This window comes from Mesorhizobium escarrei, assembly GCF_935825525.1.
In the GTDB taxonomy this organism is placed as follows: Bacteria; Pseudomonadota; Alphaproteobacteria; order Rhizobiales; family Rhizobiaceae; genus Mesorhizobium; species Mesorhizobium escarrei.
Map to the genome: position 1 here is coordinate 1 of NZ_CAKXZT010000001.1, position 56,741 is coordinate 56,741.

The following is a 56,741-nucleotide window of genomic DNA, read 5'->3' on the forward strand; positions in this document are numbered from 1 at the left end:
TGCCGTCCGCGAAACAAGCAAGGGCTTCAAGGTGCCGTCAGGCGAATTGCTGCCTTACGCGGACGGCAGGGTGCGTCAGTCACATGACATGCGTTTTCATTGGTGCCATGCCCAAAAAGCAACGGCAGGCCGGCATCGTGAATTCCCATCTGGCAACCCTGACATTACGATCTGCCTGTACGTGCCGCCTAAGTCATTCTGACGTTCGGTCCAGACTGGCCCCTGTCGCAAAGAGCAGCAGGACAGCTTCTTCGCTCGGCAGCACGCCGGCGGGGCAGGTCTGTTCGATAGCCATGCGAACCAGCTTGAGGGCTGCCCGGGAGTTGCGGATGTTCTCTTGGGCTTCCATGCTTCCTCGCTGAGATGGACTGTCTCAGCGTCAAACCGTGAAGGCGAGGCCCTGTTCCATCAAAGTCTAACGACTGGGAAAGCGCACTGGAAAGCAAGTGCGGTAACAGTTGATTCAACCGTTGCTGGTAATTCTAGAGGAGTGTGGAAGCGGCTCCGACAGTGAGGCGGGGGAGCTGAATTGCCGGAGCCGCCTGCGCAGACCTTGGGGGTTTGACCGCGCTGTCCCAGAATAGGACGGTGCGGTCAACGATTCGTTAAAATGGGAACTAATTAAGCGCATGCTAATTGAATCGCGGTTTTGCGAGTCAATGCATGCGTTTGAAGTTTGTCCCGCCGATGATGCCCACCTTGGTAGCAAAGCCGCCCCAAGGCGATGACTGGATGCATGAAGCCAAATTCGACGGCTACCGTTCCCAGATCATCACCGACGCCGACGGTGTGCGGATTTCCACCCGCCGCGGACCCGACTGGACCCCCAAATACCGCGACCTGGCGGCGGCGGCCAAAGCGCTGGAGGTCGAGAGTGCCATCATCGACGGCGAAATCATCGTCTTGAATGAAGATGGTATTTCGGATTTCGCCGCGTTGCGCAAGGCAATCACCAGGCGCCAGCACGACCTCTATTTCGTCGCGTTCGATCTGCTGCACCTAAATGGCCACGATCTGCGCGACATGGTGCTGGAGGACAGGCGGGAAATCCTGGCCGGCCTTATAGGGTCTGACAGCCGCACCCAGTTCAGTGAGACAATGCCAGGCGAGGCTAATGCGATCTATCATCTGATCGACGCGGCCGGCGTGGAAGGGATGGTATCGAAGCGTAGAGGCAGCAAATATCGCAGCGGGCCGACCACCAATTGGCTGAAGACAAAATCCTTCACCGAAAGCGAGTTTGAACTTCTCGGCGTTGAACGCGAGAGGGGCAAGCCGGCATTCGCACTCATGGCTGAACCGGGGACCCGCAAATATGTCGGCAGCGCGTTTGTCAGCGTCAACCGCGAGATGCGGGAACGACTTTGGAAAAGGGTCCAGGAGCATGCCGGGTCACCGCCCAAGGACATGCCAAAGCGACCGGCAACGCAGTGGGTCACGCCGGGCATCAAAGCCCGCGTGAAGCACCTCAGGGGCGAGGACGACCTTCGCCACGCTTCGCTTCAGGACTTCTGGGATGAAAGCTAGCTTTCCGCGTTCTATGCGCTGCCGCTTGTCTCGCTTTCCTCGTCAAGTGCTGAGGCACCGGCAAATAGGCGTTGGCAATCAGCCAAATTAAGCGGGCTAATGGTTTCCAGCAAAGGACGCGCGGCGTGGTATACCATCACTATCCGGGGAAACATTGGATACGCAGCCGCTCAGCGCCATCAAAATCAACACCAAAAATAGTCGCATCTTTCCCTCCGAATTGGGGGCACTTAGCACGGATGTCATGCTGGTGCCTGGCCGCCGACCGAAAGCGAGGCCCGTTCAGAAACTTATGGAGACCGACATTCCCCGGATGAACCCGGTTTCTGGCGACACAGTAGCCGTCATGGCCGCCCCAGGCAATGTTGAGCGCGGTGCGGGAGGGTATTAAGGCCGCCGTTGCACAGCTGCCCTGCGACATGCGAGTTTGTCAACCAAATGGCTCATCATGGGAGTCTCGTCATGTCCATTCGCCGGATTGCGTTGACCTCGGCAGCGGTCACGCTTGCCTTCACAACCCTCGCCCAGGCCAGGCCGGACACCCGCGCCATGACCTGCCAACAGACGCAGGCGCTAATCCAGAGCCATGGCTCGGCGGTGCTGACCACCGGCCCGAACACCTATGCCCTCTACGTCCGCCGGTACAGCAATGCGTGCGACTGGTCGTTAATCCCAGCGGTAGGGTTTGTGCCGACGCGCGATGGCCAGTGCTTGGTTCATCGATGCAGAGAGCCGCTCTACACTCCTCCCGGCTGACGGGGACGACCATAGCTATTCTGCTGCGCCTTTCGGCAGGAAGCCTTGCCTATGCGAGGTCTGACCTGCACGATCTAGGTGATTTAGGTGACTTGGCGACTTGGGGGAACGTGGTGGCTAAGATCTGGATGGTGATACTTCTATGCGGCGTTAGCGGATGCCAATCCGAGGCAAGGCCTACGCAATTGCGTGGCTACAGCAACAGGGCATGGACAAGGGCTCCGCTACATTACTCGCGAGCAACAAGCCGGCGCTTCGCCAATACCTCATGAATAGGTCAATGGCTCCTCAGGACGACGCCTATTGCCGATCGCTTGGCGCGCGAGTCGGAACAGACGCCTATGTGCAATGTCGCACGAGCATTTCCGCCAATCGGCCGGTAAACGATCCGCCGACGCGTCCCAAGCCGGTCACGTGCACGTCAAATGTAGTGCTAGGTGCGGTAAGAACGACATGCCTGTGAGCCGCGCTTCGCATGGAGAGCAGTTGAATGTCCCGACACTACCTTTTTCCCAATGAAGGGGAGCCTCTGCGCATGTCGCTCCGGCTGGTCGAAGGCCTTATATTCGGCAAGGATATTCTTCCCCAATATGCCGGCACCAAGCAGCGGGTTCTATCTGCAACTTTAGAATTCGACGAGGCTAAAAAGCCAACACGCATTCTGAGAACCGAAGCTTCAGTTTGGGTGTTCGACCAACATGGTGGCATCCGGCAAGGCTTGCATGAAGCGTTAGCTCTCGCGATGGATATCTTACCAACTCCAGCCCGCGACGATACTGTTGTTGAACTGCGGCCCCGCACAAAAAAGCAGAAATTGGAGAAAGAGTTTCGCTGGGAGCCGGGCAAGGCTGAGATCGATCGCGTAATTTCCGACATCTGGCCGAAACGCAAGGCGGATCGACTGAAAGCCGCAGAGGGTGTCGCGAAACGGAAGCCGCCTCTGACCTACGATGCGAGCCGAGCATTAGATGAAGCCTCGGAGGGCTTCTGGAAGATCGAACACGCCATAGAGCGCCTGAAGGAACCGAGCTTAAAGGGATTTGCGTTCGGGGCCAGGCAACGCTCGGAAGCGAATCCCGAGGAGGGGTCTCTGTTCCGCGCCATTGCCGAAATGGCTGAACGCCGCTCGGAAATCCTGCGGCGCCGACGTGTCGGAAAGGGCGTCTGGTACGCCTTGGTGGACGTGACTAGATGGGATGATGGCGTCGGCACAAGCATCTCCGCTTATCATGAGCGGTGCGAAGGAAAGGCTGCTGCTATAGCTGCTGCGCGACGACTTCTAGCTGCGCACGCGGACAAATTCGCGGAAGACATCACGGTCGAAGCGGAGGTGCTGACCGATTTGGAGTGGCAAGATCGTCGCCGTGATTTCGACCTCGATTAGGGGGGGTGACACCAAGCTTTTTTAGCCGCGCTCCTGTCCCATCTCCATTTGTAATCTCGACGTGCCTCGCAGCAAATGCCGCGACCATTTTAGCTTTCGAATCCTCTCTTACCGTCTCACCCTTCTCGAATAGGTGAACGGTCGAGAACGCGATTCCTGCATGTTCTGCCAGATCGCGAACTGACCATTTCAGGATTCCGCGCGCCGCCCGGCATGCTTCCGGCGTTAGCTGTGCCATTCCAAATTCTCACTACAACCGTATTGACTTCGCAGTCGATCCCTTAAATACACATGTAGTGAGTTTTGCGCAAGGGATAGTCGCTATGTTCAACCGCTCGGAAATCCTGAAGGCAGCCTGGGCGAAGTGGAATGCCCATTTTGCGGCCCGTCCGCATCTGGCGCGTAAGCTAAACCGGGCCGACTTCGGCTTCTATCTCGCCGCAGCTTGGCGGGAGGCGAAGACGGCGCAGATGACCGCGCCAGAGCGCCGCGCGGATCGCATTGCGGTTGAGATTGACCGCCTCAAGTATCAGCCGTTCCGCGTCAACATTGAACCCCGTCGGCGTCAACTGGAAACGGAGCTCGCAGCCCTCGCCGGATAGGCCGGCACAACGTTCATCAACATAGGGAGAATGACAATGCCGAACACCACTGTTCGGGCAGCCGCCGAAGGTTTGCCCGCGATCAATCGCCGCCGCATGCTATTCGGGCTCGCGGCTGCTTCAACCGCTGCCGCCGCCATCACTGCGGCGTCGGCCGCTGGCTGCGCACCTGTCGAAAACCCGGAACTGGTCCGACTCGGCAATCAACTGCCGGAAGCCGCGGCCGAATACCGCGCGGCGCTCGAAGAAATCGAATGGATCGCCGCGGAATGGAAACACCGCTGGCCGCTGGCCCCCGACGAAATCACCATGCCGCGCGGGAACTACATAGACGGCGAGCGCGATATCGCCGGGCGGCTCCTTAAACGTCCAGGAGAAGAGCACGTCCGTTGTATCCGTGATGTCAGAAACCTCGCGGCCATAGTGGCCACCGACCGCCCGCCGCGCCACAACGCGAGTGACGCCACGCGAGCGAGGCATGCGAACTGGCTTGCCAGAGCCAAGAGAGAGCTCAAGATTGGCAAGCTCTACAAGGTTCAAACCACCCGCCTTCGCAAGGTTTCAGGAATGGACCTGGCGAAGGCGAGGGTGGCGGCTGCGAAGAAGTCACTTTCAGATCTAGTGACCGCTATCATGGAGCAGCCGGGAACGACCATGGAGGGGATGCTGATCAAGGCGCAGGCGGTCACCACCTTCAACAAGGCGATGGCGCGCAAATACCCCTTGGATGGCGAGCTTTGGGCTGCACAGTTGGCAGCGTCGGTTCTCCAGTTGGCTTCGGAAGGGGACGCATCAGCATGAGCGCCGCCGTCAAGACGAAGGCGCTGGCTGCATTTGTGCAGCAGTGCCTTGATCCGCTGCCCGATTCCGTCCTCATCGACACGCACCACAATCAGCTCATGCGTCAGGCGCGACGCCTCCCTTGGCGCAAGGCTAATGCTGTCACCAGCCTCACAATAGCGGAAATGGATTACCTGCATGCGAAAAGCGTTCACGCGATGTACGTCCTCGAGGACGAGGATAAATCTAGCGCCTGTTCTGACCAACGAACGATCAGCGTAGACAGGAAACGGCAGGCTGTGGCCGATCAAATCCGAGTTCCAGCGCCCGATCTCCTGGCCGTCCAGTGGAAGCGAGAAGCCGCAAAGGACCGCTATCTGCCGATCGGCCAGGACGAAGTCGCCAAGCTCATCGCGGCGGACGAGGCGTTTCTTGCAGCGCATCCGATCACGAAGCAACCTCGTAGAAAACGTGGGCGGAGCGACCATCACTGAACCGGACAAAAACTGTCATAGCCCGCTGCCTCACGGTGGCGGGCTTTTCATTTAGCGGGATAGCGGCCAAATCTTAGGCTTTTGAGTGTTCCCCATAGGGCTATGCAAAAATTCGCCACTGCACCGCTATCAGAACGGCCCGTTGCTATAGCGTGGTAATCGCGGCCATTACCCCCCTATTGGGGAGGGTAATTTCGGGACCGGTACGCGCATGCTCGCGAGGGCGAGTTAGTTCAAAAGCCCCTATAGAGGACAATGGCTAGGCCAATTTAATTAACTGATTACAGGTTAATAGGTCGCTTGCCCGCAGCGCTTGAACATGTACCTTGTGGTCTACTCGGAAGGAAAGCGGGCATCCTGCCTCACCGTGATGGCGCCATCGTTATGTAGTCAGGTTTCAACAACCGAGCTGCGCGATCGAAATCGTTTGGACCCAAGACTAAGCTTCCTAGTTTTGGGCGCATGTTTTCGGCGCTGAGTGAGTACCGCAGAACAAAAGTCGCAGCGTCGATTGGCATTTCGCCTACCTTGAAAACCGGCCCTTCGAAGTTGAACTCGATTGCGAGATGCTCGAAAAGTTGCGTATCACCAGGGTTCACCACGAAAGCCTCTGGGGCGATTAGGCGAAGACTGTCTCCGAATCGTTGAAACTTGGTCAGCGGGGTACCATATGGGCCGCCATCTTTTGTCCTAACCCCCGACCGCTCGATAACTGTCAGCGAAACATGCTTAGCTGTCGCTAGACCCTCGTTCTTTACGGCTAGGCTGATTGAGGCGTTCACCCGCCTTCCGGCGGTCATGTTCTTTGTGAAGTCATATACAAGATCCAGGTCCGGAGAGCCGTTTCTGCGAAAAGCGTCTTCGATATCGAAATGCTCCATCGCATAGCTGCTCGAGCCAGATCGCTTAAAATACTGCCTCGCCATGTTGCACATGTGCGGGCGACGTTCCGAGCGAGGGACATCGATTAATAGGTAGCCGGCGGAATTATCATTCGTAGACGGAAATCCGCCCGCTCGAATGCCGCCATGCTTAGGCTGTAGTAGGTCTCCAACGGCAGAGTTTACCGCGCTCAAGGCTGCCTTCCAATTTGGTATAGGATCGAGCGCTTGAGCGACATCCGGCCCCTCCCCAATCGATCTGCAATCGACGCCGATTACCACCACACCGCCAGCCGAGTTGCTAAACCCCGAAAGCGCTTTTCCAATAGCTCGCCGTTCGTCCTTTGTCAGCTTACCGTCGGCGAATAGCGCACCTGGCTTCCCACCAGCCGAACCCTTGAAGTCTAGCTGCAGCGTTTCCTGCATTTCTTGCAGAATGGCCTCTGCTAGTAGCGCCTCGCCACCAGAAATCACCTCATCGAAAGTCATTGTGTACCTGTGAGACTCACCACCCGGCAGGAGCACAGTAAATAATCACCGGCGCCACCGGGCAAAATATTTTTCTAGGTCGGGAAAGCGTCTGGCGGTGCCCCGGCGGTGCCCCGAGAGCCTTCAAGGGAGGATGGCCCCGAAGGGCTATAGGTTAACTATCAGAAAAGACTAGGGAACTTTTGGTGGAGCCAATCGGAATCGAACCGACGACCTCTTGAATGCCATTCAAGCGCTCTCCCAACTGAGCTATGGCCCCACTCCGGCAGTCAACCGGCGCCGTTGCCGGCGAAGAGATCCGGCGCGGGTTGAGACCGCGCCGTTAGTGCAGGCGGCTTCTAACCCTGCCTTCCGTCAATATCAAGCCTTTAAGAGCCGCTTTTTATCAAGACCCCGCGAAAGTCGGCGGGCGCTGTGTGAGAGGCCGGATCAGACTTCGTCGTCGTCGTCGCCGACGCCGATCATGTCGGCGACATCGTCGTCCTCTTCCTCTTCGTCGGCGAGGAAGGTATCGTCGTCGTCGCCGAGGTCCACGTCGTCCTCGTCATCGCCAAGATCGGGAAGATCGTCGGGTTTCGCATCCTCGTCTGCCTCTTCGAGCGAGACGACCTCGACGCCCTCTTCCTCCTCGGCGTCGACTTCCTTCTCGACAACTTCCTCTTCCTCCTCAAGGGCGGCAATCTTGCCTTCCTCGAAATAAGAGCGGGGATAGCTCTTGCCGGTATAGGGCGAGACGATCGGATCCTTGTTCAGATCGTAGAATTTTTGACCCGTCTCGGGGTCGATGCGTTTGGTGCCAAGTTCGGGTTTTGCCACAGCAAGCCTCGTCGATGAAAGTTTGGTCCCCATAACCACAGTTTACGGCGCTGTCAAAGCCTAAAGCCAAGGTTACAAATCCCCGCCTTGAGCGAGTTCTTGCAAGGGGATGACCATTTCCGTCCGCCGTGATACGAGACCGCGCAAACCAGAAGAAAAAGGCCGGCCACCGGCGTTTTTCACCCAAGGAAAACCCATGTCGCATACTGCCGTCCCGAAACCGGCCACCGCCCGCAAATCGCCAGCGCTTTCAGGTACAGCACGGGTGCCCGGCGACAAGTCGATCTCGCACCGCTCGTTCATGTTCGGCGGCCTCGCCTCCGGCGAAACCCGCATCACCGGCCTGCTGGAAGGCGAGGACGTGATGCGCACGGGCGCTGCGATGAAGGCAATGGGCGCGCATGTAGAGAAACGCGGCACTGAATGGGTGATCCGCGGCACCGGCAACGGCGCGCTGCTGCAGCCGGAAGGCCCGCTCGATTTCGGCAACGCCGGCACCGGCTCGCGCCTCACCATGGGCCTGGTCGGCACCTACGACATGGAGACGACCTTCATCGGCGACGCCTCGCTGTCCGGCCGGCCGATGGGCCGCGTGCTCGAGCCGCTGCGCCAGATGGGCGTGCAGGTGCTGAAGGCGACGCCCGGCGACCGCATGCCGATCACGCTGCGCGGCCCCAAACACGCGGCACCCATCACCTACCGCGTGCCGATGGCCTCGGCACAGGTGAAGTCGGCGGTGCTGCTCGCCGGGCTGAACACGCCCGGCATCACCACCGTCATCGAGCCGGTGATGACGCGCGACCACACCGAAAAGATGCTGAAGGGATTCGGCGCCAATCTGTCGGTCGAGACCGACGAGCGCGGCGTGCGTCACATCTTCATCGAGGGCCAGGGCAAGCTCGCCGGCCAGACAATCGCTGTGCCGAGCGACCCGTCCTCGGCCGGATTTCCGCTGGTGGCGGCGCTGATCGTTGCGGGCTCGGACATTACAATCGAAAACGTGCTGATGAACCCGACCCGCACCGGTCTGCTTTTGACGCTGCAGGAAATGGGCGCCAGGATCGAAATTGTCGACCCGCGCAATGAAGGCGGCGAAGATGTCGCCGATCTGCGGGTGCGCTATTCCGAACTGAAAGGCGTCACCGTGCCGCCCGAACGGGCGCCGACGATGATCGACGAGTATCCGGTGCTTGCTGTCGCGGCGAGCTTCGCCGAGGGCGAGACGCTGATGCAGGGACTGGAAGAGTTGCGGGTGAAGGAATCTGACCGGCTGTCGGCAGTCGCGAACGGGCTGAAGGTCAACGGCGTCGACTGCACCGAAGGCGAGGCCTCGCTGGCCGTGCGTGGAAAGCCCGGCGGCAAGGGGCTCGGTCAACACCCCAATGGACAGAGCACCATCGTCCAGACGCATCTCGACCACCGCATTGCCATGAGCTTTCTGGTGATGGGGCTGGCAACGGAAAAACCCGTCACCATTGACGACCAGGCGATGATCGCGACGAGCTTTCCGGAGTTTATGGGGCTGATGAAGGGGCTTGGGGCGGAGATCGAGTGACAGTTGATGGCAATCAATAGCCTTGGAGCGTGGGACCAAATTGGAACGTCGGCGGGACAGCGCCCCCCTCTGTCCTGCCGGACGTCTCCCCCACAAGGGGGGAGATTGGCGGCTTGGCCGCTCCGCTCAACCCTGCAACTTAGACAATTGGCGAAAGCCGCGATGACGGCCGATCTCCCCCCAAGTGGGGGAGATGCCAAGTTCTGGCAAAGAGAGCAGGACAGAGGGGGGCGCGAAGGATCGCCACGCCTGTCTGGATCATTGCAATTTTCGCGTACGGTGGGCGGCGAATGACTTCGACCTTCACCATCGCCATCGATGGGCCGGCAGGCGCCGGCAAAGGCACCCTGGCGCGGCGGCTGGCCGACCACTATCGGCTGAACCTGCTCGACACCGGCCTCACCTATCGCGCGGTGGCGCACGCGCTGCTTCGGCTGGGTCTGCCGCTCGACAATGTCTCGGCCGCCGAAACCGCTGCCCGTCAGGTCGACCTGGCCAAGCTCGACCGGTCGGTGCTGTCGGCGCATGCGGTCGGCGAAGCGGCTTCGAAAGTGGCTGTCATCCCTTCGGTGCGGCGCATACTGGTCGAAAAGCAGCGCGAATTCGCCAAGGCGCCGCCGGGCGCCGTGCTCGACGGCCGCGACATCGGCACCGTCGTCTGTCCCGACGCCGACATAAAACTCTATGTGACGGCGAGCGCCGAGGTGCGGGCACAACGCAGGCTGGCCGAGATCGAGAGCATCGGCGGCACCGCCAATTTCAACGAAATCCTCGCCGATATCCTGCGCCGAGACGAGCGCGACATGGGTCGCGCCGACTCGCCCCTGAAGCCGGCCGCCGACGCGCACTTGCTCGACACGTCGGAAATGGCTATAGAAGCCGCGTTCCTGGCGGCCAAGGCGATCATCGACGACGTTCTGGCCAAGAGAAACAACGCCTGAGCCGGGTTTCCTGCCGTTGCCGATTGCCGGCGGCGAAAAGGTACCCATATCGGGCACGAACCAGCCTGCCAGCATTCTTCATGCGCCGGAATTGCCGCTTAGGCGGCCAAGGGCTTTTTTGAAGCCCGGAACGCCGGCAGGCCAACGCAACGCTAACCCACGGCGCCCGTCCCGCTTGAGATGCGGGGCATTCCAGGAGAACCTATGTCAGTTGCAAACCCCACTCGCGATGATTTCGCGAGCCTGCTCGAAGAATCATTTTCCGCCGGCCATTCCGGCGAAGGCCAAGTCGTCAAGGGCACGATCACCGCGATCGAAAAGGACATGGCTATCATCGATGTCGGCCTCAAGGTCGAAGGCCGCGTGCCGCTGAAGGAATTCGGCGTCAAGGGCAAGGACTCGACGCTTAAGGTCGGCGACACGGTCGAAGTCTATGTCGAGCGCATCGAGAACGCGCTTGGCGAAGCGATGCTGTCGCGTGAGAAGGCCCGTCGCGAAGAGAGCTGGGTCCGGCTCGAAGAGAAGTTCACCAAGGGCGAGCGCGTCGAAGGCGTCATCTTCAACCAGGTTAAGGGCGGCTTCACCGTCGATCTCGACGGCGCCGTGGCCTTCCTGCCGCGCAGCCAGGTCGACATCCGCCCGATCCGCGACGTCTCGCCGCTGATGCACAATCCGCAGCCTTTCGAGATCCTCAAGATGGATCGCCGCCGCGGCAACATCGTGGTGTCGCGCCGCACCGTGCTCGAGGAGAGCCGCGCCGAACAGCGTTCGGAAATCGTGCAGAACCTCGAAGAGGGCCAGGTGGTCGAAGGCGTCGTCAAGAACATCACCGACTATGGTGCGTTCGTCGATCTCGGCGGCATCGACGGCCTGCTGCATGTCACTGACATGGCATGGCGCCGCGTCAACCATCCGACCGAAATCCTCAACATCGGCCAGACGGTCAAGGTGCAGATCATCCGCATCAACCAGGAAACCCACCGCATCTCGCTCGGCATGAAGCAGCTCGAGAGCGACCCGTGGTCCGAGATCGGAACGAAATTCCCGATCGGCAAGAAGATCAAGGGCACCGTCACCAACATCACCGACTACGGCGCGTTCGTCGAGCTGGAGCCGGGCATCGAGGGCCTCATCCACGTTTCGGAAATGTCGTGGACGAAGAAGAACGTGCATCCCGGCAAGATCCTGTCGACGACGCAGGAAGTCGACGTGGTGGTGCTCGAGGTCGATCCGGCCAAGCGCCGCATCTCGCTCGGCCTCAAGCAGACGCTCGAGAACCCGTGGCAGGCTTTCGCCAGCAGCCATCCGGTCGGCAGCCAGGTCGAGGGCGAGGTCAAGAACAAGACCGAGTTCGGCCTGTTCATCGGCCTCGAGGGCGACGTCGACGGCATGGTCCATCTTTCCGACCTCGACTGGACCCGTCCGGGCGAGCAGGTGATCGAGGAGTACAATCGCGGCGACATCGTCAAGGCGCAGGTGCTCGACGTCGACATCGACAAGGAGCGCATCTCGCTCGGCATCAAGCAGTTGGCCAAGGATACGGCCGGCGAGGCGGCGACTTCAGGCGAACTGCGCAAGAACGCGGTCGTCACCTGCGAGGTTACCGGCGTCAAGGATGGCGGTCTGGAAGTGCGGCTGGTCGACAGCGGCATCGAGACCTTCATCAAGCGCTCCGACCTCAGCCGTGACCGCGACGAGCAGCGCCCCGAGCGCTTCACGGTCGGCCAGAAGGTCGACGCCCGCGTCATCGCCTTCGACAAGAAGACCCGCAAACTGCAGGTCTCGATCAAGGCGCTGGAAATCGCCGAAGAGAAGGAAGCGGTCGCCCAGTACGGCTCGACCGACTCCGGCGCTTCGCTGGGCGACATCCTGGGTGCCGCGCTGAAGAAGCAGGGCAGCTAACTCTACAACGCCACGCCTCGCGCGCGGCCTGTAAACAAACCTCGTCGGAGCGATCCGGCGGGGTTTTTGTTTTGACCGTGGCCATGGCATCAGAGCCAAAGCCTGCCCCGGGCCTGCCTGCCTCGGGATGGCGCCCGGTTTTTTTGGAAATCCGCGCTCAAGCAGAAAGAGAGATCAGGCCCTGCCGTAAAGCGGCACCAGCGTGCCGCTCATCGCCAGATTGGCCGGCGAAGCGAGGTAGGCAATGGCCTCCGCCGCCGCTTCGAGGCTGACCCATTTGCCGAAATCGGCGGCCGGCATGTCAGCCCGGGTGGCCGGCGTGTCGAGGGTCGAAGGCGCGACCGCGTTGACCAGAATGCCTTTGCCCTTGAGTTCTTCCGCCATCGCCACCGTCATTGCCGCGACCGCCGCCTTGCTGGCGGCATAGGCGACCATGCCGGAACCGCGCCGCAGGTCGAGCCCGGCGCGCGCCGTGACATTGACGATGCGGCCCGACACGGAAGATTCCAGCATCGAGCGGATCGCCGCGCGGCAGCACAGGAAGGTGGTGCGGGCGTTGGTGTCCATCATTTCGGCAAAGGACGCGGGCTCGATCTTCTCGACCGGCGCGGCGGTGAAGCCGCCGGCCAGATGGATCGATGCCCATAAATCGGTAACGCTGGCGTAGAACGCATCGACCTTGGCGGGGTCGGCGAGATCGACATTGTGCGCCAGCCTGACGCGCTCATGTGCCGGGAAAGGAAAATGCGCGGGCGCGGCGGCATGGGCGTTCGGCACATGGCAGATCGCGCCCTGCTCCAGCAGTTTGCCGACAACCGCGCCACCGAGCGCTCCGGTGCCGCCGGTCACCACAACATGCCTGCCGTCCAGTGTATCCGTCATCTTCGACCGCTCCAGTCACTCTTATGCCGCACCCCCGCCGAAGGTCGCGCCTTTCGCACAATCACTCAACCGAAATCTCGATGACGCAGCGTCGTTTGCGCGCGTCAAGCCGGCGGCCATCCGACGAGGATCGCATTGCCAAGCAGACGCTGCCACAGCACTCAATCGACAGTGATCTCGATGACATACGGCAGTCCGGTCGCACGCGCGCGCTTGAGTGCGTCTCCCAGATGACCGATGCCGGCGAGCCGCTCGGCGGCAATGCCATAGGCCTCGGCCAGCTTGCAGAAATCAGGCGGCGCCGGCGAGACGCCGACCGGCTCGACGCCGACATCGAGCATCGAGGTTTCGATTTCGCGATAGCCGAGATTGTTCCAGACGACGAAGATCACCGGCGCCGCAGCGTCGAGCGCGGCGCCAAGCTCCGGCAGCGTGAACTGGAAACCACCGTCGCCGGTGAGACAAACGACCGGCGCATCAGGCACGGCAAGGGCTGCGCCGATCGCCGCCGGCGGACCATAGCCCAGCGCGCCGAAGCCGGTTGCGGCGTTGAACCAGCCGCCCGGACGGTCGTGATCGTAATAGAGGTTGGCGGCATAGACCGGCTGGGTCGAATCGCCGACGATGATCGAGCCCGGCAATGCATCGCGGATCATTTCGACGGCGCGGGTTTGCGCCTGGAGAGCCGGGGCCATTTCGGCAAAGGCCGCTTGCCTTGTCGCAGCGGCGCGAGCCTGACCGTCGCCCGATGGCGGCTGGTTCGTGCCAATCTCGACAAGCAGCGCCTCGAGTGCTACGCCGCAATCGGCATGGATCGAAATCCGGGCCGGCCGGCGGGCAAGCTGGTCGGCGCCGATGTCGATGCGGATCAGATTGGCCGGCAGGACAAAGTTGCCGTCACTATATCCGTCGTAGTCGGTCGGGCCGAATTCGGTGCCGGCCGCGATGACCAGATCGGCCTCGGCCATCAATGCACGCACTGCCTTCAGGCTGGGGCTCGCCGGCACGCCGAGCGGATGGCGATGCAGCAGGCCGCGGGCATTGGCCGTCTGGACAACCGGCGCTCCCAGCCTTTCGGCAAGGCGCCGTAACGGCGCTTCGGCTCTCTTGGCTCCGCCGCCGGCAAGGATCAGCGGGCGGCGGGCAGCCGCGCAAAGTTCTGCCGCCTCTGCTATCGCCGCCGCATCCGGTTCGGGCGGCGCGACATTCGTCAGCAAAGCGGCGATGCCGTCGGCCGGCTTGACCATGATATCGGTCGGGATCTCGATATGGACCGGGCCCGGACGCGACGACGAAAACAGGGCGAAAGCGCGGGCAAGAACGCCCGGCAGTTCGTCGGCGTCGGTGACACGGTGCGAAAACAGCGCGACCTTTTCCATCATGCCGCGCTGGTCGGGCAGTTCGTGCAGATGGCCAAGGCCCTTGCCCAGTGTGGGCGTGGCGTTGACGCCCGAGATCACCAGCATCGGAACCGAATCGGAACGGGCTTGGCCCATGGCGGTGATGGTGTTGGTCAGCCCCGGACCGGTTATGACGAAGGCGACGCCGGGCTTGCCGCTGGCGCGCGCATAACCGTCGGCCATGAAGCCGGCGCCCTGCTCGTGACGCGGGGTGACGTGGCGGATTTTCGAGCGCGCCAGCCCGCGATAGAGTTCGACCGTATGCACACCCGGAATGCCGAAGACCGTGTCGACGTCATGGGCTTCGAGCAAAGTGATGAGCGCTTCGCCGACTGTCGTCATTGTCTGAGCACCGGACGTGTGAGGCAGGTCGGTCCGCCCTCGCAGGCGATGCACAGCGCGTCCGCCTCGAAGGTCGAAACCCTGCAGCCGGCGGCCGCCATGGCCGCCGCCGTCTTCGGGAAGCCGGCAACGGCGATCACCTCGCGCGGCGCGGTCGGCAGCACATTGAGGCTGAGGCCGTTGGAGGCGAAGAACTCCTCGGCGTCGCCCTCGACCAGGCGAATGCCTCGCACTCGCAGCATCTGGTAGAAGGCAGCCGGTAAAAGCGGTGCATGGACCAGCGCCAGATCGTCGGCGAGCGGACTGATCACCGACATCAGATGCAGGCAAGCCTCCTCGCCATGCCAGAGCGGCAGGTCGTAACCATAGACCTGGATACCCTTGGGTGCGAGCAGGTTCGCGAGTTGCTGGATGCCGTCCTGGTTGGTGCGCACGCCGCGGCCGACGGCCAGCGTCCGAGAATCCACCCAGACGCAGTCACCGCCCTCGACTTGCCCGGGATGCTCGATGCGGCCGAGTATAGGCACGCCCATGCGCTTGTAGGCCGCCTCGTGCAGGCCGGGCTCAGCCAGGCGCAGCGCCTTGCCCATGGCAAGAATGATGGCGCCGTGGTCGGTCATCAGTGAGGGATCGTGTGTGAAGACGGAATCGGCAAGCCCGTCATCGGCGTCGGTCAGCCATTCGATCTCGGCGCCGGATGCCAGAACCAGCGTCGTCAGCGCCTGATGCTGGGCGGCGGCCTTTTGCGGATCGAAGCCAGGGCCATAGTGCCATTCCGATGCTTTGGCGCGAAACATGGCGCTTGCGGCGGACCGCATCAGCACGCGCTGCAGGGGCCCGGCCATGGACTGCGACCCGTATGCTTTACCCACCAAGTGCTCCTGAAACATCCCATCCAGCCAATAGCCACTCAGCGAGCCGCGATCAATGGTCCAAAAAGCATGGTTGACGGAGGCAAGCGGAACGGTCCATCTTGAGAATAAGAAGTCTGTCCAGTGATGGTAATGGGTAAAAAATTCCAGCAGCGACGGGTCCAGCCGCTTCGTGAGGCACCGCAAAGGTGATCGCGCAAGGCACGGCTCCCGCCCTGAAGTATACGGCGCAGAACGACGCCGCCGAAGCCATCCATGTCGAGAACCTGCATAAAAGATTCGGCGAACTGCATGTGCTGAAGGGTGTTTCGCTGTCGGCGCGCGACGGCGAGGTCATCGCCATCATCGGCGGCAGCGGCTCGGGCAAATCGACGCTGCTGCGCTGCATCAATTGCCTGGAGAACCCGACCAGCGGGATCGTCCGCGTCAATGGCGAGGAAATCCGGATGAAGGCCGACAGCCATGGCCACACCGTTCCCGCTGACCGCAAGCAGATCGAGCGCATCCGCTCCAAGCTCGGCATGGTCTTCCAGAATTTCAATCTGTGGAGCCACATGACGCTGATCGAGAACGTCATCGAGGTTCCGGTGCATGTTCTGGGCGTCAAGCGCGATGTGGCCATCGCCGAGGCGGAAAAGCTGCTTGCCCGCGTCGGCCTGGCCGAAAAGCGCGATGTCTATCCGGCCTATCTGTCAGGCGGCCAGCAGCAGCGTGCGGCCATCGCCCGGGCGCTGGCCATCAATCCGCGCGTCATGCTGTTCGACGAGCCGACTTCGGCGCTGGACCCGGAACTGATCGGCGAGGTGCTGAAGGTGATCGGCGATCTGGCGCGCGAAGGCCGCACCATGGTGCTGGTTACCCACGAGATGAAGTTCGCCCGCGAGGTCGCGACGCATGTCGTCTACCTCTACAACGGACTGGTCGAGGAAGAAGGGCCGCCGGAGCAGATCTTCGGCGCGCCCAAATCCGAAAGGCTGAAGCAATTCATCCGCAACATCGGTTAAGCCGAGGCGGATGAAAAAACGGGAACAACAACAAACTGGGAGTTTTTGGTATGAAGACCGTTCTGAAAACATTTGCCGCAGCACTTCTGCTCGGCGTCGCCGCGATGGGCATGGCAAAGGCCGAGCCGGTCAAGATCGGCGTCGCTGCCGAACCCTATCCGCCTTTCACCTCGCCGGATGCTTCCGGCAAATGGGTTGGCTGGGAGATCGAATTCATCGACGCCGTCTGCGCCGAGCAGAAACTCGATTGCGTCATCACCCCCGTCGCCTGGGACGGCATCATCCCGGCGCTGACAACCAAGAAGATCGACGTCATCGCCAGTTCCATGTCGATCACCGACGAGCGCAAGAAGACGATCGACTTCTCCGACAAATATTACAACACCCCGACAGCCATCATTGGGCCGAAGGACCAGAAGTTCGGCGCTACCCCGGAAGATCTCAAGGGCAAGATCATCGGCGTGCAAGTTTCGACCGTGCATGCCGACTACGTCAAGAAGCACTTCACCGAAGCCGCGGAAATCAAGGAATATCAGACTCAGGACGAAGCCAACCAGGATCTTGCCGCCGGCCGTGTCGATGCCGTGCAGGCCGATTCCATCGCGCTCGATGCCTTCCTGAAATCGGATCAGGGCAAGCAATGCTGCGATCTGAAGGGCACGGTCGCGCCGGATTTGGCTATCCTCGGGCCCGGCGTCGGCGCCGGTGTCCGCAAGGAAGACACCGAGCTGAAGGAGAAGATCAACGCCGGCATCAAGGCGATCCGCGCCAACGGTAAATATGACGAGATTTCGAAGAAATACTTCGATTTCGACATCTATGGCGACGACACACAGTCGAACTGACGGCGTGCATCCCTGAGCGAATAACCACGCGGCGCAGACGGCGCGCCGTGTGGCCTCGTCGAAATTCACCCACGCAAGCTTTCCGCTGACGGCATCGCCGGCGGTTTGGCGCCAGCAATTCGGGGGCGACGCTGATTGACGCATTTCTACCGGCCTCTGTGGCCCGCATCATCGAACTGCTTTCGCCGACGCCGCCTGGCTGGGGCGGAACGCTTCTGGTCGGACTGCTCCACTCGGTCGAGATCGCCGCCGGTGCATTCGGTCTCGGCCTCGTCATTGGCATTTGCGGTGCGTATGGCAAGCTCTATGGCGGGCCCGTGGTGCGCGATCTCCTGGCAGTCTACACGACGATCGTCCGCGCTGTGCCGGAGCTGGTGCTGATCCTGCTGCTCTATTATGCCGGCACCGATTTGATCAACCAGTTGCTGACGGCAATGGGATATCAGCGCATCGATATCAGCGGGCTGGTGGCCGGCATTGCCGTGCTCGGCTTCGTCCAGGGCGCCTATTCGACCGAGGTGATGCGCGGCGCGATCCTTGCTATCCCGCAGGGACAGATCGAAGCCGCGCGCGCCTATGGCATGTCTCCGGGCCTCCTGCTGCGACGCATCACGCTACCGGCGATGCTGCCTTTCGCCATACCGGGCCTTGCCAATCTCTGGCTGATCGCCACCAAGGACACCGCCCTGCTGGCGGTCGTCGGCTTCTTCGAGCTGACATTGGCCACGCGGCAAGCGGCGGGCGTAACCAAAGCCTATCTTACCTTCTTCCTCGCCGCGGGCGTGATCTATCTCCTGTTGACGCTGGTCTCCAATCTGATCATCGGCCGCATCGAGGTCTGGGCTCGGCGCGGGATGCCCTCCCTCAAGGAGGCGCGTTGATGGCTGTCGAAACGACCATCGTCAACGTAGCCGCCCGCGCGTCGCTGTGGCTGCAGCCGCACCGCATCGTGCTGATTGTGACTGGACTGGCGCTGGTTTTTGCGGCCGCTTTTTTCATGCGCTGGGACTGGCTGCCGCAATATTACGAAATGGCGCTTGTCGGCCTCTGGCGCACGCTTTGGATTCTAGTAGTCACCTGCACATTGGGCTTCCTGCTCGCCGTGCCGCTCGGGCTGGCGCAGGCTGCCGGCCCTTTCTGGCTCGCGGCGCCTGCCAAGGCCTTCTGCACCATCATCAGGGGAACGCCCCTGCTGCTGCAACTCTGGCTGCTCTACTATGGGCTCGGCTCGCTGTTTCCGCAGTACCCGTGGGTACGCGAGTCCTGGATGTGGCCGTATCTCAGGCAAGCGTGGCCATATGGCGTCCTGGCGCTGACCTTGTCCTTCGCCGGCTATGAGGGGGAAGTCATGCGGGGTGCCTTCGCCGGGGTGCCGAAAGGACAGCTGGAAGCGGCGCGTGCGTTCGGCATGAGCCGCTGGAAGACCCTGCGGCGGATCTGGCTGCCGCAAGCCTTCTACCGGGCGCTGCCGACGCTGACCGGCGAAACCGTGCTGCAGCTGAAGTCGACGCCGCTGGTGGCGACCATCAGCGTGATCGACATATTCGCCGTCTCGTCAAAGGTGCGGCAGAGCACTTTCCTCACCTATGAACCCTTGCTGCTCCTGGCGTTGATCTATATGGCGATCACCGGCATCCTGGTCTTCGCCCTCGGCAAGATCGAGGCGCGTATCCCGAACAAGATTGGTTAGTGAGGAGCGAATAGGGAGCAGCGAATAGCGAATAGTTCGCTGATTTCCCCTATTCGCTACTCCCTATTCGCTACTCGCTAGAACTTCAGGGCAGCTACGATGCAACTCAGTCTCGACCAGGCGACAGGGCTGTGCCGGATGGCGGCGCTCGGCGCCGGCGCCAATGAGGAAGCGGCGCAGTCGCTCGCAGCCTCCATCGTAGCGGCCGAGGCGGAAGGTCTGTCGACGGTCGGACTGTCGCATTTCATCGACTATCTCGAAGCGCTGGAGGCCGGCCGCATCGACGGCAAGGCCGAGCCGGTCATCACCAGGCCGGCTTTGGCGATCTATCTCTCCGACGCGCGCGGCGGTCTGGCGCATACCGGCTTCGACCGCACCATCGACGATCTCGCCAAGGCGGCGCGCCTGTTCGGCGTTGCCATCTTTTCGCAGAGGAACGCCTATACATGCGGCGCGCTCGGCTATTTCACCGGACGGCTGGCCGCGCAGGGGCTGGTGTCCTTCGCCGCGACCAATGGACCGGCCGTGCTTGCCGGCTCCGGATCGGTCAAGCCGGTCTATTGCACCAACCCGATGTCCTTCGCCGCGCCCGCCGCCGACGGAGCGCCGCTGGTGATCGACCAGTCATCGAGCGCCACCGCCTTCGTCAACATTCGCAAGGCGGCCGAGGACGGCAAGAGAATTCCAGAAGGCTGGGCATTGGACGCGAGCGGCAACCCGACCACCGATCCCGCCGCCGCCATGAAAGGCGCGATGCTTGCCTTCGGCGGCCAGCGCGGCGCCAACATCGCACTGATGGTCGAAGTGCTGGCGGCGGGCCTGTCGGGCGCCAACTGGTCGCTCGATGCGCCGTGGTTCACCGACGGACCGGACAGTCCCGGAACCGGCCTCTTCGTGCTGGCCGTCGAGCCCAAGCTGCTCGATCCGAATTTCGAGAAGCGCATGAAAGATCAGCTCGACCGGTTGCGCCGCCGCTACGGCGTGCATGTGCCCGGCCGTGCCCGGGCCGAAGCGGCGGAGAAGGCAGCGGCACGGGGCATAACGGCTCCGAAAGCCGTGGTGCAGCGCATTTCCGAATTCGCCGCCCGGTATTCTTCCTGAACACGTCCTTCGGATAGTTGATCGAGCGACAGCGGGCGTACTTGCCGTTACGCCCCAGGCTGCCTCGTCGAACCACGTTTCGGAAACAGAAGTCACCCAGAGAACCCCGCGTCGCTGGGTTTTCCAGGTTTTCTCGCATCAGATCAGTTAACATACCTGCTGTGGTCAACTTTTGTTCATTTGACTTTGACCGAGGTGGACGGGTGTTTGCGCGAAGCAGCAAAAGAGGAGCCCCAAATGTCCGCAAGCACCGACAATCCCAGCACCAATCTTTTCGTTCCGGCCCTTGGCAGTCTTTATGCGGCGCTGCACATCACCTCTGAAACCATCCTGCGCGCCGTGACCGGCATCTTCCTCACCATCCATGGCTCTGGCAAGATCACCGACCCGCTCGGCGCCGCCGAGATGGTCGAAGGCCTCGGCTTCTATCCTGGCGCGTTCTGGTCGGTGCTGCTGGCTTGCACCGAGTTCTTCGGCGGCATCTTCATCGCCATTGGTCTCTTGACCCGCCCGGCCGCCTTCGCCGGAATGTTCGTGCTTCTGGTCACCGTCTGGTTCCACTGGGTCACCAGGGGCGAGGGGTTTTCGGGCGCTGAAAAATCGCTGCTATGGGCTGCGATCCTGTTCTTCATCGTGATCCGCGGCGGCAACCGCCAATCGGTCGACGCGCGTATCGGCAAGGCGTTCTGAACCAGCCGACACCGCGGCAAACGGCGACAAAGGAACGCCCCTTTGCCTTCGGCGCGAAACGGACTATGAACGGCTTCAGCCAAGCACCAGTAAATCTGGGCACCAGTAAATCTGGAAAACTGCGCCGGAGCCAGCAATGACCGAAATCCTGCAGACCCCAAAGCTCGTCGTCGTGTTCGGCGGCTCCGGCTTTGTCGGCCGCCATGTGGTGCGGGCGCTGGCCAGGCGCGGCTACCGCATCAGGGTCGCCTGCCGCCGGCCCGATCTCGCCGGCCATCTGCAGCCGCTCGGCAATGTCGGCCAGATCCATCCGGTGCAGGCCAATGTTCGCGTGCGCTGGTCGGTCGACCGCGCCGTGCAGGGCGCCGACCATGTCGTCAATTTGGTAGCCATCCTGCATGAAAGCGGCCGGCAGAAGTTCACGCCCGTCCACGAGTTCGGCGCACGCGCGGTCGCCGAAGCGGCGCGCGCCGTCGGCGCCGGGCTCACCCATATCTCGGCGCTGGGCGCCGATCTGAACGCGCAATCCGAGTATGCGCGCACCAAGGCGCTCGGTGAAAAAGCGGTCCTGGAGACGATCAAGGATGCGGTCATCTTGCGGCCCTCGATCAATTTCGGACCGGAGGACAGCTTCTTCAACCGCTTCGCCAACATGGCGCGCTATTCGCCGGTCCTGCCACTGATCGGCGGCGGGCGGACCAAATTCCAGCCGGTCTATGTCGGCGATGTCGCCGAGGCGGTGACGCGCTCGGTCGACGGCAAAGTCCAGGGCGGCCGGATCTACGAGCTTGGCGGACCTCAGGTGCTCACCTTCAAGCAATGCATGCAGGAACTGCTTGCCATGATCGACCGCAAGCGGCTCCTGGTGTCGGTGCCGTGGTGGGTGGCGAACATGCAGGCGTCGATCCTCGGGCTTTTGCCCAATCCGCTGCTGACCAAGGATCAGGTCCTGCAGCTGCGCGAGCACAACATCGTATCGGACGCGGCCACCAGGGAAAACAGGACGCTCGCCGGCCTCGGCATCCAACCGCAGTCGATCGGCAGCATCCTGCCGAGCTATCTCTGGCGCTACCGCGCCGCCGGCCAGTTCCAGCGCAAGACGGCGGCCTAGCCAATCAGGCGCTCACTAAAGGCGCCGCGTGACCTGCATCGGCAGGCCGCCCTGCGGTTGCGTCGTCAGTTTCTGCACCGGCCACGGTTTGGTCTCGGCGGTGGTATCGAAGCGGAAGCGCGACAGCATGATCGCCAGAGCGATGATCGCCTCCTGCATGGCAAAGCTGGCGCCGATGCAGACGCGAGGACCGGCGCCGAACGGCAAATACTGGAAGCGATCGATCTTCTCGCGATTTCCCGGATGGAAACGTTCGGGCATGAAGGCGTCGGGCCGGTCCCACAGCTTGCGATGGCGGTGGACGACCCACGGCATGACCAGCACCGCAGCACGCCTCGGTATGTAGAGGCCGTTCCAGGTTTCAGGCTCGATCGGCTCGCGGTTGATCGACGGCGCCGGCGGATAAAGCCTGAGCCCCTCCTCGAAGGCGGCGCGGGTGAACGGCATGGCGTCGAGCCACTTTGTCGGGTCGGGCTCTCGCGCCAGCACCGCGTCGATCTCGCGCTCGACCTTTTCGCGCTCCCAAGGCGCTTCGGCCAGGCAATAGAGCGTCCAGCCGAGCGCACGCGCCGTGGTCTCGTGGCCGGCGCCGATGAAGGTGATGATGTTGTCCTCGACCTCGGCGCGCGTCAGCCCGTCCGGTCCCTCCGCCTTGAGCAAAAGCGTGAGGAAATCCTGCGGCACCTTGTCCGGATCGTGCTTGACCCGCTCTTCGCGCATTTTTACGGTGTCGGTGACGATCTTGCGGAAGTAGGCCATGGTTTTGCGGCCGCGGATGCGGGTCAGGCGCGGCAGCCAATCGGGCGCCCGCAACAGGTCGAGCGGATCGACCCGGCCCATGGTTTCGAACAGCCGGTCGATCTCCTTGGCGAAGCTGCCCGGCTCACCGGATATCTCACCGGAAAACAGCGTCTCGGCCAGGATGTCAAAGGTAAGCAGCGTCATGTCGTGGGCGATGTCCGACGTGCCGCCGCCCTCGTAGCGCGTGACGAACTCCCGCGTGCGCCTCAGCATCGGCTCGGCAAAACCGAAGATGTGGCGCGGCGTGAACACCGGCGCCATCGCCTTGCGTGAACGCCGCCAGACCTCACCCTCGGCGGTCAGCAGGCCGTCGCGCAGGATCGGCCGCAGGATCATCTGGCGCACCGTCGCCATTTTGTAGTTTTTGGCATTGTCGACCAGCACGTGGCGAATGAGGCCAGGGCCGTTGGCGATGACCAGAGGCCCGCCGATGCCGGTCACCGAAATCCAGGGTTCGTTATAGGTCGGCTCGCCCCACAGTTCGAGCGGATTGCGATAGACGATACGGATCATCTCCAGCGTCGAAGGCGGCGAAGTGCGCGGCTTCGGCGCCGGCGGGACGAAGGGGGCGGGCTGACTGTCCATGGCGTGCTCCGCTGGTCATCCCAATGTAGTGGCTGGCAAGGCAAGCGTCCATGTCACCGGCTCTCCGGAATGTCACCGGGCACCGGCGCCGCTCTGTTCCCAAAAGCGGTTCCACTTTGGGTCCGATGCCATGGCCGGCCAAGCGTGCTCTCCTTCCATTCGGAATGCTTGCAAACCTTGGAAAAACCGCCTTTTGCACCTATATCTGGAACATCAAGGACGCACGATTCGGAGCCGATTTTTTGCGCTGAATGTGCGGCATCAATCAGACAGGTTTTCATGAGCGATCAGATCGACAACGCCAACGGCGCTGAGGCCGAATACGGCGCCGATTCCATCAAGGTTTTGAAGGGCTTGGACGCAGTCCGCAAGCGGCCCGGCATGTATATCGGCGATACCGACGACGGCTCGGGCTTGCATCACATGGTCTATGAGGTCGTCGACAACGCCATCGACGAGGCGCTGGCCGGCCATGCCGACCTCGTCACGGTGACGCTCAATCCCGACGGTTCGGTGACGGTCATCGACAATGGCCGCGGCATTCCGACCGATATCCACACCGGCGAAGGCATATCGGCGGCCGAAGTGATCATGACGCAGCTGCATGCCGGCGGCAAGTTCGACCAGAACTCCTACAAGGTGTCCGGTGGCCTCCACGGCGTCGGCGTCTCGGTCGTCAACGCGCTGTCGGCCTGGCTGAAGCTGAAAATCCGCCGCAACGGCCAGATCTACGAGATGAGCTTCTCGCATGGCAATGCCGACGGACCGCTGAGGGTCACCGGCAGCTATGAGCAGCGCAAGGTTGCCGGCACCTATGAGGGGCGTAGCGGCAGCGAGATCACTTTCTTTCCGTCGACCGAGACCTTCACCATGGTCGAGTTCGACTTCGGCACGCTGGAGCACCGGCTGCGCGAACTCGCCTTCCTGAATTCCGGCGTGCGCATCATTTTGACCGATGCCCGCCATGCCGACGTCGTGCGCCATGAGCTGCACTATGATGGCGGGCTCGAGGAATTCGTCAGATATCTCGACCGCGTCAAGAAGCCGCTGATCGACAAGCCGATTGCCATCAAGGCCGAGCGCGACGGCATCACCGTCGAAGTCGCCATGTGGTGGAACGACAGCTACCACGAGAACGTGCTGGCCTTCACCAACAACATTCCGCAGCGCGACGGCGGCACGCATCTTGCCGGTTTCCGCGGCGCGCTGACGCGCCAGATTACCGGCTATGGCGAATCCACAGGCCTCACCAAAAGGGAAAAGGTTGCGCTGATCGGCGACGATTGCCGCGAAGGGCTGACGGCCGTGCTGTCGGTCAAGGTTCCCGACCCGAAATTCTCCTCGCAGACCAAGGACAAGCTGGTCTCGTCCGAAGTCCGTCCGGTGGTGGAAGGGCTCGTCAACGAGGCTCTCGGCACCTGGCTCGAAGAGCACCCGACCGAGGGCAAGGTGGTCATCGAGAAGGTCATCCAGGCGGCAGCGGCGCGCGAAGCCGCGCGCAAGGCGCGCGACATCACCCGCAAGAGCTCGCTCGGCGTCACCTCGCTGCCCGGCAAGCTGGCCGACTGCCAGGAACGCGACCCGGCGAAGTCCGAAATCTTCATCGTCGAGGGCGACAGCGCCGGCGGCTCGGCCAAGGGAGGCCGTTCGCGCCAGAACCAGGCCATTCTTCCGCTGCGCGGCAAGATCCTCAACGTCGAGCGGGCCCGGTTCGACCGTATGCTCGGCTCCGACATGATCGGCACGCTGATCACCGCGCTCGGCACCTCGATCGGCAAGGACGAGTTCAACGCCGATAAGCTGCGCTACCACAAGATCATCCTGATGACCGACGCCGACGTCGACGGCGCCCACATCCGCACCTTGCTGCTGACCTTCTTCTTCCGGCAGATGCCGGAGCTGATCGAGCGCGGGCATCTCTACATCGCCCAGCCGCCGCTTTACAAAGTGACGCGCGGCAAGAGCTCGCAATACATCAAGGACGAAAGCGCTTTCGAGGAATTCCTGATCGGCTCGGGGCTGGAAGAGGCGTCGCTTGCGCTCAGCACCGGCGAGGTGCGGGCCGGGCAGGACCTGCGCAGCGCCATCGACGATGCGCTTGCGGTGCGCCAGCTCATCAACGGGCTGCACACCCGCTATAACAGAGGCGTGGTCGAGCAGGCGGCGATCGCCGGCGCGCTCAATCCGGACGTCTTCGCCGATCTCGGCCAGGCCAACGCTATGGCCGAGCGTGTCGCCCGGCGCCTCGACATCATCGCCGAGGACACCGAACGCGGCTGGACCGGCCGCATGTCGACCTCAAACGAAGGCGTCGGCGGCTATGTGTTCGAGCGCACGGTGCGCAGCGTCAAGGAGTTCGCGCATCTCGATCTCGCGCTGATCAATTCGGCCGACGCCCGCCAACTCGACCGCTATGCGCCGCGCCTCGCAGAAGTCTATGGCGAGCCGCCGGTGCTGCGCCGCAAGGATGTGTCCGAAACCATCTCGGGACCGCTGGCGCTGCTCAACGCCGTGTTTGCCACCGGCCGCAAGGGCCTGACCATGCAGCGCTACAAGGGCCTCGGCGAAATGAATGCCGAGCAGCTCTGGGAGACCACGCTCGACCCGAATGTGCGCTCGCTTTTACAGGTCAAGGTCAATGACGCGACGGACGCCGACTCCCTGTTTTCGCGGCTGATGGGCGACGAGGTCGAGCCCAGGCGCGAGTTCATCCAGGAAAACGCGCTGTCGGTCGCGAACCTGGATATTTAGAGCCCACGCCGGACGCTCGATTTCAGGCGCTTGAGACATCATTGGTAGCCTAGGCCCACCGATGATGTCTGCTGCATCGCAACAAGGGTCGCTGAGAGCCGGCCGGAACGGAAAGGCTTCCAAGGCATTGTGATTGATCAATCGCCGCAGGAGGCACTCATGGGACGTGGCATTTTGCTCTGGCTTCTCGGAGTTCCGATTCCGATCATTATTCTCATCATGCTTTTCGCACGGTAGGGTGCTGACATGCAGTCAACCCTAACGGCTGTCGACATTTCCGCTCCGACGGAATCCTCTTCCACCGCTGTCAGCTGGGGACCGATCGTGGCCGGCGCCTTTGCTGCCTCGGCGTTGACTTTGATTCTGATGCTGCTCGGCTCCGGGCTCGGGCTGACGATGGTTTCGCCGTGGTCCGGCTTGAGCACCTCGGTCACAACTTTCGCGGCCTCCACCGCCGCGTGGCTGATCATCGTGCAGTGGCTGTCGTCAGCTCTCGGCGGTTATCTTGCCGGGCGCCTGCGCACCAAATGGGTCGGCGTCCACACCGATGAAGTCTTTTTCCGCGATACCGCCCACGGCTTCCTCGCCTGGGCGCTTGCGACGTTGCTCGTCGCCGGCGTGCTCGGCTCGGCGCTTTCCGCAGCTGTCGGAACCGGCGTCCAGGCCGCTTCGACAGTCGCGTCGGGCGCGGCAATGGGCGCTTCGGCAGGTGCTACTGCAAACGCCGGAGGCGCCGCGACCGACAACGCGACGTCGTACTTCGTCGATGCGTTGTTCCGCCCGGCCGATGCGGCCAGGCTTGCTGCCGCCAACCCGGAGAGCGATGCGGCGGCGACGGCGCAGGCCTCGCGCATTTTGATCGCGAGCGCAGCAGCAGGAGAAGTGTCTGCCGACGACAAGACCTATCTGTCGCAGCTGGTGGCTGCCCGAACCGGGCTGTCGGAACCGGATGCCAGGGCTCGTGTCGATGCGGTGCTTGCCCGGGTCGAGGAGGCGAAGGTCCAGGCCCAGCAGGCCGCCGACACCGCCAGGAAAGCCGGTGCCACCTTCGCGCTGCTTGGCGCACTGTCGCTGGTCGTCGGCGCTTTCATCGCGAGCGCCGCGGCGGCACTTGGCGGCAGGCAGCGCGACGACGAGGAGGCGGTCTTCCTGACCAACCGTTGATCGGTGCTTGACGGGTTCTATCGATGCCGGGACTGTGCCCCGGCATCGACCGATGGTTTGACGGCGTGATCGCCGTCGATTTGTACGCGCTGATTCGCCGAAACGAGCGGCCCCAATTTTCCAGCAGCCATCGCCTTATTTTCCAGCAGCACTCGTCGGTGCCGCCTGGCTTGGCTCCAGTTTACGGCCGAGATCGACGGCGTCACGCAGCACGCCGATATGCGAGCGCGGCGGCGTGCCGGCGGCTGCCGCGACCTCAACGCCGGTCGCCTTCAGCGACCAGTAGAGCCTGTGGGTGAAGATGCGGCCAAGCGAACTGCGCAGTTCGACCTGAATGTTCTCCACGCCTGGGCCGAAATTTTCCGCCATCGGTCCGGAGATCGGGTCGCCGGTCAGCCAGCCATTGCCCCTGTCGAAGATGTTGGTCCAACGCGTCGCGGCGAACACCGCACCATGATGCACCGCGCGCTGTGGCTTGCCCGAACGGGTGCGCCGTTCCTGATAGAGGACGGTTCCACCGGACGCCGTCTCGGCGATCGGCGGACATGCCGAGAACAGCCGCTCAGCGATACCGCGCCTGAATTCGGCGAGATTGTAGGTCACCAGAAATTCGCTGTGGGTCAGCGGACTGCCGAGCGTGACGAAATCGCTGATCTTCCATGGCAATGGATGATCGGCGTCCCTGGCGCGGAGGTGGCGGTAGAGTTCCCATTGATCCCGCCGAAACCCGGAGAGGTCATCCAAGCTGCCGGGCCACGCAGAACCATCGGCGTTGAGCGTAGCCTTGTCGACGGCGCGGATCGCTTTCAGCCTCGCCTTGTCGCGGACCGCTTCCAGCTTTCGAGGCCTGAAATCGGCCCACAGTATCTGCAGCAGATCGTAGGCGATAAGCGATCCCAGGCTGTGCGAGACCAGCACGATGCGGTCGTAGCCATCGTCCATCATGAGGCGCCTCAGCAGCGTCAGGCCACGGTCGCGGACCAGCGCGCGCTTCTCGACCGTTGCCGCTTCAGCACGCACATAGGCGGCCACATCACCGAAATAAGGAAGGCCGAACCGGTCCACCGACCAGACGACGAACGAGGCCAGGATCGTGACGAGCATGCCCGTGGTCCAGGAAATATACCCTTGCAAGGCCGACGTCGCGAGCACGAGCGCCGCGCCCAAGACTGTTATGACGCCCAGAAGCGTAACGACATAGAGCCCGCGGGCGTCGCGCGGAATGTCGGCGGGCCTGCGCCAGAGCAGATTCGTCACCCAGGCCGCAAGCCGGTCCCGCGTCGTGCCCTGCGTGATGTCGGCCCAGTACAGCTCGTAGAAATCGGTGCGGCGGCCATCGACATCGTAAGGGGTGGTGATCCGGCGAAGCTCGTGCGAGTTCGTACGGCTGTCAGGCGTGATCCAGCTCTGGTTGATCTTCGAACCGGCGGGACCGCCCGGATCGGCGACACGGGCGTAAAACGGCACGCGAGCGGGGTCGTGACTCCAAACAGCCTGAACAAATTCCCTCAGCGTGCCCATGGGTCGCTGTTCGCCCATGCCATGCACGATAACCACGGCCTGGCTGAGCTTGCGCGGCGCCTTTCCGGAGGCCGGCGGACTGGTCTTGGCCAGCGACGCAACAGGATGAGGGTCGGACACCAGTGCCTCCATTGGTGACAATCCCGGAACAGAACCCATCGTAGCTCTGAACCCGGCATGTGAGCAAAGGACGCCGGATGCTAAGGGCCAAGAAACACCCCGGGGCAGGCTTTTGTTTCGAGCAACTAAAGCGAGTCGCGTCTGACCGGCCTCGTGCGACGCGCTTCGGGTTGTCGCCGGATCAGTGATCCATGGCCTTGACGATCTCTTCGGTCATCTTCTTGGCGTCGCCGAGCAGCATCATGGTGCCGTCCTTGTAGAACAGCGTGTTGTCGATGCCGGCATAGCCGGAGCCGAGCGAGCGCTTGACGAACAGGCAGGTGCGGGCCTTGTCGACGTCGAGGATCGGCATGCCGTAGATCGGTGACGACTTGTCGTCGCGGGCGGACGGGTTGGTGACGTCGTTGGCGCCGATGACATAGGCGACGTCGGCTTGCGCGAATTCGGAGTTGATATCCTCGAGCTCGAACACTTCGTCGTAGGGCACATTGGCTTCGGCCAGGAGCACGTTCATGTGGCCGGGCATGCGGCCGGCGACCGGATGAATGGCGTACTTCACGTCGACGCCATTGGCTTTGAGCTTGTCGGCCATCTCGCGTAGCGCATGCTGCGCCTGGGCGACCGCCATGCCGTAACCAGGCACGATGATGACCTTCTGCGCGTTCATCATCAGATAGGCGGCATCGTCGGCCGAACCCTGCTTGACCGTGCGCTCGATGCCGTCGTCGGCTGTGGAGGAAGTCTCGCCGCCGAAGCCGCCGAGGATGACCGAGATGAACGACCGGTTCATGCCCTTGCACATGATGTAGGAGAGGATCGCGCCGGACGAGCCGACCAGTGCGCCGGTGATGATCAGCGCCAGATTGCCGAGCGTGAAGCCGAGCGCCGCAGCCGCCCAGCCCGAATAGGAATTCAGCATCGAGACGACCACCGGCATATCGGCGCCGCCGATCGGGATGATGAGAAGGACGCCCAGAACAAGCGACGCCGCCACGATCAGCCAGAACACCAGCTTGGACTCGGTGGTGACCAGCAGCACGATCAGCACGACCAGCCCGATGCCGAGGGCGGCGTTGATGAAATGGCGGCCGCCGATCATGATCGGCTTGCCCGACATGCGGCCGTCGAGCTTGAGGAAGGCGATGACCGAGCCGGTGAAGGTGATGGCGCCGATGGCGACGCCGAGGCTCATCTCGATCAGCGCCTGGGCGTGGATGTCGGCGACCGTGCCGATGCCAAAACTTTCCGGCGCATAGACGGCGGCAGCCGCCACCATGACGGCGGCAAGCCCAACCAGCGAATGGAAGGCGGCGACCAGTTGCGGCATCGAGGTCATGGCGATGCGCCGTGCGGTGACCGCGCCGACCGAGCCGCCGATCAAAAGACCGAGCACGATGAGACCGAAGCCTCCCGCCGAAGGGGTCGCCAGCGCCAGCGTGGTGGCAATGGCGATGCCCATGCCGATCATGCCGTACATGTTGCCCTGGCGGCTCGTGGTCGGGTGCGACAGGCCGCGCAATGCCAGGATGAACAGGATGCCGGAGACCAGATAGAGGAAGGAGGCGAAGTTGGCGTTCATGGCGCTCTACTTGTCCTTCTTCTTGTACATCGCCAGCATGCGCTGGGTGACGAGAAAGCCGCCGAAGATGTTGACCGACACCAGCATCAGTGCGACGAAACCGAAGCCGGTGGCGATGCCGGACGCCGAGATGCCGACGGCAAGCAGCGCGCCGACGACGATGACCGAGGAAATGGCGTTGGTGACGGCCATCAGCGGCGTATGTAGCGCCGGTGTGACCGACCAGACGACGTAATAGCCGACAAAGATCGCCAGCACGAAAATGGCGAAGCGGAAGACGAACGGATCGATCGCCCCGCCGGACAGCGCGTGCGCGGCGTCGCCCGCCGCACCGGTGCCGCCTGGAGCCGTGGCCAGATCCTGCACAGCTAGACGGACGGCGGCGGTCGCCTGGTCGAGCTGGTCAAGGGCTTTTTGCAGGGTCTGGTCCATCACGCGATCCCTTTCGGCTTGCTAGCGGGCGACTTGGGTGCGGCAAGTTTCCTGGATGCGGCAGCTTGCTTTGGCGCGGGTTTTTCTGCTGCAACGGGCTTCGCTGGCTCAGTGGAGGCGATCATCACCGCCGGTTTGCCGACGAAGGCCGGATGCACGACCTGACCGCCATCGGTCAGCATCGTCGCCTTGACCAATTCGTCGTCCCGGTTGATGGCAAGCATCTTGGTGGTCTTGTCGACCAGAGTCTCGAGGAACGCAAAGAGGTTCCTGGCGTAGAGCAGCGAGGCGGAGGCCGCGACGCGGCCCGGCACGTTGAGATGGCCGACGATTTTCACCCCGTTGGCCGTGGTCACCACCTGCCCGGGCACAGCGCCCTCGACATTGCCGCCGCGTTCGACGGCGAGATCGACGATCACCGAGCCCGGCTTCATCGAAGCGACCATAGCGGCTGAGACGAGCTTCGGCGCCGGACGGCCGGGAATCAGCGCCGTGGTGATGACGATGTCCTGTTTGGCGATGTGCTCGGCGGTCAGCACGGCTTGCTTGGCCTGGTATTCCCTGGACATTTCCTTGGCGTAGCCGCCAGCCGTTTCGGCCGCCTTGAACTCCTCATCCTCGACCGCCAGGAACTTTGCGCCCAGCGAGGCGACCTGTTCCTTGGCGGCGGGACGCACGTCGGTGGCGGTGACCACGGCACCGAGACGACGCGCAGTAGCGATCGCCTGCAGGCCGGCGACGCCGACGCCCATGATGAAGGCTTTCGCCGCCGGCACCGTGCCGGCCGCCGTCATCATCATTGGCAGCGCCCGGTCATATTCGGCAGCCGCGTCGATCACCGCCTGATAGCCGGCGAGGTTGGCCTGGCTGGACAGGACGTCCATCGATTGGGCGCGGGTAATGCGCGGCATGAACTCCATCGAGAAGGCGGTGACGCCGGCCCTTGCCAGAGCATCGACGGCAGCATCGTTGCCATAGGGATCGATGATGGCGATAACGGCGGTGCCCGGGCGATAGCCCTTCAGCTCCATCTCATCAGGCCGGCGCACCTTCAGCACCACATCGGCTTTGGCCACATCGCCGGCCTTGCCGATCACAGCGCCGGCCTTTGCGAACTCCTCGTCGGGAATGCGCGATGCCGTGCCGGCGCCGCTTTCGACGATCACGTCGAACCCCAGCCCCGCCAGCCGCTTCACCGTGTCGGGCGAGGCAGCAACGCGCGGCTCGTTCGTATCGAGCTCACGAGGGATGAAAACCGTCTTTCCCACCGCATGATCCTTTCGGCTGGAACCTGTCTGCGCAGGACGCCGACCGGACTTCGGGCGTTGTCACGGGCAAGGATTTTGAAAGAATTTACCGGAGAATGAAAGCGCCGAGGGCGAGGATCAGAACGAACAGGACAAACGCCGAGAAGAAGCCTCCGGCAAAGAAACCGAAAGCCATTGCCAGAAGCACGGCGGCGCAAAACAGCGACCCGTATTTGGCGAGCATGACAAAGCCGGCATAGGTGCGGTCGTGCTCGGCATAGTCCATCTTCGCGCCTAGTTCGACAGGACCGGTCGGCGAGTGATCAGCCATAGGAATACCCCTTCGAAGACATCCTTTAGGCACATAGCGAAAAGCCAGGCCGAGGGCAATGGCGCTATTGCCGCATCGCTGGAGACAACAGCCTCAAAGGAAATTGGAGCCGCCAGGTGCAGGACGATGTTTCGGAGGCGATCGCGGCTGCCGCCTCGCGCTTGCTTGCCGGCTAACGCGCCCGCGCCTGCCGGCTTTTTCAGCCGGCGAGCTGCGGAAATAGCCCAAGCAGGCCGACGACGATCAGATACAGCGCTACGATGTAGTTGAGCAGTCGCGGCATCACCAGAATCAGCACGCCGGCAATCAGCGAGATCAGCGGAGTGAGTGCGAGCGTGGAAATGGTCATGTAGGGTTCCTCTCGGTAGAATTTCCGCCGAAGCGATGCAGATTGACGTCGTCCGCGCACCACCGGCGCGCCTCCCAGAACGCCGAAGCGGCCTGAAAGCTCCAGCCGCGCTCCAGATTTGCCGATGTCAGGCGGCTTCGCGGTAGTATTTGGCAGTCGGCAGGATGGTCAGCGGCGCGAGTTCACCGGCACCAGGTGTCTCAAACAGCATGCGCTGCTCCATCGGCGTCGACCGAAAGAACGGGAAACGCTGGAGTACCCGCTCCAAATTGATCTCGTAGTTCGCGTCATAGAGTACCACGGGAACGGTGAATGGAGGATAGTCTCTCGGTTGCCCCAATTGCACGGCACCGAAAATCCGCTGGTAGAAAGCCGTGTGTTCCTTGCGGATCACGCCGAGACAGGCAGTCACGTGGAAGCGGATGCTGGCAATAATTGCTAGCCGCAACGTAACGTAAGGCAGGGCACGATGCATCGATATGAAGTCCGGGTCGGCTGCCAGAAGCGTTGGATTGATGAAAGATTCTCCGCGAAGCAGGCGCGGATGAAGCAGATCGCCGAATCTGGTCATTGCGGGCGCGTAAGGTTCGCTCGGTGTCAGATGATGAATACGGAGCGTACACACAAGGGAATTGTCGACGAAGACACCAAAGCGATAACAGTTCGGCGTGTCGTCGAGCGCATCCGTCATCATCTGGTCGCTGGATTCAGGCAGAAAGCCGTTCAGCCGGTAAGCCTTGTAGCGAAGCCGGTAAATCGCCTCCATGTCTTCACCGCTTTCGCAGCGCCTGTATTCCACGCGCTCAAGAAGGGTCGAAACATTGCGCGAGAAGGAAGACATCCCGCTGAGGTCGGTCAGTCGGTCATCCACATGAACAACCCCTTCGGATACCGCCACAATACAATTCCCTTCTGCCATCTTCACTGCAAACCTATCGTGTGCGGTCGTGGCATAAAAGGTGGAAATCCAATCGACGTCGTTTACCTAATATTAACCTTAACTTGCCGCCGCGCGGCACGTCTGGTCGAGTTGGTCGAAAATGAAGCGCGGAAATCAGCTGAGCGCACGTTTGACCGCAGGCTTTTTATCGGTGGCGAATGGCCAGACCGTGGTAGCCATCGTTCCGATGCCGGACGCTGTCAGCGCTGAACCAAACAAAAAGCCCTGGACCATATCCGGTTTGATAGAATGCGTCAGAATCTTGAGCTGCTCGTAAGTCTCAACGCCCTCGATAGTTACGTTGAGACCGAGAACCCTGATCAGTTCGACCACGCCCTTCAACAGTGCGAGCGAACTCGGGTTCTGGGTGACGTCCATCAGAAACGAGCGGTCAATCTTGACCTTGTCGAGCGGCAGCTTGTGGAGATAGCTCAAGCTCGAATAGCCGGTGCCGAAGTCGTCTAGCGCAATGCGCACGCCAAGCCCTTTCAACTCCTCGATATACTGACGCGTCAGCGATTTGTCGTCGAGAAGCGCGGTCTCGGTGACTTCGATTTCCAGGCGGCCGGCGGCGAGGCCGGAACCGGCTAGCGCATCACGGACTTTCTGGACAATGCCACTGCTGCGGAAATCCTTGGCCGAAAGGTTGACCGAGACGCTAGTCGGGTCAGGCCATCTGACGCATTCGGCGCATGCCACCTGCAGGACAAACGTGCTGATCTCGGAAATGATGCCCATTTCTTCCGCCAGCGGAATGAAGATGCTGGGCGAGATCGGTCCGAGATCGGTGTGATCCCAACGACACAGCGCCTCGCAACTGGCGATCCGCATCGTGCTCATCGCGACGATCGGCTGATAGACCACCCGCAACGCCTTACTTTCCACCGCGGTGCGCAGATCCGCCTTCATCAGCTGACGGTCGCGAAATGCCGCATCCATCGATGCCTGGAACAACCGCCAAGTGTTCTTGCCGAGTTCCTTGGCCTTGTAGAGCGCGAGGTCCGCCTTGACGATCATGGTGTCGACATCGGCGTCCCTGACCCGCGACAGCACCGCGCCACCGCTGGCCTGGATGCGCAGCCCATGGCCGGCGACGTCGACCTCGCCCTGCAGGTCAATGAAAATCTCGTCGATCTGGCTGGTCAGATGGCTCTCGTCTTCGACGCGGTCGAAGAAGATCATGAACTCGTCGCCGCCGAAACGGCTGACGGTGACCCCTGGTCCGGTGACCGCCGCCAGCCGTTCAGCGACGGCATAGATCAATCCGTCGCCAACCGGGTGGCCAAGCGTGTCGTTGACGCTCTTGAAGTCGTCGAGGTCGAGCACGGCGAGCCCGCAGAGACGCTCGAGGTCACCGGATGCCATCGCCTCTCCGATCAACTCTTGGAAATAGGCTCGGTTGGGCAGGCCGGTGAGGCTGTCATAACGCGCCATGAAGCGGATCTTGTCTTCCGCCTCGACGCGGGCCGTCACATCCTCGAAGGTGATGACGCCCAGTTCCTGGCTTCCCTCGCGCGCCGAGAACTCATAGTGCTGACCGTTCGCAAGCGAGACGAGAACCTTGCGATCGCGGCCCTCGCGCAGGGCGCGCGTAAGCTGGGCTTCGATGTAGCGGCAGTCCTTCGGCGCCAGCATGCCGCCGGCAACGCCGCGCATCAGCAGGCCGTGGATCGATCGCCCGAGCAGCGCGTCGGGCGACTTGAGCGACATCAGATGCGCGGCTTCGGCATTGGCCACCGCTACCCGGCCGTCGGGGCCGAGCATGACAAGGCCATGCGACATGGTGTTCAGGGCGCGATTGAAGCGCTGGGCGATGCGGTTCGCCTTCTTTTCTTCGCTGATTGCTGTAAACAGCACCTTTCGCACAAGATGCGCCATCTTGTTGATGGTGAACATGAACGGGATCACAAAGAGGCCCAGAATGACGTTGTAGATGTCGCCCTTCAGCATCAGGCCGACCGCAATCGGCGCGACCACGGACACGGACAGGATGGCGACCATCCTTCGGGAGCCGAAATTGCGGCCGGCAATGGTGATGGTGCTTGCCAACACCAGCGACACCGCTGCAATCTCGCCAAACAGGTCCGGAACCACGTGGAGGCATACGAACGCGAAAAGTCCGACCGCCGACCCATGAATCGTCCCGGCAACGATGTAGTAGCGTTCCCAGGCAAGCGCGGATTCGTAGGTGACGATGGTGTCGGGACTGACCCTCCGGATCGCAAGATAACGGCCGATGCTAGCGGCAACCATCAGGATGGCGAGCGCGAGATAGATTGCCGCAGACGTTTTCCAATACACGAGCAGGCCCATAGCGCCTTGCGTGAAGGCGCCAACGAGCAAGATGCCTGCGTCGCGAAACAGCGAGCGAACGAAGCCAACGTATACGTCCTCGGATATGTCGTCGGATCGATCTATGTTCATGACCTTGCAGTGTCGCGCGAACCGCAGTCATGTCACAACCGCCTTAAGAAAGGTTTAGAAGGGCCATCTCGAGGCCTGCGTCAAGCCTGTTGAGCTTCTTCAGATAAGGCGCATCGATCACTCGGCGGCCTGGAGTTCCGGCCGAGCCGGTGTCTTCGCCAGGCGATCGAGCAGCCTTAGGCGCTCGCCGGCCGCCTTTTCGGCGCTGGCCTGCCTGACGTGACCATAGCCGCGAATAAGCGCCGGCACCGAGGCAAGCGCTGCCGCGGCCTCGACCTTGCCCGGCGCCAGCGTGTCGGCGACAAGCTCCAGATCGGCCTCGTACTGCGCAAGAAGCTGCCGTTCCATACGCCTGTCGGAGCTGTAGCCGAACACATCGAAGACCGTGCCGCGCAAGCCTTTCATCGCTGTCAGCAGCCGGAACCCCTTCATCACCCAGGGACCGAAGCTCGACTTCCTCGGCTTGCCGTCCTTGCCGCGCCTGGCCATGATCGGCGGTGCGAGATGGAATTCGAGTTTGTCGTAGCTCTGGAACTGCTTGCCCAGCTCGGTGGCGAAGGAGCCGTCGGTATAGAGCCTCGCCACCTCGTATTCGTCCTTGATCGCCATCAGCTTGAACAGGTTCCTCGCAGCGGCCTCGGTCACATCAGTCGAACCGGGCATCGCCCTGGCTTCGGCCTTGCGCAGCGCGGCCAGGCTGTCGGCGTAGCGCTTGCCATAGGCAGCGTTCTGATAGGCGGTGAGGAAGGCGACGCGGCGGGCGATGACGTCGTCGAGCGTTTCGGCGACAGCGGCGTTCTGTGCAGCCGTGCCCGGCTGGACGACGAGGTCGCGCACGAAATCCGGCTGGTGGGCGGCGCGGCGGCCCCAGCGGAAGGCTGAGACGTTCATCGCCACCGACTGGCCGTTGAGCTCGATGGCCTTTTCGACTGCCTCGGCCGACAGCGGCAAGCCGCCATGCTGAAAGGCGAAGCCGAGCATGAACATGTTGGCGCCGAGCGAGCTGCCGAACAGCGCGGTGGCGGTGCGGGTGGCGTCGAAGAAATGCGCCTTGTCGTCGCCGGCGGCAGTGCGGATCGCCTTTTTCAGCCGCTCGACGGGCAGCGAGAAATCGGCCGACCGGGTAAACTCGCCGGGCATGATCTCGGCGGTGTTGGCGAGGAAGATCGTGTGGCCCTCGCGCACCGCGGCGAGCACCTTTTGGGCGCCCGACACGACAAGGTCGCAGCCAAGCACAAGGTCTGCCTTGCCGGCTGAAACGCGGATGGCATGGATATCGCCCGGGCTGCGCGCGATGCGGACATGGGTGAACACCGATCCGCCCTTCTGGGCAAGGCCGGCCATGTCGATCATGCCGCAGCCCTTGTCTTCGAGATGAGCCGCCATGCCGAGCACTGCACCGATGGTGACGACGCCGGTGCCGCCGACGCCGTCGATTATCGCCGCCCAGCCTTGGTCGCCGAGCGGGAATTCCGCGGGCGCAGGCACGCCGTCGAGCGGATCGGTGGTGCCGGCCATACCCTCGGCCTTCCTGATCTTGGCGCCATGCACGGTGACGAAGGACGGACAGAAGCCGTTGATGCAGGAGAAATCCTTGTTGCAGCTCGACTGGTCGATCTTGCGCTTGCGGCCGAATTCGGTCTCGACCGGCTGGATCGACACACAATTCGACTGCACCCCACAATCGCCGCAGCCTTCGCAGACCAGTTCGTTGATGAAGACGCGCTTGTCGGGATCGGGGAAGGTGCCGCGCTTGCGGCGGCGGCGCTTTTCGGCGGCGCAGGTCTGGTCGTAGATCAGCACTGATGTGCCCGTGACCGCGCGCAATTCGCGCTGCACAAGGTCGAGGTCGTCGCGGTGATGGATGGTGGCGCCTGCGGGGAATTCGACCTTGCCGGCATATTTGGCCGGCTCGTCGGTGACGATGGCGATCCGCTCGACGCCCTCGGCCCGCACCTGCCTGGCAATCATGTCCACGGTCAGGCCACCCTCGTGCGGCTGGCCGCCGGTCATCGCGACGGCGTCGTTGTAGAGGATCTTGTAGGTGATGTTGGCGTGGGTCGACAGCGCGAAGCGGATCGCCAGCGCGCCGGAGTGGTTGTAGGTGCCGTCGCCGAGATTCTGGAAGATGTGGTCGCGCTTCGAGAACGGCGCCTGGCCCACCCATTGCGCGCCCTCACCGCCCATGGCGGTGAAACCAACAGTGTTGCGATCCATCCACAGCGCCATGAAATGGCAGCCGATGCCAGCGGCGGCGAGCGAGCCGTCGGGGACCTTGGTCGAGGAATTGTGCGGGCAGCCGGAGCAGAAGAAGGGCGTGCGCGAGGCGATGTCTGTCGTCTCGGCGAGCATCGCCTGGAACTGGCGAAGTTTCGCCACCCGCGCGGCAATCTCGTCCGACGGGCCGATCGTCCGCAAGATTCTCTCGCCGAGCGCGATGGCGATGTCGTTGGGATCGAGCGCGCCCTTGGCCGGGAACAGCCCATCGCCGCGCTCGTCCCTCTTGCCGACGATGACCGGCTGCATGGCGGTGCCATAAAGATTTTCGCGCAGTTGCACCTCGATCAACGAGCGTTTCTCCTCGACGACGACAATGGTGTCGAGGCCGCGAGCGAAGTCGGCGAAGTGCTGCAGGTCGAGCGGCCACGGGCAGCCAACCTTGAACAGCCTGATACCGATGCGGTTGGCGGCGGCTTGGTCGACGCCGATGTCTTCCAGTGCCTGCCGGACGTCGAGATAGCTCTTGCCGATGGTGACGATGCCAAGCTTCGGGCCACTGCCGCCGGAATAGACGATCCGGTTCAGCCCGTTGGCGTGGATAAAGGCCGAAGCGGCGGCGCGTTTGTATTCATGCAGTCGCTCCTCCTGGCCGAGCATGTCGATCTCGTTGCGGATGTTGAGGCCGCCAGGCGGCATGTCGAAGTCCGGGTTCACGATATCAAGCCGTTCGAGCGCGGCATCGACCGAAGCCGTCGATTCGATGTTGTCCTTGACGCATTTGATCGCCGCCCAGGTGCCGGCGAAGCGCGACATGGCAAAGCCGTAGAGCCCATAGTCGATGATCTCCTGGACCCCGGCCGGATTGAGGATCGGCACCATGGTGTCGACAAACAGGAACTCGGTCGCGTGCGCGTTGGTCGAGGATTCGGCCATGTGGTCGTCGCCCATCAGGGCGAGCACGCCGCCCTGTCTTGACGAGCCGGCGAGATTGGCATGGCGGAACACGTCGCCGGAGCGGTCGACGCCTGGTCCCTTGCCGTACCAGACCGAAAAGACGCCGTCATGGGTGCCCTCACCCAGCAACTCGGCCTGCTGCGATCCCCAGCAGGCGGTGGCCGCGAGTTCCTCGTTGAGGCCGGGCTGGAAGACGATGTCCGACTGGGCGAGCTGCTTCCTGGCCTTCCAAAGCTGCATGTCGAGGCCGCCGAGCGGCGAGCCGCGATAGCCGGAGACGAAGCCAGCGGTGTTCAGGCCAGCCCGGCGGTCACGCTCGCGCTGCATCAAAAGCATGCGGATGACCGCCTGCGCGCCCGAAAGGAAGATGCGCTCCTTTCCCAGGTCGAACTTGTCGTCGAGCGCGACATCATGCAGCGTCATCAGGCATTTCCTCTGCGGAGGCGGCAGTTCGAGCGCAGCCAACATCGGAGTTGAAGGCTGCAGTGTTTCTCCCCTTGCCGGGCAGGTCAAACAAAATCGAAGATGTCAGGCGAGGCGCAACAAACGATCCTGTCCACGCCCGATGGTGTAAGAAACGCGCACCCGTTGGTCCGTCTGCGCACGAAAATTCCGGCCGCGACCGATCCGGCGATGTCGCGTCAGCCGGCCTTCGAACAGTCGTGCCTGGGCGCGCCCGGCCGCTTGCCGTCCGGATGGCCGGCAAGCTCTGGATTGGGCGTATAGAGCTGATCGATGACCAGCGGCCGGTCGGGCAGGACCGATTGGTCCTGCGTCGACATCAGCGTGGTGTCGATCTTCTGGAGGATTGCACCGTGGATATCCTTGATGCTGATCGATATCGCATAGGGCCTGTCCCTAGCGACGCAGGAAAGCGCCGGGCTCTCCAGCGACACCTTGCCGAGCTTCGGCCAGACTTTCTGTTCGACGATCAGCGGCTCGCCGCCTGCCGGATTCTGGAAGCTGGCGACCGCAACCTGTCCTTCTCCCATCGGCTGCAACGGTCTCAGCGTGACGACAAAGGTTGCCCTTGCGAGGCGATAATTGAAGACGACCAGCTTGCCGGAAATCTCGAACAATCTGCCTTCGCCGTCCTTGCCGGTATCGCGGCAGGCGCCGAGCGTTGCCGCGGCCGCGAGCATGGCGCCGACAACGACCAGGCCCAAGATTTTCCTAGACATTGGCGGTCCCTCTGGCTGCCGTTCGGCGGCGATAGTGGCGACTTGCCTTCTGGCGGTTGCCGCACACCGCCATGTCGCACCAACGACGGCTGGAATTGCGGCTTCGGTCGAGAAACAACCAGGTGCAATTGGGGCAGATTCTCAGCCTTGCGACGGTGTCAGCCTGCAGCAGCGACAGTGCGGAAACCGCCAGTGCCGCCTCGAAGGCGATGGGCGTCGCCGGATCGCCGAACGGCCGTCCCCGCGCACCGATCTCGGTGCGGCTGTCCGCGAGACCCTCGGCGCAGGCCTTCAGGAAGCCAGGCAGATCGCCTGTGGTGACCGCGCCCTTCGACACCGCACGACGAAACAGCCGGTCGGTCGTCTCGCGGATCGCCAGCACGACCGGCGCGATCTTGTCCGGGAACGGCGCTTGGAGCCGCCTGCCGCCAAGTTCGGCGGCGCGAGAGACGCTTGCCGCGTCGGCGAAACGGGCGATCTCCGCCAAATCTTTGAACCGGTCGAAGGTTTTCTCGGGATCGCCGCGCAGCACGACGGTGTTCGCCGTGTCGAGCGCAAGAAGGCCGCCGGTGAAGCGGTGCGGGGTCCAGGAAACCGTCATGGGCGCCATTTCTAACCGATAAGGCGCGTTTGACAAGTTAGATTACCGATGCAAATCTGCTCCGCACGGACGCGGTTCTCCGCGATCCAAGGACATTCGCATGCTCTATTTCTTCCAGCAGGTCCTGAACGGGCTGCATTCCGGCGCGCTCTATGCCCTGCTCGCCTTCGGCTATGTGCTGACCAACGGCATCCTGCACCGGACGAACCTCGCCTATGGCGCGCTGTTCGCCTTTTGCGGACAGACGATGATCCTCACCGCGGCCTTCGGCTATCAGGCCCTGTGGCTGACCCTGTTGGCGGCCGTCGCGCTCGGCATTGTCGCGGCGTTCCTGTATGCGGGGTTGATCAGCCATGTCCTGTCGCGCAGCATCTTCGAGCCGCTGGCCGACCGCACGCCCAATGCGATCGTGGTGACAACGCTGGGCATATTGCTGCTGCTGTCGGAGGCAAGCCGCATCGCCGCCGACACGCATGATCTGTGGCTGCCGCCAATGCTGGCCGAGCCCATCATTTTCGCGCGGGGGGCAAATTTCAATGCCACGCTGACGCTCATCCAGTTGCTCGACTGCGGGATCGTCGTAGCGACCATTGCGCTCGCCTCCTGGGCGTTCGCCCGCTCGAGTTTCGGCCGGCGCTGGCGCGCCGTGTCCGACGACCCCAAAGCCGCCGCCATGTGCGGCGTCGACGTGCGCGCGGTGTTTCGGCACGCGGTGCTCGCCGGCGGCCTTTGCGCGGCGCTGGCCGGTGTCGTCGCCGGTCTTTACTATGGCAACATCAGCTTCGGCTCCGGCCTGGTCTACGGGCTGAAAATCCTGTTCGTGACGGCGGTGGGCGGCTATCTCTCGCCGTTGCGGGCAGCACTTGGCGCTGCTGCTTTCGGCATGGCCGAATCGCTGTGGGCCGGCTATTTCCCGGTCGAGTGGCGCGACGCCTGGATGTATCTGTTCCTCGTCGCCATGCTGGTGCTGATCGGCACCGGCCGCGATCAGGGCAAGATCGCCTGACTGCACTAAACCTAGGTAGACTTTGGTTGCATGACGTCTACAGCGCGCGCGTCCTCTCGGACCGCGCAAAGGACGCTGTAGCACTTTGATTTTGCGCATGATCCCCAGCGAAAATCGATTCCGATTCTCGGGGTCATGCGCCGCGTCAGGCTGTTTCGCCCCTTCCTCATCTCACAAGCCCCTTCCTCACTTCACAAGATTGTTTAACTCGGTCTGCCCTGTGTTGACCCGCCGTGCCACGCACGGCATACCGTTGGGCCACATCAAGCCGGCGGAAGACAAGCGGGAATTTGGCACGCCGCTGGATACTTTGAGTCACGCATCGTGCTTTCCGAAAATCGACACCGATTTTCGGGCCGATGCGTAAAGGGAGGAATGTATGGCAGGGCTTCTCACTCTATCCAGAACCATTGACCGGGTGAACGAATTCATCGGCAAATGGGTGTCGTGGCTGATCCTGCTGGCAATCCTGGTCAGCGCCGCCAATGCCGTCATCCGCAAGACGTTTGACATGTCGTCGAACGCCTGGCTGGAACTGCAGTGGTATTTGTTCGGCGCCGCCTTCATGCTGGCCGCCGCCTACACGCTGAAGCAGAACGACCATATCCGCATCGACATCGTCTACGGCATGTTATCGCGCCGCGTGCAGCACTGGATCGACCTTCTCGGTCACCTTTTTTTCCTGATGCCGTTCGTGACGCTGATGGTGATCTATTTCGTGCCCTATGTGTCGCTCTCGTTTCGCAGCGGCGAAATGTCGAACAATTCCGGCGGGCTGATCATCTGGCCGGCAAAGGCGATCCTGCTGGCCGGCTTTTTCCTGCTCGCGCTCCAGGGCATCTCCGAGATCATCAAGAAGATCGCCATCATGCGCGGCGACATGGACGATCCCACGCCGTTCATATCGGTGCATGAGCAGGCCGAGCTCGAAGCGAAGGCGCTCGCCGAAGAGGTGCGCTCGTGATCGAGTTCATCGCCCAGAACATGGCGCCGATCATGTTCGCCTCGCTGGTCATCTTCCTGCTGATCGGCTACCCGGTCGCCTTCTCACTCGCCGCCAACGGCCTGCTGTTCTTCTTCATCGGGGTTGTGCTGTCACCCTATTCGGGCGGCTCGATCAATCTCGCCTGGCCGCTGCTGCACGCACTGCCGGACAATTTCTATGGCAGCCGGGTGATGTCGAACGACACGCTGCTGGCCATCCCGTTCTTCACTTTCATGGGCATCGTGCTCGAACGATCGGGCATGGCCGAGGACCTTCTCGACACGATCGGCCAATTGTTCGGACCGATCCGCGGCGGCCTCGCCTATGCCGTGATCTTCGTCGGCGCGCTGCTTGCCGCAACCACGGGTGTGGTGGCTGCTTCCGTCATCGCGATGGGCCTGATCTCGCTGCCGATCATGCTGCGCTACGGCTATGACCGCCGTGTGGCGTCCGGCGTCATCGCGGCGTCGGGCACGCTCGCCCAGATCATTCCGCCGTCGCTGGTGCTGATCGTTCTGGCCGATCAGCTCGGCCGCTCGGTCGGCGATATGTATGCGGGCGCGCTGATCCCGGGGCTGGTTCTGACCGGCCTCTATACGCTCTACATCCTGATCATGTCGATTGTCCGGCCGAAGTCGATGCCGGCATTGCCGCTGGAGGCCCGCACGCTCGGCCACGGCATCCTGTCGTTGCTGGTCGCGGTGCTGGCGGCAGGCGTGGTTTCCTACGCGGCGTATCGCTATCTTGCGCCCTCGCAGGGCCAAAACGCCGACATCCTCGGCGCCACCATCGGAGTGATCCTCATCTACGTCGTGGCCATCGTCGACCAGCGCCTGAAGATCAACATGATGTCCCGGCTGGCGCAGCAGGTGATCATCGTGCTGATCCCGCCGCTGGCGCTGATCTTCCTGGTGTTGGGCACCATCTTCCTCGGCATCGCCACTCCAACCGAGGGCGGCGCCATGGGCGCTGTCGGCGCGCTGATCATGGCGGCGATGAAGGGGCGGCTGTCGCTGGACGTGGTCAGGCAGGCGCTGGCATCGACGACGCGGCTGTCGTCCTTCGTGCTGTTCATCCTGATCGGCGCGCGCGTGTTCTCGCTCACTTTTTATGGCGTCAACGGCCATATCTGGGTCGAACACCTCCTGACATCGCTGCCGGGCGGCGAGATCGGCTTCCTGATCGGCGTCAACATCCTCGTCTTCCTGCTCGCCTTCTTCCTCGATTTCTTCGAGCTCGCCTTCATCATCGTGCCGCTTTTGGCGCCGGCCGCCGATAAGCTCGGCATCGACCTGATCTGGTTCGGCGTGCTGCTCGGCGTCAACATGCAGACCAGCTTCATGCATCCACCCTTCGGCTTCGCGCTGTTCTACCTGCGTTCGGTCGCCGCCCGGGTGCCCTATCTCGATCGCCTCACCGGCAAGAAGATCGCGCCGGTGACCACCGGCCAGATCTATTGGGGCGCGGTCCCCTTCGTCTGCATCCAGGTCATCATGATCGGGTTGACCATCGCCTTCCCGCAGATGGTGATGCATTACAAGGGCACGCCAGTCGATCCGGGCACGATCGATTACCAGGTACCGGAAACGCCGGGCCTGTCGCCGCTTGGCACACCGCCGGCGGATGGCGGCACGGCGCCGACCGCGCCTGCACCGGACCTATCGCAGCCGCCGAGTTTCGGTGAAACGCCGCCTGCCAAGCCAGCAGCGCCAGCACCCGATCTATCCCAACCACCGAGTTTCAATTGATGCGAGGCTCAACAGACATGAAAGCGGTGCGGCTGGAGGGCGTGGGCAGCATTGCCCTGCGCGAGATCGGCAAACCGTCCGCCGGGCCTGACGATCTTCTGGTGCGGATCGAAGCATGCGGCGTCTGCGGCACCGACCGGCATCTTTTCCATGGCGAATTTCCCTGTACGCCACCGGTGACGCTCGGACACGAATTCTCCGGGATCGTAGAGGCGATTGGAACTGCTGTGTCCGGCTTTTCGGTCGGCGATCGCGTCACCGGCGATCCCAACATCGCCTGCGGACGCTGTCCGCACTGCCATGCCGGTCGCATCAATCTTTGCCATAATCTGATTGCCATCGGCATCCGCCGCGACGGCGGCTTCGCCGAATATGTCGTGCTGCCTCAGAAGCAGGCCTTCTCCCTTCCGAAAGACCTGAAGCCGACGCATGGCGCGTTCTGCGAGCCGCTTGGCTGCTGCCTGCATGGCTTGGACCTGGCGCAGATCCGACCCGGCTCCTCGGTCGCCGTGCTTGGCGGCGGCGTGATCGGCCTGCTCACCGTGCAACTGGCGAGGCTTGCCGGCGCGACGACAATCATCCTGTCGACGCGCCAAGCCTCGCGGCGTGCCCTTGCCAAAGAATTGGGCGCGACGGCAACGGTCGATCCAATCGCTTGCGATATCATCGACACGGTCGTCGGTCCGTCGGGCCTCATGCCGGGCGGTGTCGATGTGGTGTTCGAATGTGCCGGCGTAAGAGAGACGGTCGAGCAATCGATGCGGCTGGCCAAGGCCGGCGGCACGGCTGTCGTCGTCGGCGTGATGCCTCAAGGCATGAAGGCCGAGTTCGAACCTTTCGACCTGCTGTTCCGGGAATTGAAGGTGCTCGGCTCGTTCCTCAATCCGTTTACGCATCGCCGGGCTGCCGATCTCATCGCCTCGGGTGCGATCGAGATCGACAAGCTCATCTCCCGGCAGGTGACGCTTGAGGAGGCGGCTGCGGTGATCGCCAATCCGCCTGCGCCAGGCGAGGTCAAGGTGCTGGTGGTGCCGCGCTGATCGGCAAATCGAAGCGTTTCGGCGCCACGCGTCCGAAGAACGCGTGGCGCCGAAACTGTTGTCACAGTTTGCCGGTGCGCTGCTGGACCATCATGAAGGTGTCGTAGTTGTACTCGGCCACCTGCGCCCAGAGGTAGTGCTCTTTGCGGAAAGCCTTGATCGAGTCCCATATCTTCTTGAACGGCGCGTTCGAAGCTTCCATCTCGGCGTAGACCTCGTTTGCCTTTTCGAAGCAGGCTGCCAAGATTTCCGGGCTGAAGGGGCGCAATTTGGCGCCCCCGGACACCAGCCGCCTCACGGCCGCCGGATTCAGAAGGTCGTATTTCTGCAGCATGTTGGCGTCGGCGGCCTGCGCGGCGGTGTGCACCAGCGACTTGTAGGCCGGCGAAAGCTCTTCGTATTTCGCCTTGTTGAACATCAGATGGACGGTCGGCCCGCCTTCCCACCAGCCGGGATAATAATAATTGGGCGCGACCTTGTAGAAGCCGAGCTTCTCATCGTCATAAGGGCCGACCCATTCGGCGGCGTCGATGGTGCCTTTTTCCAGCGCTGGATAGATATCGCCGCCGGCGATCTGCTGCGGCACGACGCCGAGCCTTTGCACCACTTTGCCGGCAAAGCCACCGATGCGCATCTTGAGGCCCGAAAGGTCGGCGACGGTGTTGATTTCCTTGCGGAACCAGCCGCCCATCTGCACGCCGGTATTGCCACCCGGCAAGCCAAAAAGGCCCTGCGTGGCCAGAAACCCGTTGAACAGGTCGATGCCGCCGCCGTGGTAATGCCAGGCATTGATGCCGCGCGCGTTGAGCGAGAACGGAACCGCGGCACCCAAAGCCCATGTCGGGTCCTTGCCCCAATAATAATATGCCACCGTATGGCAGGCCTCGACGGTGCCGGCGGTAGTGGCATCCGCGACCTGCAGGCCGGGCACCAGTTCACCGGCAGCGAAGACCTGAACTTGGAAGTTGCCGTCGGTCGCCTCCGAAAGCATCTTGGAAAAGACCTCGGCGCCACCATAGATCGTATCGAGTGATTTCGGGAAGGACGACGCCAGGCGCCATGTCACTTTCGGATTGGTTTGGGCGATAGCCGGCGCGGCAAGCGCCGCCGTAGCCGCCGCAGCGCCGACACCGGCCACACCGGCCTTGCGGATGAATGATCGACGATCCATGAAGTCCTCCCTATTGGATCAACAGGCCGACGTTCGGGAAATGCTCTGTGCCCCGGATCGGCTTCGCGGCGAACAATACACGGGCAAGAAGTCGAGTCCAGCCATGCGAGCCGGTTTTGCCGGCGGCGTTTTCGCGAAATAAGCGGCGCGAACGCACCTCCTGCAACTTAAGTCTAACGCCCCTTTCCGTGGCCCATGCGACATGCCGAACTTGTCATGGCAAAGCGCCTTCGGATCGCCTATTTTAAAGGTAGTATATATCCTTGCACTGAATGGACCCGGATCAAAAATGCAGCAGCCGCTAGTCGCCATATCGACCGACGTCCGCCAGTTCGACAACTACACCTGGCATGCCGCTCCGCAGCAGTATCTGGAGGCGGCGCTTTCGGCTGCCGGCGTGTTCCCGGTGCTGGTGCCGTCCTTCGGCGACCGGCTCGATTTCGATGAACTCCTGTCATCGGTCGACGGCGTCATGATCACCGGATCGAAGTCCAATGTGCATCCCTCGCTCTATGGCGGCGATGCCGGCGAGGCCAACGGCCCCTACGATCCGGCCCGCGACGCCACGACGCTGCCGCTGATCCGCAAGGCAGTGGAGCGCGGCGTGCCGCTGCTCGCCATCTGCCGCGGCATCCAGGAGATGAACGTGGCGCTGGGCGGCACACTGGCCACAGAAATCCAGGAGCGCGAGGGATCGCTGGACCATCGCGCACCGGCGAGCGACAATCAGGACGAACGCTTCGCCATCCGCCAGAGCATTTCGATCAAGCCCGGAAGCTGCCTCGCCGGCGTGTTTGGGGCAGGCGACATCATGGTCAATTCGGTGCACCGCCAGGCCATCGACCGACTAGGCCCGAAGCTGCAGATAGAGGCGCTCGCCACCGACGGCACGGTCGAGGCGGTTTCGGTACGCGACGCCCGCGCTTTCGCCGTCGGCGTCCAGTGGCATCCCGAATACTGGGTCAAGTCGGACAGCGTCTCAGCAAGGATATTCCGCGCCTTCGGCGACGCGGTGCGCCTGCACGCCGCGGCGAAATCCGGCGCGCGGGCCGCCGCGGAATAGTTCAGCCGTCGGACGTCAACGTCAATCGCTGCTGGCCGCCAGCGACAGCAGCGGCAGGGCTGGTGCGTAGGATTCATAACCGTGGCCGTCGGCGACGCCGAAAGTGACAATCGGGTCGATGCCGTTCGCGCTGAAGGTGACCGTTCCGTCATCCTGCTCACGCCAGAATTTCGCGCGCTCGATGCCGGGCAAGACCCGGCGGCAATTCGCAGTGACCGTCAACAGCGACAGGCCATGCGCAACCTCAGTGCCGCGCTTGACCGCGCAGGACGCTTCGTCGCCATTGGCCACCAGCTTGTAGTCGCCGGGCGACTGCGCTGACTCATCGGCTGTGCGGCCTTCGCCTCCGCCGCTATAAAACAGCTGAACGCTGCCGAACAGCGCGGCCACTGCTATCAATGCAGCAAGTGCTTTCATCTGCGTTCTCCGCATGCTTGGCGATGAAGAATGAACTCAAAGCGTTAAGCCGTCGTTAGTCGTTAACAAATTGGAAAGCGTGCCGCTCAGCTGCGCGCCTTGACTTTTTCCGTTTCCGGCACCGGCGTCAGCGCCCTCCGTTCCGAAAACCAGGAAATCAGATTGTCGACGCACAGATCGGCCATGGCGCGGCGGGTATGTTCCGAAGCCGAGCCGACATGCGGCAAAAGTGAGGTGTTGGGGGCGGCGAGCAGCGCCGGCGGCACGTTCGGCTCGTCGGCGAAGACGTCGAGCCCGGCAGCGGCGATGGTGCCGCCGGCAAGCGCCGCGGCAAGAGCTGCCTCGTCCACTGTACTGCCGCGACCGATGTTGACGAAGACGCCATTCGGGCCGAGCGCCGACAGGATCTCGGCGTTGACCGCCCTTTCCGTCGAGGCGCCGCCGGGCGCCACCGAGATCAGCGTATCGACCGCCTCGGCAAGGCCTTTCAGCGTACCGTGGTATTCGTAGGGCAGGCCTTCGACCTGGCGCCGGTTGTGATAGGCGATCGGCAGCCCGAAGGCTTCCAGCCGGCGCGCAATGGCAAGGCCGATGCGGCCCATGCCGAAAATACCGACACGACGGCCGCGCAAGGTCAGCCGGCTTAGCGGATAGTTGCCGTTGCGTGCCCAACTGCCGTCGCGCAGCCAGGTCTCGGCGCGCGGCAACTCGCGGACGGTGTTGATCAAAAGCCCGATCGCCGTATCGGCGACCTCCTCGGTCAGCACATCCGGCGTGTTGGTGACCATGACGCCGCGCCGTGCTGCGTGGCCGGCATCGACCGAATCATAGCCGACGCCGAAATTGGCGATGACCTCGAGATTCGGCAGCGCGTCAATGAGGGCTGCGTTGATCCCGCCAAAGGCGGCAATGCCGCGCACCGCCCGGCGCATCTCGTCGGTGACCAGCGACGCATCAGGCCGTTCGATCCAGACGCGGCTGAACGTCCGGTCGATGCGGCCGACCGCGTGGTCGTTGAACTGGCCCGGCACCAGAATGGCGACTGCTTGCTGCTGTTCGGCTTTTGTCATGCACGTTCCACTGGTTTGCCGGTTGACTGGCGCACATGCAGTTCCGGCTTGATCAGTTCCTGCGACGGCCGCACCATCTGCCCATTGAGCTTGTCGAGCAGCGCGCTGGCGGCGCGGCGGCCGACTTCACGCTGGCCATTCCACACGGTGGTCAGCGCCGGCGTCGCGATCGCCGCTTCCTCGAGATCGTCATAGCCGGTCACGGATATGTCAATGCCCGGCACCAGCCCGGCGCGTGCAATGCCGTTCATCAGGCCGATGGCGACGAGGTCGTTCCAGCAGCAGGCCGCAGTCGGCTTGTCCTTCAGCGCCAGGAACTGGCCGGCGGCCTCGAAGCCAGCCTGTTTGGTGCGCGGGCCGGGGATGCGCCAGGACGGCCTGACCTCCAGCCCTGCCGCCTCCATGGCGTTGAGATAGCCCTGGTAGCGGTCGCGGCCGGTCGAGGTCTGGTCGGTGCCGCCGATCATGGCAATGCGCTTATGGCCGAGCGAGATCAGATGGTTGGTGGCTAGCCCGGTGCCATAGGCATCGTCGCCGCGAAACACCGGCACGTCAGCGCCTTCGACGGTGCGTGCGATCAGCACCGCCGGCAGGCCGTTTTCCTCGGCCATGAAGATGTCTTCGGGCGGCGTGCCGATGGCCGGCGACATGATGACGCCGTCGGCGCCAAGCTGCAGAAGCGTATCTATGAAGGTGCGCTGCTTTTCGAGCTGGTCGTAATGGTTCGACAGGATGAAGGTCTGCCGGCTGCGGTCGAGCTCGCTTTCAATCGAGCGCAGGATCTCGGCGAAGAAGGGATTCATGATGTCGTGGACGACGACGCCGACGATGCCCGAACGCGAGGTGCGCAGGCTGGCGGCGCGGCGATTGTAGATATAGCCGATGGCGCGGGCATGTTCCTTGATGCGGTCGCGGGTGATTCCAGCAACAAGTGGGCTGTCGCGCAGGGCCAGCGAGACCGTAGCCGTGGACACACCGAGCGCATCCGCGATCGTCGAAAGCTTGATCTTCTGTGCCAGCGCCTTGCGCTCCCCCGACGATCTAGAGCTGATCCATGATCTCCAGCGCAAAACCGGATGCAGTTTTCGGGATCATGGTCTAAACAGTTTAAACGCGGCCTTATGCCACCCTTCCGAAACAAATCAAAGTTTTTTTGCCAGCGCATCCACCTCGACGTCGAGGGCAGCACGGTTGCGCTCGCGAAGCCGGTGCTCGCGATGAACGATACAAAGCCGCCGGCGACGATGACGGCAGCGCCGAGCACACCAAGCATCAACAGGATGAATCAGGGTCGATATGCATCAGGGATGCATACGGGCACCCTTGGTGATCTTGTCGACAAGCTTCTTTTCGGCGCGCAGCGCGATGCCGACGACCTTCGCGTCGTCGGGTGCGAATTCGGCAAAGACGGCGCGGTTCGCCGCATCGTGGCCGGTCGAAAACATTTCGTCGACGTAGAGCGAGGTCGTCACACCGCGCTCCAGCGCCCGCCGGTGGATCGCACTGAGCGTCGAGCGATCGGCCGAAAGCACGATGATCGGCTGGATCGAGAGCGGATTGTAGATATTGCCGGCGCGGTCGCGATAGGGTTCGCCGATTATGTCGCTATACTGCGCGACGATGCCGCTGGTCAGGAACGCGGTGACGTTGAGCTTTTGCCAGACGGGAAGGTCGTCCTGCAGCACGATTGCAAATTTCGTGTCGAACATGAGACATTTGCCATTCGGGGTTTGTGAATGAAGCGATGTCACACGGTTTAGATGGCGAGGCCTTTCAGGGTCTTGGACGTTTGTGCATTGACGCGGCTGAGAACTGCGTCATCTCGGCGCCCGATTGCGTCGGAATGGAGCGTATCGAGGCCCGGTTCCACGGCAGCGCCTTCGATCTCCATCGTCACGATACCTACGCCATCGGCGTGACGCTGCATGGCGTCCAGACCTTCCGTTATCGCGGCGCGACGCATCACAGCCTGCCCGGCCAGATTATCGTGCTCCATCCCGACGAATTGCACGATGGCGGCGCCGGCACTGAAGACGGTTTGCGTTACAGGATGCTTTATCTGGAGCCGTCCATCGTGCTGGACTGCCTCGGTCAGATAGGCGCGTCGCTGCCTTTCGTCAGGAATGCCGTGGTGACGGATCCGGTTTTCCGCACGCGGCTGCTTTCGGCGCTGGGCCGTTGGACCAGAAGCTGGACGATCTGTTTGTCGCCGACTTCGTTGCGCAATTGATGCAAAGCCTGGCACGTCACTCAGGCCTGCCGGCGAAACCGATCCCAAGGACAGCGTGGCGGGCTGCCAGCCTGGCACGCGACTATCTGCAAGAAAATGTTTTCCGTACCGTCCGTTCGGAGGAACTGGAGGCAATCACCGGGCTGGATCGCTACGCTCTATCGCGGCATTTCCGTGCCGCTTTCTCCACCAGTCCGCACCGCTTTCTCCTGATGCGCCGGCTTCAACGAGCACGCCGCATGATCGAGGCAAGCGAGCCATTGGCACAGATCGCAATAGCGGCCGGTTTCAACGACCAAAGTCATTTCAGCAGGCACTTCAAGAGGGCGTTCGGCGTCACGCCGGGCCGCTGGTCGGAATTGATCCATAGATCGTCAGCAGCCGCTGCCTGATGGCGTCAGCCGCGGATCATTCGTCGGCGTCGATCTCATCATCGACGAGAACCATCTCTCCGTTCGAGAGGTTCGCCTCAACGCGGGCGAGCAGCTTGAACAGCGCTTTTTGGTCCTTTTTATCGAGCCCCTTCAGCGCCTGCTTCTCGGTCTTCTTCACCGATCTCTCGATGGCATGAATGATTTCGCGGCCAGTGTCGGTCAGAAAGATATGGGCCTGGCGGGCATCGGCGGAAGAGGCGCGTTTTTCCAGAAAACCCTGCGCCTGCAGCCGGTTGATGGTCTTGGTGATGGTCGGCGGGCGCACACCGAGGCGACCGGCAAGATTGCCGGGCGTCTGCCCGTCCTCACGGTCGAGCGCCAGCATGATCTGGTCCTGGCCGGCATAGAAGCCGTGCGCCAAAAGCCGCGCGGCGAGTGCCGTACGCGCCAGCCGCGCCGCCGAATGCAGCCGGCTCATTGTCGCAGTCTTGTCCGCCTTAGCCATGGCTATCCCTCTTCGGCCGAACCGGTGCGGGCAGCATAGAGGCAGCCGCCCGGTTGGCAATGGACGATCAAAAAGATCCGGCTTTGCAAAACAGCTTTGCCGGCAAGCAATGCGGTGTCCGCCGTGGCTAATGCCAGATGATTATTTCAGTTAGATGACAAACGACTTTTCGGCGCAGGTGGACGCGTTCGGCAGGAGCGCCGCACACCCGATACGGGACTCAATCAGCCCTCACCGCGACGATCATCAAGGCCTGGTAGGCGTCCGCCACCTCGCGCAGCGCCGCCTGCGACAGCGGCCCGGCGCGCCGCGCGATACCGTCCCTGGCATTCAGCGTATCCCGCTTGCCGGACCGGTCGGTGTAGGGCGCGACAGTGGTGAATATCTGCTCGCTCAGGCCATCGGGGAAAAACAGCTGGCCGGTCATCACCGAATTGTCGTTCGGGAAGACCTTGAAGTGGATATGGGTGGTGCGGCCGCGATACCATCCGGGATAGATGGTGGCGAACGAGACGATGCCGCTGTCATCCGCCTTCTGCCAACCGCGCAGAAAACTCTGGCCTGACGTATCGACATCCTGGCCGTCGCCTTGTCGGGGATAGCCTGAATAATGGCCTTGGGCGTCGCAATGCCAGATATCGACCCGCGCGCCGGCAAGCGGCCGGCAGCCTGCATCGACGACCTGCAGCCGCACATTGAGGGCAATGCCCGCTTTGCCTTCGGTGATATCGGCGCGTTCGAGCTTCGGGTCGAAATAGAACGGGCCTTCGGTCGCTTCCGGTGTGATCGCGCAGACGCCAGCGCCGCTATCGAACAGGGCAAGCCCGGCATAGGGCGAGGCCTGCTGAGCCAGCGCGCTGTCCGGCAGAAAGACGCCGCCGCCCGCACTGATGGCAATGAGGCCGAGCGCCTGGCGCCGGCTCAACGGGAACGATTTGTCGGACATCCGGCGCATCTTTTCGGTTTCTTTCGATCAAGCTGCCTTGGTCTTATCTAGGCAGTGAGACCAGCCCACGCCAATGAAAATCCGGCAATGTGGGAAAGTCCGGCAATGTTGGCGACCTGTTTGGCCCATCGGTTGCCACGTGCAAAAGCACGACGCGCATCCTATATGGAGCCAACAATCCTTTTCGAGGCCCAACATGAGCGATGCACAAACGACGCAGATCCCCGTAACCGTTCTCACCGGCTATCTTGGCGCCGGCAAGACGACGCTGCTAAACCGCATCCTCTCGGAAAACCACGGCAAGCGCTACGCCGTCATCGTCAATGAGTTCGGCGAGATCGGCATCGACAACGAGCTGATCGTGGAATCCGACGAGGAAATCTACGAGATGAACAATGGTTGCGTCTGCTGCACGGTGCGCGGCGACCTGATCCGCGTCGTCGAGGGCTTGATGCGCCGGCCAGGCCGCTTCGACGCCATCGTGATCGAGACGACCGGCCTCGCCGATCCGGTGCCGGTGGCGCAGACCTTCTTCATGGACGACGACGTGCGCTCCAAGACCAGGCTCGACGCGGTGGTGGCGCTGGTCGACGCCAAGCACCTGCCGTTGCGGCTGAAGGATTCCCGCGAAGCCGAGGACCAGATCGCCTTTGCCGACGTCGTCGTGCTCAACAAGACCGATCTCGTCACGCCGGAGGAACTGAGCAAGGTCGAGGCGACGATCCGCGCGATCAACCCGGCGGCCAGGATACATCGCACCACCCGCGCCGGCCTGGCGCTGTCGGAGGTGCTCGACCGCGGCGCCTTCGATCTTTCGCGGGCGCTGGAGAACGACCCGCATTTCCTCGAGGCGCAAGACGACCACGATCATCATGACCACGACCATCATGACCATGACGGGCACGACCATGACGGGCATGACCACCATCATCACGCGCACCCGTCCGATATTCATGACGTGACGGTGCAGTCGGTGTCGCTGCGCGGCGGCGAGATGGACCCGAAGAAATTCTTCCCGTGGATCGAGAAGATCACCCAGATGGAAGGCCCGAACATCCTGCGGCTGAAGGGCATCATTGCGCTCAAGGGCGATGACGAGCGCTACGTCATCCAGGGCGTGCACATGATCATCGAGGGCGACCACCAGCGCGCCTGGAAGGACGGCGAGAAGCACGAGAGCCGGCTGGTGTTCATCGGTCGCGAGCTCGACGCCGAGCGGCTGAAGAAGAGTTTTGACGCCTGCCAGGCCGCTTGATTTTCAGGCCTTATAACGCTAGCGCTGCACCTTCCTTCCTTCTTCCCTTTGTGGGAGAAGGTGGCCGAGCGAAGCTCGGTCGGATGAGGGGTGTTCCAGCTTGGCGCCAACCGCGCTTCGTCCAACACCCCTCAACCGTCTTGGCGCTACCCGCCAATCCACCTTCTCCTACAAGGGGAGAAGGCCGCGTCGCACCTAGCCGCGCTAACGATTCCTCCGCAACGGCAGCGCGACCACACCAATCTCGAATGGAATCTCCCATGCCCACAGTCGCCCCGCTTGATCTCGATGGCCATTGCGTCGCCGCCGTCTTCCTTGGCGACGTGCCGCATTTCGCGCTGGCCGACGGCACAATCCATCGGCTGGACCATGGCCACAAGACGGCGCAGGCCAATGACGGGCTTCTCGCCGCCTTCCACGATGCGGCGGACGACCGGCTGATCACCGGCGGCGAGGACGGCAAGATTTTTTCCGTTACCGCCGGCGGCAATGCGGCAGAATTGGCAAGCGCCGGGAAGAAATGGATCACCAGCGTCGCCGCCGGACCACAAGGCGCTGTCGCCTATGCCTCGGGCAGGATCGCCTTTGTGCGCTTTGCCGACGGCAAGACCAGGGAATTCTCGCATCCGCGTTCGGTCGAGGGGCTGGCGTTCTCGCCCAAGGGCATGCGCTTCGGCGTCGCCCGCTACAATGGCGCGACGCTGCATTTCCCGGCGACCGACGGCAAGCCAGTCGAGCTGGAATGGGCCGGCGCCCACACCGGCATCACCTTCTCGCCGGATGGCGCCTTCCTCGTCACCACCATGCAGGAGAACGCCCTGCATGGCTGGAAGCTCGCCGACGGTAAGCACATGCGCATGAGCGGCTATCCCGGCAAAGTCAAAAGCCTGTCGTGGGCGCCCAAGGGAAAATGGCTGGCCAGTTCCGGAGCGCCGGCGGCGATCGTCTGGCCGTTTTCGGGCAAGGACGGGCCGATGGGCAAGGCGCCGCTGGAACTCGGCACGCGCGGCAACGCCATGGTGACCTCGGTCGCCTGCCACCCGAGCCAGGATGTCGTCGCCGTCGGCTATGACGACGGCATGGTGATGGCGGTGCGTTTCGCCGACGCCAAGGAGGTGCTTCTGCGCCGACCGGGCAAGGGCGCCATCACCTCGATGATGTGGGACAAGCAGGAACGCCGCGTCGCCTTCGGCAGCGCCGCCGGCGACTGCGGCGTCATTGATATTTCGGCCTAGGGGAGTACGGGAGTAGGGCAGTAAGGCAGTAAGGCACCTATTCCCCTATTCTCCTATTCGAGTAACGCATGAGAGGGGCCATTCATGCATGCAATCGACCATTCAACGACGGCCATAGGTGGCATCAGCACTGCCCGGATCGCCGATCTCCGCGAGACCGAGGCCGAAGTCTTCCGCAAGGCGCGGCCGAAATCGGCAGCAAAGGGCGGCAATGGCCTGCCGGGCTTCTTCGGCGGCGTGCCGATGCACTGGATGAACGACTGGCCGACGCCGTTCCCGATCCTGGTCGACAGCGCCAGAGGCGCCACTATCACTGACATCGACGGCAATCGGCTCGACGATTTCTGTCTCGGCGACACCGGCTCGATGTTCGGCCACTCGCCGCCGCCGGTCGCCCACGCCATCCGTAGGCAGGCCGGACGCGGCCTGACC

51 protein-coding genes, 1 tRNA gene and 2 pseudogenes (1 of these 54 running past the window's edge) are annotated in these 56,741 nt (G+C 62.6%); 28 read left to right on the forward strand and 26 right to left on the reverse strand.

The annotated features are described in order from the left end of the window. Positions 1-202, forward strand: a pseudogene (locus tag NMG80_RS00005) (hypothetical protein); the annotation flags it as partial. On the opposite strand, the gene NMG80_RS00010 reads toward NMG80_RS00005, so the two are convergent. Then, positions 194-349 (reverse strand): hypothetical protein, encoded by a 156-nt coding sequence (locus NMG80_RS00010; protein ID WP_254016229.1) that lies wholly within the window; start codon positions 347-349, stop codon positions 194-196. The pseudogene NMG80_RS00005 and the gene NMG80_RS00010 overlap by 9 nt on opposite strands. Positions 350-663: 314 nt before the next feature. On the opposite strand from NMG80_RS00010, the gene NMG80_RS00015 reads away from it, so the two are divergent. From NMG80_RS00015 to NMG80_RS00040, 6 genes are all read left to right on the forward strand, one after another. Then, entirely contained in the window at positions 664-1,527 is an 864-nt protein-coding gene (locus NMG80_RS00015; protein WP_254016230.1) for an ATP-dependent DNA ligase, read from the forward strand. 462 nt (positions 1,528-1,989) lie between these two features. After that, complete coding sequence (locus NMG80_RS00020; RefSeq protein WP_254016231.1) at positions 1,990-2,283, forward strand: hypothetical protein; 294 nt, start codon at positions 1,990-1,992, stop codon at positions 2,281-2,283. Positions 2,284-2,773: 490 nt separating this feature from the next. Continuing rightward, positions 2,774-3,667: a hypothetical protein gene (locus tag NMG80_RS00025; protein WP_254016232.1), complete on the forward strand. Its 894-nt coding sequence runs from the start codon at positions 2,774-2,776 to the stop codon at positions 3,665-3,667. A gap of 323 nt (positions 3,668-3,990) precedes the next feature. Then, complete coding sequence (locus NMG80_RS00030; protein ID WP_254016233.1) at positions 3,991-4,269, forward strand: hypothetical protein; 279 nt, start codon at positions 3,991-3,993, stop codon at positions 4,267-4,269. A 36-nt stretch (positions 4,270-4,305) separates the two neighbouring features. After that, positions 4,306-5,070: a hypothetical protein gene (locus NMG80_RS00035; protein ID WP_254016234.1), complete on the forward strand. Its 765-nt coding sequence runs from the start codon at positions 4,306-4,308 to the stop codon at positions 5,068-5,070. Beyond that, positions 5,067-5,543 carry a hypothetical protein gene (locus NMG80_RS00040; RefSeq protein WP_254016235.1) on the forward strand — a complete coding sequence of 159 codons (477 nt, stop codon included), beginning with the start codon at positions 5,067-5,069 and terminating at the stop codon, positions 5,541-5,543. Before NMG80_RS00035 ends, NMG80_RS00040 begins: the two co-directional genes overlap by 4 nt. 362 nt (positions 5,544-5,905) lie before the next feature. Here the strand turns inward: NMG80_RS00040 and NMG80_RS00045 are convergent, their stop codons facing one another. The 3 genes from NMG80_RS00045 to NMG80_RS00055 form a co-directional block, all read right to left on the reverse strand. Beyond that, complete coding sequence (locus tag NMG80_RS00045) at positions 5,906-6,913, reverse strand: AlbA family DNA-binding domain-containing protein (RefSeq protein WP_254016236.1); 1,008 nt, start codon at positions 6,911-6,913, stop codon at positions 5,906-5,908. 183 nt (positions 6,914-7,096) lie between these two features. Next, positions 7,097-7,172: transfer RNA gene (locus NMG80_RS00050), tRNA-Ala, on the reverse strand. A gap of 170 nt (positions 7,173-7,342) precedes the next feature. Continuing rightward, positions 7,343-7,729 (reverse strand): TIGR02300 family protein, encoded by a 387-nt coding sequence (locus NMG80_RS00055; protein WP_254016237.1) that lies wholly within the window; start codon positions 7,727-7,729, stop codon positions 7,343-7,345. A gap of 196 nt (positions 7,730-7,925) precedes the next feature. Between NMG80_RS00055 and aroA the strand changes: the two genes are divergently transcribed. The 3 genes from aroA (at position 7,926) to rpsA (ending at position 12,127) form a co-directional block, all read left to right on the forward strand. Then, positions 7,926-9,284, forward strand: coding sequence for a 3-phosphoshikimate 1-carboxyvinyltransferase (gene aroA, locus NMG80_RS00060; RefSeq protein WP_254016238.1), 1,359 nt, complete (start codon positions 7,926-7,928; stop codon positions 9,282-9,284). A gap of 290 nt (positions 9,285-9,574) precedes the next feature. Continuing rightward, the gene (cmk, locus tag NMG80_RS00065; RefSeq protein ID WP_254016239.1) at positions 9,575-10,225 is read left to right on the forward strand and encodes a (d)CMP kinase; all 651 of its coding nucleotides are present in this window, start codon (positions 9,575-9,577) and stop codon (positions 10,223-10,225) included. Positions 10,226-10,429: 204 nt separating this feature from the next. Further along, on the forward strand, positions 10,430-12,127 hold the full coding sequence (gene rpsA, locus NMG80_RS00070) for a 30S ribosomal protein S1 (protein ID WP_027151507.1): 1,698 nt from the start codon (positions 10,430-10,432) through the stop codon (positions 12,125-12,127). Positions 12,128-12,301: 174 nt separating this feature from the next. Here rpsA and NMG80_RS00075 read toward each other — a convergent pair whose 3' ends face one another. The 3 genes from NMG80_RS00075 to NMG80_RS00085 all read right to left on the reverse strand — a co-directional run bounded on the left by NMG80_RS00075 (position 12,302) and on the right by NMG80_RS00085 (position 15,596). Beyond that, entirely contained in the window at positions 12,302-13,009 is a 708-nt protein-coding gene (locus NMG80_RS00075; protein WP_027151506.1) for an SDR family NAD(P)-dependent oxidoreductase, read from the reverse strand. A gap of 161 nt (positions 13,010-13,170) precedes the next feature. Then, entirely contained in the window at positions 13,171-14,751 is a 1,581-nt protein-coding gene (locus NMG80_RS00080) for a 5-guanidino-2-oxopentanoate decarboxylase (protein ID WP_254016240.1), read from the reverse strand. Further along, positions 14,748-15,596, reverse strand: coding sequence for a dimethylarginine dimethylaminohydrolase family protein (locus tag NMG80_RS00085; RefSeq protein WP_254016368.1), 849 nt, complete (start codon positions 15,594-15,596; stop codon positions 14,748-14,750). The genes NMG80_RS00080 and NMG80_RS00085 overlap by 4 nt, the downstream gene beginning before the upstream one ends. Positions 15,597-15,814: 218 nt before the next feature. Here NMG80_RS00085 and NMG80_RS00090 point away from each other — a divergent pair, with 218 nt between their 5' ends. The 7 genes from NMG80_RS00090 to NMG80_RS00120 all read left to right on the forward strand — a co-directional run bounded on the left by NMG80_RS00090 (position 15,815) and on the right by NMG80_RS00120 (position 22,064). Further along, positions 15,815-16,627, forward strand: a complete 813-nt coding sequence (locus tag NMG80_RS00090; protein WP_036261459.1) for an ABC transporter ATP-binding protein — start codon at positions 15,815-15,817, stop codon at positions 16,625-16,627. Positions 16,628-16,677: 50 nt separating this feature from the next. Further along, positions 16,678-17,472, forward strand: a complete 795-nt coding sequence (locus NMG80_RS00095) for a transporter substrate-binding domain-containing protein (RefSeq protein WP_254016241.1) — start codon at positions 16,678-16,680, stop codon at positions 17,470-17,472. A gap of 158 nt (positions 17,473-17,630) precedes the next feature. Then, positions 17,631-18,353, forward strand: coding sequence for an ABC transporter permease (locus tag NMG80_RS00100; RefSeq protein WP_208602491.1), 723 nt, complete (start codon positions 17,631-17,633; stop codon positions 18,351-18,353). Further along, positions 18,353-19,162 carry an ABC transporter permease gene (locus NMG80_RS00105; protein ID WP_254016242.1) on the forward strand — a complete coding sequence of 270 codons (810 nt, stop codon included), beginning with the start codon at positions 18,353-18,355 and terminating at the stop codon, positions 19,160-19,162. Before NMG80_RS00100 ends, NMG80_RS00105 begins: the two co-directional genes overlap by 1 nt. A gap of 99 nt (positions 19,163-19,261) precedes the next feature. Then, the gene (locus NMG80_RS00110) at positions 19,262-20,263 is read left to right on the forward strand and encodes an Ldh family oxidoreductase (protein ID WP_254016243.1); all 1,002 of its coding nucleotides are present in this window, start codon (positions 19,262-19,264) and stop codon (positions 20,261-20,263) included. A gap of 237 nt (positions 20,264-20,500) precedes the next feature. Next, positions 20,501-20,953, forward strand: coding sequence for a DoxX family protein (locus NMG80_RS00115; RefSeq protein WP_254016244.1), 453 nt, complete (start codon positions 20,501-20,503; stop codon positions 20,951-20,953). A gap of 136 nt (positions 20,954-21,089) precedes the next feature. After that, positions 21,090-22,064, forward strand: a complete 975-nt coding sequence (locus tag NMG80_RS00120; protein WP_254016245.1) for a complex I NDUFA9 subunit family protein — start codon at positions 21,090-21,092, stop codon at positions 22,062-22,064. 15 nt (positions 22,065-22,079) lie between these two features. Here NMG80_RS00120 and NMG80_RS00125 read toward each other — a convergent pair whose 3' ends face one another. Next, positions 22,080-23,450, reverse strand: coding sequence for a cytochrome P450 (locus NMG80_RS00125; protein WP_254016246.1), 1,371 nt, complete (start codon positions 23,448-23,450; stop codon positions 22,080-22,082). Between the two features lie 279 nt (positions 23,451-23,729). Here NMG80_RS00125 and gyrB point away from each other — a divergent pair, with 279 nt between their 5' ends. Together gyrB and NMG80_RS00135 are read left to right on the forward strand one after the other, a co-directional pair. Beyond that, positions 23,730-26,201, forward strand: coding sequence for a DNA topoisomerase (ATP-hydrolyzing) subunit B (gene gyrB, locus NMG80_RS00130; protein WP_254016247.1), 2,472 nt, complete (start codon positions 23,730-23,732; stop codon positions 26,199-26,201). Between the two features lie 246 nt (positions 26,202-26,447). After that, positions 26,448-27,365 (forward strand): hypothetical protein, encoded by a 918-nt coding sequence (locus NMG80_RS00135; RefSeq protein WP_254016248.1) that lies wholly within the window; start codon positions 26,448-26,450, stop codon positions 27,363-27,365. Positions 27,366-27,500: 135 nt separating this feature from the next. On the opposite strand, the gene NMG80_RS00140 is transcribed toward NMG80_RS00135, so the two are convergent. The 11 genes from NMG80_RS00140 to NMG80_RS00190 all read right to left on the reverse strand — a co-directional run bounded on the left by NMG80_RS00140 (position 27,501) and on the right by NMG80_RS00190 (position 41,264). Then, positions 27,501-29,006 (reverse strand): hypothetical protein, encoded by a 1,506-nt coding sequence (locus tag NMG80_RS00140; RefSeq protein ID WP_254016249.1) that lies wholly within the window; start codon positions 29,004-29,006, stop codon positions 27,501-27,503. Positions 29,007-29,187: 181 nt separating this feature from the next. Further along, a complete protein-coding gene (locus NMG80_RS00145; protein WP_254016250.1) occupies positions 29,188-30,585 on the reverse strand; it encodes an NAD(P)(+) transhydrogenase (Re/Si-specific) subunit beta in 1,398 nt (465 codons plus the stop codon). A gap of 6 nt (positions 30,586-30,591) precedes the next feature. Next, positions 30,592-31,017, reverse strand: coding sequence for a proton-translocating transhydrogenase family protein (locus tag NMG80_RS00150; RefSeq protein ID WP_436798508.1), 426 nt, complete (start codon positions 31,015-31,017; stop codon positions 30,592-30,594). Beyond that, entirely contained in the window at positions 31,017-32,285 is a 1,269-nt protein-coding gene (locus NMG80_RS00155; RefSeq protein ID WP_254016252.1) for a Re/Si-specific NAD(P)(+) transhydrogenase subunit alpha, read from the reverse strand. Before NMG80_RS00155 ends, NMG80_RS00150 begins: the two co-directional genes overlap by 1 nt. An 85-nt stretch (positions 32,286-32,370) precedes the next feature. Further along, entirely contained in the window at positions 32,371-32,595 is a 225-nt protein-coding gene (locus tag NMG80_RS00160) for an aa3-type cytochrome c oxidase subunit IV (RefSeq protein ID WP_029347610.1), read from the reverse strand. 199 nt (positions 32,596-32,794) lie between these two features. Beyond that, positions 32,795-32,944, reverse strand: a complete 150-nt coding sequence (locus NMG80_RS00165; RefSeq protein ID WP_065006071.1) for a DUF3096 domain-containing protein — start codon at positions 32,942-32,944, stop codon at positions 32,795-32,797. Between the two features lie 127 nt (positions 32,945-33,071). Then, complete coding sequence (locus NMG80_RS00170) at positions 33,072-33,842, reverse strand: N-acyl amino acid synthase FeeM domain-containing protein (RefSeq protein WP_254016253.1); 771 nt, start codon at positions 33,840-33,842, stop codon at positions 33,072-33,074. Between the two features lie 156 nt (positions 33,843-33,998). After that, positions 33,999-36,308, reverse strand: a complete 2,310-nt coding sequence (locus NMG80_RS00175) for a putative bifunctional diguanylate cyclase/phosphodiesterase (RefSeq protein WP_254016254.1) — start codon at positions 36,306-36,308, stop codon at positions 33,999-34,001. Positions 36,309-36,425: 117 nt separating this feature from the next. Further along, positions 36,426-39,905 carry an indolepyruvate ferredoxin oxidoreductase family protein gene (locus tag NMG80_RS00180; protein ID WP_254016255.1) on the reverse strand — a complete coding sequence of 1,160 codons (3,480 nt, stop codon included), beginning with the start codon at positions 39,903-39,905 and terminating at the stop codon, positions 36,426-36,428. Positions 39,906-40,123: 218 nt separating this feature from the next. Then, a complete protein-coding gene (locus NMG80_RS00185; RefSeq protein ID WP_254016256.1) occupies positions 40,124-40,663 on the reverse strand; it encodes a hypothetical protein in 540 nt (179 codons plus the stop codon). Then, complete coding sequence (locus NMG80_RS00190) at positions 40,656-41,264, reverse strand: CGNR zinc finger domain-containing protein (RefSeq protein WP_254016257.1); 609 nt, start codon at positions 41,262-41,264, stop codon at positions 40,656-40,658. Before NMG80_RS00190 ends, NMG80_RS00185 begins: the two co-directional genes overlap by 8 nt. A 100-nt stretch (positions 41,265-41,364) precedes the next feature. Here NMG80_RS00190 and NMG80_RS00195 point away from each other — a divergent pair, with 100 nt between their 5' ends. The 4 genes from NMG80_RS00195 (at position 41,365) to NMG80_RS00210 (ending at position 46,043) form a co-directional block, all read left to right on the forward strand. Continuing rightward, the gene (locus NMG80_RS00195) at positions 41,365-42,270 is read left to right on the forward strand and encodes a branched-chain amino acid ABC transporter permease (RefSeq protein WP_254016258.1); all 906 of its coding nucleotides are present in this window, start codon (positions 41,365-41,367) and stop codon (positions 42,268-42,270) included. Between the two features lie 379 nt (positions 42,271-42,649). Then, complete coding sequence (locus NMG80_RS00200) at positions 42,650-43,234, forward strand: TRAP transporter small permease subunit (protein WP_254016259.1); 585 nt, start codon at positions 42,650-42,652, stop codon at positions 43,232-43,234. Next, positions 43,231-45,003, forward strand: coding sequence for a TRAP transporter large permease (locus NMG80_RS00205; RefSeq protein WP_254016260.1), 1,773 nt, complete (start codon positions 43,231-43,233; stop codon positions 45,001-45,003). The genes NMG80_RS00200 and NMG80_RS00205 overlap by 4 nt, the downstream gene beginning before the upstream one ends. 17 nt (positions 45,004-45,020) lie before the next feature. After that, entirely contained in the window at positions 45,021-46,043 is a 1,023-nt protein-coding gene (locus NMG80_RS00210; RefSeq protein ID WP_254016369.1) for a zinc-dependent alcohol dehydrogenase family protein, read from the forward strand. A gap of 61 nt (positions 46,044-46,104) precedes the next feature. On the opposite strand, the gene NMG80_RS00215 is transcribed toward NMG80_RS00210, so the two are convergent. Continuing rightward, entirely contained in the window at positions 46,105-47,214 is a 1,110-nt protein-coding gene (locus NMG80_RS00215; RefSeq protein WP_254016261.1) for a TRAP transporter substrate-binding protein, read from the reverse strand. 289 nt (positions 47,215-47,503) lie between these two features. On the opposite strand from NMG80_RS00215, the gene NMG80_RS00220 reads away from it, so the two are divergent. Further along, positions 47,504-48,277 (forward strand): gamma-glutamyl-gamma-aminobutyrate hydrolase family protein, encoded by a 774-nt coding sequence (locus tag NMG80_RS00220; protein ID WP_254016262.1) that lies wholly within the window; start codon positions 47,504-47,506, stop codon positions 48,275-48,277. A 21-nt stretch (positions 48,278-48,298) separates the two neighbouring features. Here NMG80_RS00220 and NMG80_RS00225 read toward each other — a convergent pair whose 3' ends face one another. From NMG80_RS00225 to NMG80_RS00245, 4 genes are all read right to left on the reverse strand, one after another. Continuing rightward, positions 48,299-48,694 carry a hypothetical protein gene (locus NMG80_RS00225; RefSeq protein ID WP_254016263.1) on the reverse strand — a complete coding sequence of 132 codons (396 nt, stop codon included), beginning with the start codon at positions 48,692-48,694 and terminating at the stop codon, positions 48,299-48,301. Between the two features lie 86 nt (positions 48,695-48,780). Then, entirely contained in the window at positions 48,781-49,764 is a 984-nt protein-coding gene (locus tag NMG80_RS00230; protein WP_254016264.1) for a 2-hydroxyacid dehydrogenase, read from the reverse strand. Beyond that, positions 49,761-50,783: a LacI family DNA-binding transcriptional regulator gene (locus tag NMG80_RS00235; RefSeq protein WP_077375012.1), complete on the reverse strand. Its 1,023-nt coding sequence runs from the start codon at positions 50,781-50,783 to the stop codon at positions 49,761-49,763. Before NMG80_RS00235 ends, NMG80_RS00230 begins: the two co-directional genes overlap by 4 nt. 282 nt (positions 50,784-51,065) lie before the next feature. After that, complete coding sequence (locus tag NMG80_RS00245) at positions 51,066-51,473, reverse strand: DUF2000 family protein (protein WP_254016265.1); 408 nt, start codon at positions 51,471-51,473, stop codon at positions 51,066-51,068. A 35-nt stretch (positions 51,474-51,508) separates the two neighbouring features. Here NMG80_RS00245 and NMG80_RS00250 point away from each other — a divergent pair. Further along, a pseudogene (locus NMG80_RS00250) lies at positions 51,509-52,386 on the forward strand (AraC family transcriptional regulator). A gap of 16 nt (positions 52,387-52,402) precedes the next feature. Here the strand turns inward: NMG80_RS00250 and NMG80_RS00255 are convergent. Together NMG80_RS00255 and NMG80_RS00260 are read right to left on the reverse strand one after the other, a co-directional pair. Continuing rightward, positions 52,403-52,873 carry a MarR family winged helix-turn-helix transcriptional regulator gene (locus tag NMG80_RS00255; RefSeq protein ID WP_254016266.1) on the reverse strand — a complete coding sequence of 157 codons (471 nt, stop codon included), beginning with the start codon at positions 52,871-52,873 and terminating at the stop codon, positions 52,403-52,405. 220 nt (positions 52,874-53,093) lie between these two features. Next, positions 53,094-53,819 carry an intradiol ring-cleavage dioxygenase gene (locus NMG80_RS00260; RefSeq protein WP_254016267.1) on the reverse strand — a complete coding sequence of 242 codons (726 nt, stop codon included), beginning with the start codon at positions 53,817-53,819 and terminating at the stop codon, positions 53,094-53,096. 196 nt (positions 53,820-54,015) lie between these two features. On the opposite strand from NMG80_RS00260, the gene NMG80_RS00265 reads away from it, so the two are divergent. The 3 genes from NMG80_RS00265 to NMG80_RS00275 form a co-directional block, all read left to right on the forward strand. Further along, a complete protein-coding gene (locus NMG80_RS00265; protein WP_254016268.1) occupies positions 54,016-55,074 on the forward strand; it encodes a CobW family GTP-binding protein in 1,059 nt (352 codons plus the stop codon). 260 nt (positions 55,075-55,334) lie between these two features. Continuing rightward, a complete protein-coding gene (locus NMG80_RS00270) occupies positions 55,335-56,309 on the forward strand; it encodes a WD40 repeat domain-containing protein (RefSeq protein ID WP_254016269.1) in 975 nt (324 codons plus the stop codon). 84 nt (positions 56,310-56,393) lie between these two features. Then, on the forward strand, positions 56,394-56,741 hold the beginning of the coding sequence (locus NMG80_RS00275; protein WP_254016270.1) for an aspartate aminotransferase family protein. Its footprint extends 1,035 nt past the window's final position; the window shows 348 of its 1,383 coding nt (coding positions 1-348); the start codon lies at positions 56,394-56,396; its stop codon lies off the right edge, out of view.

What these genes read in the sequence shown, in the direction of transcription:
- NMG80_RS00225 (WP_254016263.1), bottom strand. Translation starts at nt 48,694, where the DNA reads ATGAAAGCACTTGCTGCATTGATAGCAGTGGCCGCGCTGTTCGGCAGC.
- NMG80_RS00165 (WP_065006071.1), bottom strand. Translation starts at nt 32,944, where the DNA reads ATGACCATTTCCACGCTCGCACTCACTCCGCTGATCTCGCTGATTGCC.
- NMG80_RS00210 (WP_254016369.1), top strand. Translation starts at nt 45,021, where the DNA reads ATGAAAGCGGTGCGGCTGGAGGGCGTGGGCAGCATTGCCCTGCGCGAG.
- NMG80_RS00200 (WP_254016259.1), top strand. Translation starts at nt 42,650, where the DNA reads ATGGCAGGGCTTCTCACTCTATCCAGAACCATTGACCGGGTGAACGAA.
- NMG80_RS00105 (WP_254016242.1), top strand. Translation starts at nt 18,353, where the DNA reads ATGGCTGTCGAAACGACCATCGTCAACGTAGCCGCCCGCGCGTCGCTG.
- NMG80_RS00120 (WP_254016245.1), top strand. Translation starts at nt 21,090, where the DNA reads ATGACCGAAATCCTGCAGACCCCAAAGCTCGTCGTCGTGTTCGGCGGC.
- NMG80_RS00110 (WP_254016243.1), top strand. Translation starts at nt 19,262, where the DNA reads ATGCAACTCAGTCTCGACCAGGCGACAGGGCTGTGCCGGATGGCGGCG.
- NMG80_RS00195 (WP_254016258.1), top strand. Translation starts at nt 41,365, where the DNA reads ATGCTCTATTTCTTCCAGCAGGTCCTGAACGGGCTGCATTCCGGCGCG.
- NMG80_RS00180 (WP_254016255.1), bottom strand. Translation starts at nt 39,905, where the DNA reads ATGACGCTGCATGATGTCGCGCTCGACGACAAGTTCGACCTGGGAAAG.
- NMG80_RS00135 (WP_254016248.1), top strand. Translation starts at nt 26,448, where the DNA reads ATGCAGTCAACCCTAACGGCTGTCGACATTTCCGCTCCGACGGAATCC.
- NMG80_RS00125 (WP_254016246.1), bottom strand. Translation starts at nt 23,450, where the DNA reads ATGGACAGTCAGCCCGCCCCCTTCGTCCCGCCGGCGCCGAAGCCGCGC.
- NMG80_RS00215 (WP_254016261.1), bottom strand. Translation starts at nt 47,214, where the DNA reads ATGGATCGTCGATCATTCATCCGCAAGGCCGGTGTGGCCGGTGTCGGC.
- NMG80_RS00255 (WP_254016266.1), bottom strand. Translation starts at nt 52,873, where the DNA reads ATGGCTAAGGCGGACAAGACTGCGACAATGAGCCGGCTGCATTCGGCG.
- aroA (WP_254016238.1), top strand. Translation starts at nt 7,926, where the DNA reads ATGTCGCATACTGCCGTCCCGAAACCGGCCACCGCCCGCAAATCGCCA.
- NMG80_RS00185 (WP_254016256.1), bottom strand. Translation starts at nt 40,663, where the DNA reads ATGTCTAGGAAAATCTTGGGCCTGGTCGTTGTCGGCGCCATGCTCGCG.
- NMG80_RS00085 (WP_254016368.1), bottom strand. Translation starts at nt 15,596, where the DNA reads ATGGCCGGGCCCCTGCAGCGCGTGCTGATGCGGTCCGCCGCAAGCGCC.
- NMG80_RS00075 (WP_027151506.1), bottom strand. Translation starts at nt 13,009, where the DNA reads ATGACGGATACACTGGACGGCAGGCATGTTGTGGTGACCGGCGGCACC.
- NMG80_RS00115 (WP_254016244.1), top strand. Translation starts at nt 20,501, where the DNA reads ATGTCCGCAAGCACCGACAATCCCAGCACCAATCTTTTCGTTCCGGCC.
- NMG80_RS00020 (WP_254016231.1), top strand. Translation starts at nt 1,990, where the DNA reads ATGTCCATTCGCCGGATTGCGTTGACCTCGGCAGCGGTCACGCTTGCC.
- NMG80_RS00190 (WP_254016257.1), bottom strand. Translation starts at nt 41,264, where the DNA reads ATGACGGTTTCCTGGACCCCGCACCGCTTCACCGGCGGCCTTCTTGCG.
- NMG80_RS00045 (WP_254016236.1), bottom strand. Translation starts at nt 6,913, where the DNA reads ATGACTTTCGATGAGGTGATTTCTGGTGGCGAGGCGCTACTAGCAGAG.
- NMG80_RS00150 (WP_436798508.1), bottom strand. Translation starts at nt 31,017, where the DNA reads ATGGACCAGACCCTGCAAAAAGCCCTTGACCAGCTCGACCAGGCGACC.
- NMG80_RS00010 (WP_254016229.1), bottom strand. Translation starts at nt 349, where the DNA reads ATGGAAGCCCAAGAGAACATCCGCAACTCCCGGGCAGCCCTCAAGCTG.
- NMG80_RS00040 (WP_254016235.1), top strand. Translation starts at nt 5,067, where the DNA reads ATGAGCGCCGCCGTCAAGACGAAGGCGCTGGCTGCATTTGTGCAGCAG.
- NMG80_RS00220 (WP_254016262.1), top strand. Translation starts at nt 47,504, where the DNA reads ATGCAGCAGCCGCTAGTCGCCATATCGACCGACGTCCGCCAGTTCGAC.
- NMG80_RS00260 (WP_254016267.1), bottom strand. Translation starts at nt 53,819, where the DNA reads ATGTCCGACAAATCGTTCCCGTTGAGCCGGCGCCAGGCGCTCGGCCTC.
- NMG80_RS00080 (WP_254016240.1), bottom strand. Translation starts at nt 14,751, where the DNA reads ATGACGACAGTCGGCGAAGCGCTCATCACTTTGCTCGAAGCCCATGAC.
- NMG80_RS00095 (WP_254016241.1), top strand. Translation starts at nt 16,678, where the DNA reads ATGAAGACCGTTCTGAAAACATTTGCCGCAGCACTTCTGCTCGGCGTC.
- NMG80_RS00175 (WP_254016254.1), bottom strand. Translation starts at nt 36,308, where the DNA reads ATGAACATAGATCGATCCGACGACATATCCGAGGACGTATACGTTGGC.
- NMG80_RS00145 (WP_254016250.1), bottom strand. Translation starts at nt 30,585, where the DNA reads ATGAACGCCAACTTCGCCTCCTTCCTCTATCTGGTCTCCGGCATCCTG.
- NMG80_RS00230 (WP_254016264.1), bottom strand. Translation starts at nt 49,764, where the DNA reads ATGACAAAAGCCGAACAGCAGCAAGCAGTCGCCATTCTGGTGCCGGGC.
- NMG80_RS00015 (WP_254016230.1), top strand. Translation starts at nt 664, where the DNA reads ATGCGTTTGAAGTTTGTCCCGCCGATGATGCCCACCTTGGTAGCAAAG.
- NMG80_RS00160 (WP_029347610.1), bottom strand. Translation starts at nt 32,595, where the DNA reads ATGGCTGATCACTCGCCGACCGGTCCTGTCGAACTAGGCGCGAAGATG.
- NMG80_RS00265 (WP_254016268.1), top strand. Translation starts at nt 54,016, where the DNA reads ATGAGCGATGCACAAACGACGCAGATCCCCGTAACCGTTCTCACCGGC.
- cmk (WP_254016239.1), top strand. Translation starts at nt 9,575, where the DNA reads ATGACTTCGACCTTCACCATCGCCATCGATGGGCCGGCAGGCGCCGGC.
- NMG80_RS00030 (WP_254016233.1), top strand. Translation starts at nt 3,991, where the DNA reads ATGTTCAACCGCTCGGAAATCCTGAAGGCAGCCTGGGCGAAGTGGAAT.
- NMG80_RS00270 (WP_254016269.1), top strand. Translation starts at nt 55,335, where the DNA reads ATGCCCACAGTCGCCCCGCTTGATCTCGATGGCCATTGCGTCGCCGCC.
- rpsA (WP_027151507.1), top strand. Translation starts at nt 10,430, where the DNA reads ATGTCAGTTGCAAACCCCACTCGCGATGATTTCGCGAGCCTGCTCGAA.
- NMG80_RS00035 (WP_254016234.1), top strand. Translation starts at nt 4,306, where the DNA reads ATGCCGAACACCACTGTTCGGGCAGCCGCCGAAGGTTTGCCCGCGATC.
- gyrB (WP_254016247.1), top strand. Translation starts at nt 23,730, where the DNA reads ATGAGCGATCAGATCGACAACGCCAACGGCGCTGAGGCCGAATACGGC.
- NMG80_RS00245 (WP_254016265.1), bottom strand. Translation starts at nt 51,473, where the DNA reads ATGTTCGACACGAAATTTGCAATCGTGCTGCAGGACGACCTTCCCGTC.
- NMG80_RS00025 (WP_254016232.1), top strand. Translation starts at nt 2,774, where the DNA reads ATGTCCCGACACTACCTTTTTCCCAATGAAGGGGAGCCTCTGCGCATG.